47 protein-coding genes and 1 other RNA gene are annotated in these 45,418 nt (G+C 58.3%); 2 read left to right on the top strand and 46 right to left on the bottom strand.

Annotated features, from left to right (window positions below; all coding sequences use genetic code 11):
* Positions 1-288 precede the first annotated feature (288 nt).
* Entirely contained in the window at positions 289-1,638 is a 1,350-nt protein-coding gene (locus PA598K_RS18780) for a PhoH family protein (protein WP_128658433.1), read from the bottom strand.
* A 144-nt stretch (positions 1,639-1,782) separates the two neighbouring features.
* On the opposite strand from PA598K_RS18780, the gene PA598K_RS18775 reads away from it, so the two are divergent.
* Entirely contained in the window at positions 1,783-2,367 is a 585-nt protein-coding gene (locus PA598K_RS18775) for a YhcN/YlaJ family sporulation lipoprotein (protein ID WP_128658432.1), read from the top strand.
* Positions 2,368-2,418: 51 nt separating this feature from the next.
* Here PA598K_RS18775 and PA598K_RS18770 read toward each other — a convergent pair whose 3' ends face one another.
* The 12 genes from PA598K_RS18770 to PA598K_RS18715 form a co-directional block, all read right to left on the bottom strand.
* Complete coding sequence (locus PA598K_RS18770; RefSeq protein WP_128658431.1) at positions 2,419-2,871, bottom strand: pyridoxamine 5'-phosphate oxidase family protein; 453 nt, start codon at positions 2,869-2,871, stop codon at positions 2,419-2,421.
* Positions 2,872-2,951: 80 nt separating this feature from the next.
* Complete coding sequence (locus PA598K_RS18765) at positions 2,952-4,001, bottom strand: LCP family protein (RefSeq protein WP_260405489.1); 1,050 nt, start codon at positions 3,999-4,001, stop codon at positions 2,952-2,954.
* Between the two features lie 4 nt (positions 4,002-4,005).
* The gene (locus tag PA598K_RS18760; RefSeq protein ID WP_128658430.1) at positions 4,006-4,344 is read right to left on the bottom strand and encodes a YlaH-like family protein; all 339 of its coding nucleotides are present in this window, start codon (positions 4,342-4,344) and stop codon (positions 4,006-4,008) included.
* Positions 4,345-4,362: 18 nt separating this feature from the next.
* Positions 4,363-6,204, bottom strand: coding sequence for a translational GTPase TypA (typA, locus tag PA598K_RS18755; RefSeq protein WP_128658429.1), 1,842 nt, complete (start codon positions 6,202-6,204; stop codon positions 4,363-4,365).
* A 23-nt stretch (positions 6,205-6,227) separates the two neighbouring features.
* A complete protein-coding gene (locus PA598K_RS18750) occupies positions 6,228-6,725 on the bottom strand; it encodes a hypothetical protein (protein WP_128658428.1) in 498 nt (165 codons plus the stop codon).
* 134 nt (positions 6,726-6,859) lie between these two features.
* Positions 6,860-7,513 (bottom strand): TerC family protein, encoded by a 654-nt coding sequence (locus tag PA598K_RS18745; RefSeq protein WP_128658427.1) that lies wholly within the window; start codon positions 7,511-7,513, stop codon positions 6,860-6,862.
* A gap of 88 nt (positions 7,514-7,601) precedes the next feature.
* Positions 7,602-8,822 carry a tRNA uracil 4-sulfurtransferase ThiI gene (gene thiI / locus PA598K_RS18740; protein WP_128658426.1) on the bottom strand — a complete coding sequence of 407 codons (1,221 nt, stop codon included), beginning with the start codon at positions 8,820-8,822 and terminating at the stop codon, positions 7,602-7,604.
* Complete coding sequence (locus tag PA598K_RS18735; protein WP_128658425.1) at positions 8,819-9,967, bottom strand: cysteine desulfurase family protein; 1,149 nt, start codon at positions 9,965-9,967, stop codon at positions 8,819-8,821. Before PA598K_RS18735 ends, thiI begins: the two co-directional genes overlap by 4 nt.
* Positions 9,968-10,105: 138 nt before the next feature.
* On the bottom strand, positions 10,106-10,828 hold the full coding sequence (locus PA598K_RS38790; protein ID WP_305780110.1) for a lytic transglycosylase domain-containing protein: 723 nt from the start codon (positions 10,826-10,828) through the stop codon (positions 10,106-10,108).
* A gap of 145 nt (positions 10,829-10,973) precedes the next feature.
* A complete protein-coding gene (locus PA598K_RS18725; RefSeq protein ID WP_128658424.1) occupies positions 10,974-11,354 on the bottom strand; it encodes a hypothetical protein in 381 nt (126 codons plus the stop codon).
* A 7-nt stretch (positions 11,355-11,361) separates the two neighbouring features.
* Complete coding sequence (locus PA598K_RS18720) at positions 11,362-11,574, bottom strand: DUF1540 domain-containing protein (protein WP_128658423.1); 213 nt, start codon at positions 11,572-11,574, stop codon at positions 11,362-11,364.
* 71 nt (positions 11,575-11,645) lie between these two features.
* On the bottom strand, positions 11,646-12,143 hold the full coding sequence (locus PA598K_RS18715) for a YpuI family protein (protein WP_128658422.1): 498 nt from the start codon (positions 12,141-12,143) through the stop codon (positions 11,646-11,648).
* 174 nt (positions 12,144-12,317) lie between these two features.
* On the opposite strand from PA598K_RS18715, the gene PA598K_RS18710 reads away from it, so the two are divergent.
* Positions 12,318-14,240 (top strand): S8 family peptidase, encoded by a 1,923-nt coding sequence (locus tag PA598K_RS18710; protein ID WP_128658421.1) that lies wholly within the window; start codon positions 12,318-12,320, stop codon positions 14,238-14,240.
* Positions 14,241-14,381: 141 nt separating this feature from the next.
* On the opposite strand, the gene rnpB is transcribed toward PA598K_RS18710, so the two are convergent.
* The 33 genes from rnpB to PA598K_RS38065 all read right to left on the bottom strand — a co-directional run.
* Positions 14,382-14,781: RNase P RNA component class A (gene rnpB, locus PA598K_RS18705), an RNA gene on the bottom strand.
* A gap of 82 nt (positions 14,782-14,863) precedes the next feature.
* Positions 14,864-15,979, bottom strand: coding sequence for a Nif3-like dinuclear metal center hexameric protein (locus PA598K_RS18700; protein ID WP_128658420.1), 1,116 nt, complete (start codon positions 15,977-15,979; stop codon positions 14,864-14,866).
* Positions 15,946-16,722 carry a tRNA (adenine(22)-N(1))-methyltransferase gene (locus PA598K_RS18695; RefSeq protein ID WP_128658419.1) on the bottom strand — a complete coding sequence of 259 codons (777 nt, stop codon included), beginning with the start codon at positions 16,720-16,722 and terminating at the stop codon, positions 15,946-15,948. The genes PA598K_RS18700 and PA598K_RS18695 overlap by 34 nt, the downstream gene beginning before the upstream one ends.
* Complete coding sequence (locus PA598K_RS18690; protein WP_128658418.1) at positions 16,722-17,552, bottom strand: hypothetical protein; 831 nt, start codon at positions 17,550-17,552, stop codon at positions 16,722-16,724. Before PA598K_RS18690 ends, PA598K_RS18695 begins: the two co-directional genes overlap by 1 nt.
* Positions 17,553-17,627: 75 nt before the next feature.
* Positions 17,628-18,752, bottom strand: coding sequence for an RNA polymerase sigma factor RpoD (gene rpoD / locus PA598K_RS18685; protein WP_128658417.1), 1,125 nt, complete (start codon positions 18,750-18,752; stop codon positions 17,628-17,630).
* Positions 18,753-18,780: 28 nt separating this feature from the next.
* The gene (gene dnaG, locus PA598K_RS18680) at positions 18,781-20,622 is read right to left on the bottom strand and encodes a DNA primase (protein ID WP_128658416.1); all 1,842 of its coding nucleotides are present in this window, start codon (positions 20,620-20,622) and stop codon (positions 18,781-18,783) included.
* A gap of 46 nt (positions 20,623-20,668) precedes the next feature.
* Positions 20,669-21,133 carry a YaiI/YqxD family protein gene (locus tag PA598K_RS18675; RefSeq protein WP_185602096.1) on the bottom strand — a complete coding sequence of 155 codons (465 nt, stop codon included), beginning with the start codon at positions 21,131-21,133 and terminating at the stop codon, positions 20,669-20,671.
* A gap of 127 nt (positions 21,134-21,260) precedes the next feature.
* Positions 21,261-22,094 carry a pyruvate, water dikinase regulatory protein gene (locus PA598K_RS18670; RefSeq protein ID WP_128658414.1) on the bottom strand — a complete coding sequence of 278 codons (834 nt, stop codon included), beginning with the start codon at positions 22,092-22,094 and terminating at the stop codon, positions 21,261-21,263.
* Positions 22,095-22,147: 53 nt separating this feature from the next.
* A complete protein-coding gene (gene glyS, locus PA598K_RS18665) occupies positions 22,148-24,229 on the bottom strand; it encodes a glycine--tRNA ligase subunit beta (protein WP_128658413.1) in 2,082 nt (693 codons plus the stop codon).
* Complete coding sequence (glyQ, locus tag PA598K_RS18660; RefSeq protein WP_128658412.1) at positions 24,222-25,109, bottom strand: glycine--tRNA ligase subunit alpha; 888 nt, start codon at positions 25,107-25,109, stop codon at positions 24,222-24,224. Before glyQ ends, glyS begins: the two co-directional genes overlap by 8 nt.
* A 325-nt stretch (positions 25,110-25,434) precedes the next feature.
* Entirely contained in the window at positions 25,435-26,232 is a 798-nt protein-coding gene (gene recO / locus PA598K_RS18655) for a DNA repair protein RecO (protein WP_128658411.1), read from the bottom strand.
* Positions 26,233-26,287: 55 nt separating this feature from the next.
* Positions 26,288-26,455 (bottom strand): YqzL family protein, encoded by a 168-nt coding sequence (locus PA598K_RS18650; protein ID WP_128658410.1) that lies wholly within the window; start codon positions 26,453-26,455, stop codon positions 26,288-26,290.
* 115 nt (positions 26,456-26,570) lie between these two features.
* Positions 26,571-27,488, bottom strand: a complete 918-nt coding sequence (gene era / locus PA598K_RS18645) for a GTPase Era (RefSeq protein WP_128658409.1) — start codon at positions 27,486-27,488, stop codon at positions 26,571-26,573.
* 36 nt (positions 27,489-27,524) lie between these two features.
* Positions 27,525-27,941, bottom strand: a complete 417-nt coding sequence (locus tag PA598K_RS18640; protein ID WP_128658408.1) for a cytidine deaminase — start codon at positions 27,939-27,941, stop codon at positions 27,525-27,527.
* A 72-nt stretch (positions 27,942-28,013) separates the two neighbouring features.
* Complete coding sequence (locus PA598K_RS18635) at positions 28,014-28,370, bottom strand: diacylglycerol kinase family protein (protein WP_128658407.1); 357 nt, start codon at positions 28,368-28,370, stop codon at positions 28,014-28,016.
* Complete coding sequence (ybeY, locus tag PA598K_RS18630; RefSeq protein ID WP_128658406.1) at positions 28,370-28,867, bottom strand: rRNA maturation RNase YbeY; 498 nt, start codon at positions 28,865-28,867, stop codon at positions 28,370-28,372. The genes PA598K_RS18635 and ybeY overlap by 1 nt, the downstream gene beginning before the upstream one ends.
* On the bottom strand, positions 28,864-31,116 hold the full coding sequence (locus PA598K_RS18625; protein ID WP_128658405.1) for an HD family phosphohydrolase: 2,253 nt from the start codon (positions 31,114-31,116) through the stop codon (positions 28,864-28,866). Before PA598K_RS18625 ends, ybeY begins: the two co-directional genes overlap by 4 nt.
* 17 nt (positions 31,117-31,133) lie before the next feature.
* Positions 31,134-32,093 (bottom strand): PhoH family protein, encoded by a 960-nt coding sequence (locus PA598K_RS18620; protein WP_376739050.1) that lies wholly within the window; start codon positions 32,091-32,093, stop codon positions 31,134-31,136.
* Positions 32,094-32,111: 18 nt separating this feature from the next.
* Complete coding sequence (yqfD, locus tag PA598K_RS18615) at positions 32,112-33,305, bottom strand: sporulation protein YqfD (RefSeq protein WP_128658403.1); 1,194 nt, start codon at positions 33,303-33,305, stop codon at positions 32,112-32,114.
* A gap of 13 nt (positions 33,306-33,318) precedes the next feature.
* Entirely contained in the window at positions 33,319-33,597 is a 279-nt protein-coding gene (gene yqfC / locus PA598K_RS18610) for a sporulation protein YqfC (RefSeq protein ID WP_128658402.1), read from the bottom strand.
* Positions 33,598-33,770: 173 nt separating this feature from the next.
* On the bottom strand, positions 33,771-34,334 hold the full coding sequence (locus PA598K_RS18605) for a hypothetical protein (RefSeq protein ID WP_128658401.1): 564 nt from the start codon (positions 34,332-34,334) through the stop codon (positions 33,771-33,773).
* Positions 34,335-34,377: 43 nt separating this feature from the next.
* Positions 34,378-35,364, bottom strand: a complete 987-nt coding sequence (gene floA, locus PA598K_RS18600) for a flotillin-like protein FloA (RefSeq protein ID WP_128658400.1) — start codon at positions 35,362-35,364, stop codon at positions 34,378-34,380.
* A 59-nt stretch (positions 35,365-35,423) separates the two neighbouring features.
* Positions 35,424-36,797, bottom strand: coding sequence for an NfeD family protein (locus PA598K_RS18595; RefSeq protein WP_260405491.1), 1,374 nt, complete (start codon positions 36,795-36,797; stop codon positions 35,424-35,426).
* Between the two features lie 121 nt (positions 36,798-36,918).
* The gene (locus PA598K_RS18590; protein WP_128658507.1) at positions 36,919-37,923 is read right to left on the bottom strand and encodes a YhdH/YhfP family quinone oxidoreductase; all 1,005 of its coding nucleotides are present in this window, start codon (positions 37,921-37,923) and stop codon (positions 36,919-36,921) included.
* Between the two features lie 291 nt (positions 37,924-38,214).
* Positions 38,215-38,658, bottom strand: coding sequence for a GatB/YqeY domain-containing protein (locus tag PA598K_RS18585; RefSeq protein WP_128658398.1), 444 nt, complete (start codon positions 38,656-38,658; stop codon positions 38,215-38,217).
* A gap of 15 nt (positions 38,659-38,673) precedes the next feature.
* Entirely contained in the window at positions 38,674-38,847 is a 174-nt protein-coding gene (gene rpsU / locus PA598K_RS18580; protein WP_005547957.1) for a 30S ribosomal protein S21, read from the bottom strand.
* A 154-nt stretch (positions 38,848-39,001) separates the two neighbouring features.
* On the bottom strand, positions 39,002-39,349 hold the full coding sequence (locus PA598K_RS18575) for a histidine triad nucleotide-binding protein (RefSeq protein ID WP_128658397.1): 348 nt from the start codon (positions 39,347-39,349) through the stop codon (positions 39,002-39,004).
* A gap of 161 nt (positions 39,350-39,510) precedes the next feature.
* The gene (locus PA598K_RS18570) at positions 39,511-39,816 is read right to left on the bottom strand and encodes a hypothetical protein (protein WP_128658396.1); all 306 of its coding nucleotides are present in this window, start codon (positions 39,814-39,816) and stop codon (positions 39,511-39,513) included.
* Between the two features lie 55 nt (positions 39,817-39,871).
* Positions 39,872-41,365 carry a glycerol kinase GlpK gene (gene glpK, locus PA598K_RS18565; protein ID WP_128658395.1) on the bottom strand — a complete coding sequence of 498 codons (1,494 nt, stop codon included), beginning with the start codon at positions 41,363-41,365 and terminating at the stop codon, positions 39,872-39,874.
* Positions 41,366-41,377: 12 nt separating this feature from the next.
* Entirely contained in the window at positions 41,378-41,944 is a 567-nt protein-coding gene (locus tag PA598K_RS18560) for a glycerol-3-phosphate responsive antiterminator (protein WP_128658394.1), read from the bottom strand.
* Entirely contained in the window at positions 41,865-43,610 is a 1,746-nt protein-coding gene (locus tag PA598K_RS18555; RefSeq protein WP_128658393.1) for a glycerol-3-phosphate dehydrogenase/oxidase, read from the bottom strand. The genes PA598K_RS18560 and PA598K_RS18555 overlap by 80 nt, the downstream gene beginning before the upstream one ends.
* A gap of 201 nt (positions 43,611-43,811) precedes the next feature.
* Positions 43,812-44,468 (bottom strand): hypothetical protein, encoded by a 657-nt coding sequence (locus PA598K_RS18550; protein ID WP_128658392.1) that lies wholly within the window; start codon positions 44,466-44,468, stop codon positions 43,812-43,814.
* Between the two features lie 70 nt (positions 44,469-44,538).
* On the bottom strand, positions 44,539-45,418 hold an 880-nt coding region (locus tag PA598K_RS38065), incomplete at its 5' end, for a PD-(D/E)XK nuclease family protein (protein ID WP_260405488.1).

The following is a 45,418-nucleotide window of genomic DNA, read 5'->3' as shown; positions in this document are numbered from 1 at the left end:
CGTAACTTCCGGTGCTCACGTAGCTCCACTAAGCGTATGCTTCCGAAGTCGTTTTCTGCGAAAACGTGTACCGCTCCTCATTTCCTCCTGCCTTCAACCTTCTCGGCGCTGAAAAGCGAACTTTTTGAACTTTCATTTTTATGTAGAGCCAATTCAAAAACCTTGCTTTTAATCACGAAGTGACACATCTCTTCTATTTTATCAAGAAAACAAGCGTTTGTCTGCTGCTCCTGCAACAATAGGGAAGGTCCGCTGCGCGGACCTTCCGCTTGCTTGCTATCGTTCGAGCTACAGCAGATCGGTGGCCAGCTGCGCGAGCTTGGAGCGCTCGCCCTTCTCCAGTGTAATATGGCCGCTTAGTCCCTCTTGCTTGAATCGCTCCATGATGTACGTCAGGCCATTGCTCACCGCATCGAGATACGGATGGTCGATCTGCTCGGGATCGCCCATCAGGATGATCTTGCTGCCCTCGCCGACGCGCGAGACGATCGTCTTGACCTCGTGCTTGGACAGGTTCTGCGCCTCGTCGATGATGATGAATTGGCCCGGTATCGAGCGCCCGCGGATGTAGGTGAGCGCCTCAACCTGTATGCTGCCCAGTCCCATGAGGATTTTGTCGATGTCGCCGGCCTTTTTCGTATCGAAAAGATACTCCAGGTTATCGTAGATCGGCTGCATCCACGGCCGCAGCTTCTCGTCCTTCTCACCAGGCAGGTAGCCGATATCCTTGCCCATCGGCACAACGGGTCTGGCGATCAGCAGCTTTTTATACTTATGCTCATCCTCCACCTTGAGCAGGCCGGCCGCCAGCGCGAGCAGCGTCTTGCCAGTACCCGCCTTGCCGCTGAGCGTGACGAGCGGGATCTCGTCATTGAGCAACAGCTCCAGCGCCATCCGTTGTTGTGCGTTGCGCGCGGTGATTCCCCATACCGGATCATTGCTCAGGAACAGCGGCTCCAGTCTGGCTCCGTCCTGCGACACCTTGAGCAACGCCGATTTCGATGTGCCCATCTCGTCGCGCAGGATGACGAACTCGTTGGGATGCAGCTTGGTTCTGATCTGCAAGGCGCTCACCGACAGGAACCGATACGAGTAAAACTCGTCGATGACCGCCGGATGCACATGGATCGTTAAGTTGCCGCTATAGATATCCGAAGCCTCTACCGTCTGATCCGACAGATAATCCTGTGCTTCCAGTCCGAGCACGTCGGCTTTGATACGGACGAGGACATCTTTGCTGACGATGACGACATGCCTCGGCGCTGCACTCTCGCTTCCGGCTTCCTTATCCTTCTCCTCCAGCGCATAATTCAGCGCGACCGCCAGGATCCGATTGTCGTTGGACATGTCGCCGAACATCTCCTGGACACGGACAAAGCTGCGATGGTTCAGCTCGACCTTCAGTACGCCCCCTTGCTCCAGCCGGATGCCTTCATGAAGATGCCCCTGCTCCCGCAAGCCGTCCAGCAGACGGGAGACAGACCTGGCATTGCGTCCCAGCTCATCGGCGAGCCGTTTCTTGGAGTCGATCTCCTCGAGGACAACTGCCGGGATGATCACTTCATTATCTTCGAAAGCAAAGATCGCTTGGGGATCATGCAGCAGTACGTTTGTATCGAGCACGAATATTTTTTTCATCTTGTAACCCTCCTGGCGTAGATAGTTGAGCGGGAAACGCATCGATCGACCGGCTCTCTGCAGTCGTACATAGCTTCGATCCGCTCAGGACAGACTAGGCATGGGAATTGCCAAATCCATGCAAGTAGAAAGGTTGATCGAGAGATGAGAAAGCAGCTCCTGTATATGTCTATTCTGAGTCTGGTGGTGCTGACAGCCGGATGCGGCACAGCCCAACGGGAAGAGACATCACCCTCTCCTGAGAATAATCAACAGCTGCAATTACAGCAGAGTATGCCCGAAAATGCCAACGGTCATCAAACGGGCTCGCGGACCGAATATCTCGAAGCGTTGGCCATGAGCGTGCCGGGCGTGGAATCCGCGCATTGCGTCCTGCTCGGCAATACAGCCATCGTCGGAGTCAACGTCAGCGCCGAAGAGGAACGGTCCAGAGTCGGCATGATCAAGTACTCCGTCGCCGAAGCGCTCCGCAAGGACCCGGAGGGCGCAGGCGCCCTCGTCACCGCCGATATCGATCTGACGGCCCGTCTGCGAGAGATGGGGGCGGATCTGCGAGCCGGCAGGCCAGTGGCCGGCTTCGCCGAGGAGCTCGCCGACATCATCGGACGCATCATCCCGCAGCTGCCGATGGATGTGATGCCAGCCGAAGACGCCGAGGACGTCGAGGACGTCGAGGAGACACCTTCCGACAACGTTCGGGAGACCCCGTCTTCCTCCGAGCCGCGTTAGCGGCATTCGTCAATACGCCCCAATAATCAGCAAAAGCCTAGCGGCAGGCCGCTAGGCTTTTCTCATCGCTTCAAAAACTTGTCCGTCGAGCTTGTCGGCGGCGCGCTGGTCATAAGTCTTCTCGCACTCCGGCATGGACGCAAGCCGGGATCCGGCATACATCGCATGACGCCAGGAATCGATCTCGATGTCGAAACAGGAGATGTCAAAAGGTACGTCCGCGAGCGGAGTCGCTACAGGCAATGCACGCCCATGGATGGCAACTACGCCTCCCGCAACAAATACGGTGACGCAAACCTCGGCATGCGCCTGCAGGTTGGCGGAGAGACTCGAGCGGCTGTCGATAGCAAACCGCAGCTTGTCTCGAGAAGGCGCGTAAATCCAGGAGATGGCATTCGATGTCGGACAGCCTGATGCAGCGTCCGCCGTATGAAGCAAAACGAAGGATTGCTGTTGCAGATGCGCGAAGAGCTCGTCATTCAGACTCGTCATCGTTTGGGTCATCGCAGGGCCTCCCTTGCTCTCCATGGTTGTTGCCAGTTACTTAGACTTATTATAGCATATGCGCCTGACATCTCCAACGGTCATTCCGCCAATTTGGCCTGGAGCGCAGCGCTGACCGCTTCGCGCGAGCCGGAATTGACATGAACGTATGGTGACCGCCAGGTCCCCTCAAGCGCTACAGATTGAATGCCGGAGCTGCTGATCGAGTAATAGGTCGTGCCGAGGTTCTCGATCTCCTTCCAGTGCATATCCGATTTGATATTGTCCCCTACCGCGTCCAGGACGCTGGCAATCTTGGTTACGCCGCTGAAGGACAGCATCCGGTCAGCGATCGCTCCGATCACCTGGGTTTGACGGGCGTTGCGCTCCATGTCGTTGGATTGACGCGTGCCGTCATTCGATTGACGGTAACGGACATAATCAAGCGCGTTTTTGCCGTCCAAGCGTTGCGGCCCGGCTTTGAGATTAATATTGGTGCCATCGGCATTGTCAACGTAGCGCATGTCCATGTCCACATCGACGTCGATACCGCCGAGCGCGTCGACCACGTCGGAGAAGCCGTCGAAGTTGATAATAATCGTATAGTCGATCGGCACATCGAAGTACCGGCTGAACAGCAGCTTCGTCTCGCTGCGCGCTTCCGCTTGCGCTTCCTTGGCACTCATTCCTTTATCCCGCGCCTGCTGGTAGAAGTTCGCATAATACGCATTGGCCTTGCGGCTCTTGTAGCCGTCGAGCTCGATTCGCGTATCGCGCGGGATCGAAGCGATCGTCGACGTCTTGTTGTTCGGGTTGAGCGCCGCCACCTTGATCACGTCGGTATTAAGCCCGCCGCCCTTGGCCCGCGAGTCCAGCCCGAGGATGAGGAAGGTCGTCGGCTTGACCTTGACCGATTGCTCGGGAGCGACCTCAGGCACCGTCTCGTCCCCGATCGCCTGCAGCGTCCCCTTGGTCTGCGTAACCAGCCAGCCAAGGTAGCCTGCAGCCCCCAGCATCAGGATGAGCAGGCCCACCATGATACGGATTCCCCAGCGGGCTTTTTTCTTCTTCTTCGGGGGCGGCGCGGCCGGCGTCCGCCGCCGTCGCGGCGCCATCCCCGCCGCGTTAGGATCTCTTGTATAGCTGCTCATAGCTTCACCTGTTCTCCGTTGTTTTGGGCTCCGGCTTGGAGGAGCCGCCATTTGGCGCCGTGTCCCCCCCGGTATTCCCTTTCCACTTGTCGTAGAATTGACGAGCTCTCAGCAGCATCATCATGAGCACCGCCACCGCCATGCACTGGATGATCGGCAGCTTGTCGATCTGCAGCACGAGCAACACGAGCGATCCGAAGGCCATCAACAGATGGACCAGGATTTCCTTGATGATCGGCATGCGTTTTTTTTGGATGCGGAACACTTTGTTGAAAATATAGATCGTGCATCCCAGAATGAGCACGTAAGAGACGAGCGGATGGTTGCTTAGCCAATCCTGCACCGTCGATCCCTCCCTTGCTTAGACCCCAGATTGCGACATTTTGCGATGCTTTTCCGCCCGCTCCCGCTCGTTTTTGTTGAGCAGCTTTTTGCGCAGCCGTATCGACTTGGGCGTAACCTCGCAATATTCGTCGTCGTTCAGATACTCAAGCGCCTGCTCGAGCGAGAACAGTACTGGCGTCTTCATTTTGACCGTGTCGTCCTTGGTAGCAGAACGAACGTTGGTCAGTTGTTTTTCTTTGCACAGGTTGACGATGATGTCATTGTCCCGATTATGCTCGCCGACGATCATCCCCTCATACACTTCCGTACCCGGCTCCAGGAACAGGATCCCGCGATCCTCGACCGACAGCATGCCATAGAATGTCGTCGTGCCTTGCTCGCTTGCGACCAGGACGCCTTGACGGCGGCCGCCGACGCCCGTGCCAGCCAACGGACCGTAGCTGTCGAACGCATGATTCATAATGCCGTAACCTCGGGTGAGTGTCAGGAAGTAGGTGCGGTAGCCAATCAGGCCGCGTGCCGGGATGATGAACTCCAGTCGGACCTGGCCCGTGCCGTTGTTGATCATGTTGACCATCTCGGCCTTGCGGGCGCCCAGGCTCTCCATAACCGAGCCGGTGCTCTCCTCCGGCACATCGATCAGCAGACGTTCGTAAGGCTCCATATGGACGCCGTCGATCTCCCGGGTGATGACCTCAGGCTTCGATACTTGCAGCTCGAATCCTTCGCGACGCATGTTCTCGATGAGGATGCCCAGATGAAGCTCGCCGCGACCGGCCACGATGAAGGCGTCCGGGCTGTCCGTCTCATGGACGCGGAGCGCCACATCGGTCTCGATCTCCTTCATGAGACGTTCGCGCAGCTTGCGGGAAGTGATCCATTTGCCCTCTCGACCGGCAAACGGACTGTTGTTAACGAGGAAGGTCATCTGCAGGGTCGGCTCGTCAATCGTGAGCACCGGCAGCGCCTCAGGGTTGGCAGGATCGGCGATCGTCTCACCGATGTTGATATCCTTGATGCCGGCGATTGCGACGATGTCGCCTGCGCCCGCTTCGGCGATCTCGATACGCTTCAGGCCCTGGAAGCCAAACAGCTTCTCGATGCGGGCTTGCTTGACGCTGCCCTCGCGTCCCATGACCGCGACGGTCTGGCCTTGGCGGATGACGCCACGATTGACACGGCCAACAGCGATACGACCGAGGTATTCGTTGTAGTCCATCAGCGTCACGAGGAATTGCAGCGGCAGCTCCACGTCCTCTGTCGGCGAAGGGATATGACCGACGATCATCTCGTAGAGCGCCTGCATATTCTCGTCCTGCTGGTCTGGATTATTGCTGGAGGTGCCCATCAGCGCAGACGCATAGACGACAGGGAAGTCCAGTTGCTCGTCGCTTGCGCCCAGCTCGATGAACAGATCGAGCACCTCGTCCACTACTTCGGCGGGACGCGCGTTCGGCCGGTCGATTTTGTTCAGGACGACGATTGGCGTCAGATTTTGCTCCAGCGCTTTGCGCAGGACGAACTTGGTCTGCGGCATACAGCCCTCGAAGGCATCGACAACCAGCAGCACGCCATCGACCATTTTCATGATCCGCTCTACCTCGCCGCCAAAGTCGGCATGGCCTGGCGTATCCACGATATTGATCAAATATTCCTTGTAGTTAATGGCCGTATTTTTGGCCAAAATCGTAATTCCGCGCTCACGCTCCAGGTCGTTGGAATCCATCGCCCGCTCCTGTACCTGTTCGTGGTCGCGAAAGGTACCGGATTGCTGCAGCAATTTGTCTACCAGCGTAGTCTTGCCGTGGTCGACGTGGGCAATGATTGCGATGTTGCGCAGATGTTCTCTCGAATGCATGGTTGTTTTAATCCCTTCTGATTCTAAAATTTGGTCCGCTTGCCCATCAGCTGTCGTCCAAAGACGATCCACGCGCCTCCCAAGATAAGGAGGGCTGCGAGCAGGTAGATGCCCCAGCTCCAGAGCATAATTGCGGTAAAGCAGCTTGCGGCAACGATCGCCAGCGCCATCGCAGCGATCATCGGGCCGCGAGGACGCGGCATCTCAAACAAATGGAACTCGTAAAGGCCGACGGCAATGCCGAAGATGAAAAACGGCCAGATATACTGGAGATTCTCCCAGCCAAACAGCGTGCAGTACAGGAAAACGAGCGAATAAACCGTCAAAATTCCACCCGGAATAAGGATGGCAGCCGGCAAGATTCGACCGAAATACAAGACATGCATCAAGATGCCGGGGATCAGCAAAAACAGCGGCCAAAATATGGTCCCGAGAAAGCTGAATATACCCCATTTTCCAAGCAAAATAATAGCGCCGGCAATCAGCATCAGAACGCCGACGGTATATTGATTTTTGGACATCCGGTCTCCCCCGTTTCTTGCACCGCCAACCGTATCCCATGACGAAAGACGACACGCTTTTACCTCTAGTGTAATAGAAGTGAAAGGAAAAAACCAGTGCGTACGAAAAATAGCCTAAATTAGCGGGGGAAGATTCAGATACGACGCCATAGCAAGGCGAGCGATATGACGAACGGGATCGAGATGAGCGGAATCGCCTGCAGCGCGGTCTCGGAGCCATGAAACAGCAAGCGGTCGAGGCCCGGGTCATGGACCAGCATCTTGCCTGCGGCATAACCGAGCAGTCCCGCTCCCAGATAGACGAGCGACGGCAGTCGGCGCAAGGCGCCGCTCAAGAGCTGGCTGCCCCAGATGATGATAGGAATGCTGAGCGCGATGCCCAGCAGGATGAGCAGCGCCTCGCCCTCGGCGACCGCAGCGATCGCCAGCACATTGTCGAGACTCATGACGAAATCCGCCGCTACGATCGTCCAGACAGCTCCCGCCAGCGTGGCGGACACCTGTCCCTGGCGCTCGCCGCCATGCTCCGTGCCGAGGAGCAGTTGTACCGCTATAATGAACAGCAGGATTGCGCCGGCGGCCTGCAGATAAGGGATCTGCAACAGGCTGATCGCGACCAGTGTCATCGCACAGCGCAAGCCAATCGCGCAAAACGTCCCCCACAAAATCGCCCGCTTGCGCTCCCGCGCAGGCAGATGCTGACTGGCCATGGCGATGACAAGCGCGTTGTCCCCGCTCAGCAACAAGTTGATAAACATAATCTGTACAAAAATGATTAGGCTCTCCATGGACTCGCCCCCTCACATTTATGTATGTGAGGGAGAGGCTGGATATGTCCAAGCCGTCAGAACATTTCGGAAGATGCGTCCTAAGAGGTCAGAACCATGCCTCCTCGCTGGCCGAAGCCAGTCGCACCGCATGATCAGGCGTAAGCACCATCGTCTCCGTCGCGGCGACCGCTTCCTCCACCAGCCGATCGTAATCGGTCACGAAGCTCTCTACCTTTTCGACCACCCGCAGATTGGGATTGGTGCTCGGCGATCTCGGCACGAATAAGGTGCAGCAATCTTCATACGGCAGAATCGACACATCGTAGGTGCCGATCGCCTGGGCCCGATCGATAATCTCCTGCTTGTCCATCATAACGAGCGGGCGCAGCAGCGGCAGGGTTGTAACCTGGCCGATCACATGCATGCTGCCCAAGGTCTGGCTCGCCACTTGACCAAGGCTGTCGCCTGTGACGATCGCCAATGCGCCATGCTGCCGAGCCAGTTGATCGGAGATCCGCAGCATGGCCCGGCGCATCATGGTGATGATGAGCGGATCCTGCTTCATCTGGGCGAACGAAGTCTGCAGCTCGGTGAACGGCACCAGGTGCAGACGCAGCCGCCCGCCGGCGAAGCCGGACAGCCGGCTCGCCAATGCGATCACCTTGTCCCTCGCCTGCTCGCTCGTATACGGATAGCTGTAGAAGTGGACCGCTTCGACCTCCAGCCCCCGTCGCATCGCATGCCAGCCCGCCACCGGACTGTCGATGCCGCCAGAGAGCAGCAGCATCGCCTTGCCGTTGGTGCCGTAAGGGAATCCTCCGGCCGTCCGGATCGTCTCGCAGTAGACCAATGCCGCTTCCTGCTGGATCTCGACCCGCAGCTCCAGATCCGGGGAGTGAACGTCTACCTTCAGCTGCGGGTGGAGACGGAGCACGTATCCGCCCACCAGATGGTTCATCTCCTGCGAAGTATGGGGGAAGGCTTTCCACACCCGGCGCACGCTCGTCTTGAACGTCTGCTCCTTCGTGCGCTGGGCCGCGATCACGGTCGCGCCCGCCTCTCGTATCGCTTCAAGCTCGGGCTGCGTCGACAAGGCCGGACTGATCGAGACGATCCCGAACACGTCGCGCAGCCGCTCGATGACTTCTTCATGCGCCTGGCCGTTCAGCACGACATAGATTCGCCCAAACACGCAGCGAGCCTCCAGGTTCGGGAATCCTTTGACCGCTTGGGAGACATGCTCCATCATGCGCTTTTCGAAGCGGCTTCTGTTTTTTCCTTTTAACGTGAATTCGCCAAACCGCAAAATTAATATGTCATATGTCATTCTACTCTTCCTTCCTCCAACTGCTGCAGACGGGCAACCGCCCGCTCCAGCGCGTCTGCCAGCCGATCGATGTCCGACTCGGTGTGTTCGTCGCCAAAGCTGATGCGGATGCCGCTCTCGGCAAGCTGCCGCTCCAGGCGCATCGCCAGCAGCACCCGGCTCGGCTGTCCCGACTTGGAAGAGCACGCCGATTGGGTCGAGACGAGGAAGCCGTCCTGCTCGAGCAGATGTACGATGACCTCCGGCTTCAGGGACGGGCAACAGAGATGCACGATGTGCGGCGCTCCATCGACCTTGGTCAGCACGATGCCCTGCGCGCCCGCCAATCGTCCGCGCAGCCGCTCGCCCAGCCGACCCATTCGATGCGCCCGCTCCGCCTGGCTCTCGACGGCGAGCCGCACCGCCTTGACCGACGTCACGATGCCGGCTGTATTGGCCGTGCCCGCCCGTCTCCCGGCTTCGTGGCTGCCCCCGAACAGCAGCGGCTGCAGACGCACCCCTTCGCGAACATACAGGACGCCTGTGCCTTTGGGACCGCGCAGCTTGTGGGGCGACAGCGTGAGCAGGTCGATGCGCCAGGGGCGCAGCATGATCGGCAGCTTGCCCACGCTCTGCACGGCATCGACGTGGAAGAGCACGCGCGGATGCTCGGCCAGCACGGCTGCCAGCTCGGAGAGCGGCTGCACCGCTCCCGTCTCATTGTTGACATGCATCAGACTGACAAGCGTCGTATCTTCTCGGATCGACTGAGCGAGCGCCTGTGGATCGATGCGCCCTTGCCGGTCGACGGGTAGCCAGCTCACCTCGTAGCCCTCGCGTTCCAACTGCCGGAACGCCTCGTAGACGCTCGCATGCTCGGTCGGGCTCGTGATCAGATGACGGCCCCGATGCTGCATGGCACGGGCTGCGCCGAAGATCGCCAGATTGTTGCTCTCGGTGCCGCTCGAGGTGAACACCCACTCGGCCGGACTGACGCCGAATACGCCTGCCAGCACCTCGCGAGCCCGGGCGATCAGCCGTTCCGCCTCGATACCGGCCCGGTGCAGAGAGGAAGGATTGGCATAATGTCTCGTCATAATCTCGCTCATCGTGCGCACTACATCCTCATGAGGGGGAGTGGAAGCGCAATGGTCAAAATATAGCATTCGTCCCGCCTCCTTTCGAAAAATAAAGGAAGGACCACGTCAACACGCTATGGCCCGTCGATGGCTCAAGCGCAGTCGTGATCCTTGCGATGCATCCGTCGACGGCTCACCTGCTCGCGCCGCGCAGACGTAAGTTCCTTACTTGTACTGACGCAGGGCGTCGGCTACCTTCTCTACATAGCGCTGTGTCTCATTGGGCAAGGTGTTGCGCTTGGCCGTCAGCTCGGCATCAGAGCCGATACCGAGCCGGTCGACTCGCCCGGGACCGGCATTGTAGGCAGCCAGCGCGACGCTCAGCTGACCGTCGTACTTGCGCAGCAGATGCGCGAGATACTTAGTCCCGCCATCGATATTCTGCCGGGGATCAAAGGAATCGGTCACGCCAAGGCCGCGCGCCGTACCGTCCATGAGCTGCATCAGTCCCTTGGCCCCAGCGGAAGACTCGGCATCGGGTCTGAATCCGGATTCGGTCTGGATAACCGCCTTGACGAGAGACGGATCGACGCCATGCCGGGCAGCTGCCTCCTGGATCAATGTCTCGTAGGGCGCAACGCTCCCTGCTCCGGCGTCCGCTCCGCCTGTCTGCCACGTCTCTGCCAACGCTGCGCTCGCCGGCAGCAAGCCGGTCATCGCGCCGACATAGCGATCGGGCGGCGCAGCCAGATAACCCTCGAGCGTCGCCGGCCGATAGGCGGAGTCGCCCAGTACCTCAGGCTGTTCCTCCGTCAGCTGCTGGAGCAGCGTGTCGAATAAGCTGTCGACCGTTGAGGCTGTGGATGTCTGCCCTTGCAGCCCAATCCGCTGCGACCATTGCATCTGCAGGATCGTCTTCATCGTCCGGGGATCGATCGCCATCGTCATTGCTATTGCCTCCTGACCGTTTCCCTTTGTTCAGGTATACGAACATTTATAGGTGCTTTTATTGTACACGTTTTGGCAACGGCAGGCTAGTCCCAATATAGCAAGGGCTGTTCGCGGCTTGCAGCGCCGGAACAGCCCTAGGCTCTTACGATAAAGTGTAGTAATACAGAGGCAGCAGCGCAAGATACGCCGCCAGCGCGACCAGACCGATCCCGACCGCCCAGGCGCCCAGCCTCTTGCTGCCTTGTCGGTAAGCGAACCAGCCGAGCAGCGCAGCTGTCGCGCCCATCAGCACCGGCCACAAAAACCATGACGCTACGGCAAAGGCTAGCGCGACCCAGCCAATCACCCGACCTGCGGTCGCATCCGCCCTGTCCATCTCCCCGCTGTGCACGGTAGAGACGACGTCGGCGCTCAGCTCGGCGGAGAGCTCGGCTTCTTGCTTTTCTCGTTTGGCCTGGGCCCGCCGACGTTTTTTGGGCAAGACGTCTTTGGCCCAGCCGTCCTCATCTCGCTCGTCTCTCATGACTGCCTCACTCCTTTGGCTTAAAGGTGTGGCAGCAGGTGACCGACGAGTCCTTGGCATGGTCCTGATGATCCGCGCCCAGCTCGCCGTGAGCAAATTCAGTATCGAGCGGCTGATGCGCATGCTTGTCGATGTCGATCATAATTTGATCGGCATTGCAGTTGTTGCCCTGCCCCCAAAAGGTGCAATTGGACACGCTGCACTTTACGCCATCCGGCATAACAATCACCCCCAATAACAAGTTGCCCGTTACATGGGGGTGTTATGCTGATAAATAGTGGCTGGATAAGGTTACTTCTGACGTTGCATTCGAACGTTCGTCATGTAGTCGGTCTCGTAGTAACCAAGGTCGTCGCGCAGCTCCTCGAACACCTTGGAGTGGACCAACACGATGTCGCGCGCCGGCGCGACTGGCTTGAAGATGAAGCGAATCGCTTCACGACCGGTATAAGCATAACGTCCGTCTTCGGAATAGCCTTCGTTTTTAGGATAGAAGTACGCATTCACGCACTGATGGTACACCTCATAGAGCACTCGCTCCGCTGCTTCGGTGTCGAAGTTGGGCCGACGCAGCAGCGCGCCGAGCTTCTCGTAGGTCACTTCGCAAAAGACGAGCAGATGGCGAAGGTCGGACAGCAAGCCTTTATAAAAAGCTGTTTGATCCTCGCTGTCCAGCTCGGTTAGCTGAGGTACAGCATATTGATTCAGGAAATCTTCCAGTTGGCTAATAGCCGTTTTTAATTTTTCATGAGTGGATTCGCATAATTGTTTCGCATTTGAGGCTGGCATGAGTTGATAGTCCCCTTTCATCTTTCCACCAAGAAAACATTTTTACATCCAATCAACATGGTACCACAAATTGCTGGGGAGTGGTACTGTCGTTTGCGGACGGGCGGCGTATATTTTGTCCTCTGCTTCCTTACCCTAAGCCTACTCAATACACTCTACAGGAGGTTGACTACCATGCGCCGTCGCCGTTATCTCGGCTGGCTCGCCCTCTTGCCAGCGCTGGCTATGCTAATGCTGCTGGTCCCGTTGCTCACGCGCACCTCTGCTCCCCCCGCCCGCGACCAGGCTGTGCAGGAGGAGGCAAGGCTCAAGCAGTACACCGTCGCCCGGGATGTGCGGGCGACCGAGCAGCTGTCCAAGACGGATATCTCACGCGAGCTGCGCGCCTTACTCGCAGCCTCTCCTCCCGCTGACCAGAGGGAACGGCAGCTGCGACAGCTGCTGAAGAGCCATCCCCATGTCGCCAGGCTCGACTGGCTGTCCCCGGGAGAGCCTCAGCCCGTCGCTACGGCCGGCAAGCTCACATCCGAGGTCGCCGACCAGCTATCGGGGGCAATCGGGCTAGCCCGGCTCAAGCTCGCTGTCGGCGAGCCTTATGACTCCGGCAATCTGAAGCGAGGCGGCGGCGATTATACGGTGCTCGCCGTCCCGTCGACAGAGCAACGAGGCGGCGGTCTGGTCGGCATCCTCGAGCATCGGATCCTCGGCGATGTCGAGCGTCATCAGCGCCGCAACATGCGTCTGATCCCCTATCCGTCCGAGGGCCGCTACCGCACCGAATCGGTCGAGCCGAATACGACGCGCGACGTCACGGTCACCGACGGCGAAGGCAATGGCGATGTCAGTCATTATCATATCAACGAAGTCGTCGTACGCTTCCGCGAACAGCCGGATGCCTCCAGCCTTGAACGGATGCGGCGCGAGGTCGGAGCTATCGATGTGCGCAGACTAGGCTACACATTCGTCTTCCGTTCGCAGAGCATGAGCACGGAGGCGTTGATGGCTTACTTCGAGGGCAAGTGGGATCCTGTCTATGTGGAGCCTCATTACTTGTATATAACCAATCAGGCGACGATTCAAAAACACTCTCCCAAGCTGTCCGCTGTCGATGAGACCGAGCAAACGACGCTCAAGCCGATCATCCCGAATGACGCGTTGTATTCCGATTATCAGTGGAATCTGACCCGCATCGGTACAGAGAAGGGGTGGAATCTGTCGCGAGGCGGCGAGGACGTCGTCGTCGCAGTGCTCGACACTGGCGTCCAGCAGGATCATCCCGATCTCCGCGATCAGCTGACGACCGGCTACAATGTAATTGACGGCAGCTCTGTCGCCGAGGACGATGTCGGACACGGCACGCATGTCGCCGGCATCATCGGCGCCTCCGTCAACAATAACGAGGGCGTCGCCGGCATCTCCTGGTTCAACCGGATCATGCCCGTCAAAGTGCTCGACAGCTCCGGCGCAGGCACGACATACTCGGTCGCCGAAGGCATCATCTGGGCGGCCGACAACGGGGCCAAGGTGATCAATATGAGTCTGGGCAACTACGCTTCCGCCGAGTTCCTCCATGATGCAATCCGTTATGCGTACGACCGCGATGTCGTATTAATCGCTGCCAGCGGCAACGACAACACCTCGCGTCCGGGATATCCCGCGGCCTATCCCGAGGTATTCGCGGTTGCGGCCACCGACGCCAACGGCGCCCGTGCTTCCTTCTCCAACTATGGCGATTACATCGACGTCGCCGCGCCGGGTGACGGCATCGCCAGCACCTATCCCGGCAGCCAATATGCGGCCTTGTCCGGCACCTCGATGGCCAGTCCTCATGTAGCTGGGCTGGCAGCGCTGATTCGTACCAAAAATCCGCTGCTCACCAACGAGGAAGTGATGGACATCATGCGCCAGACGGCTACCGACCTCGGCAAGCGCGGTAAGGACGACGAGTTTGGCTACGGTCAGATTAACGTCGCCGGCGCGCTTCAGGTGGCCAGCGGCGGCACCTACGAGCCTCTCCAGGAGGAGCAGCCGCTGGATACGATGGGGCAGCTGATCGATTTCCTAGCCCGGCTGCTGCGCCCGCAAGGCCGCTCATAAGCCGACGTCAACAGGCTCTGTGTCCGAAACGGACCCAGAGCCTGATTCATGACGAAGGGCTGTCTCCCGATCATAATCGATCGCGGGACAGCCCTTTACTCGCTGTGCGCTAGGCACAACGCATCGTATGCGTAATTCGTGACGGAAAGTCTGCCGTAAGCCGGGTTCTGTGCTTCTGGTGGTGCAGACGGGAACGACCCTCCCACGATGAAGCGACAATCATCTATCTAGACGAATCATTGCTGATCCGTTCAAGCGACCAACCCGAATGCACTCCGGTGCCAGAGCTGCGTTGCCGCCGCATTCTCTTCGGTCTTGCTCCAGATGGGGTTTACCAGCCGCTATGTCGCCATAGCCGCTCGTGGTCTCTTACACCACGGTTCCACCCTTGCCTGTGCCGGCTGAGCCGGCCATCGGCGGTCCGTTTCTGTGGCACTATCCTTCGGCTCGCGCCGACTGGACGTTATCCAGCATCCTGCCCTGTGGAGCCCGGACTTTCCTCTCGCAGCGCGCGGCTGCCAGCGATTGTCTGTCAGACTTTCCGGTGCATCTAGTAGTATACTAGGAATCGCGACAAATATCTAGCGCCCGTCTCCAGCAAATTTTTGCGCCAAGCGGCTGAATTAAAGGAAACGGAAAATCTCAGTGTCAATGGCAGAGGCGACGACCTCGGTAGCGCTCTTCTGTTCTGCCAGGCGCGCCGCCAGCCACTCTGCGACCCGCGGCTTCATCAGCTTCTCGATATTGTGCCCGGGATCGATCAAGAACAGCCCGTCGGCCAACGCATCATGGGCGGTATGATAATCGATGTCGCCCGTCACGAGCACATCGGCCCCCTTGAAGAGCGCATGCCTCACATAGCGACCGCCTGAGCCGCCGAGCACGGCGACCTTGGACACCTCGGCCGACGGATCGCCGACGATCCGCACCGCAGGCACCTCGAACGCCTGCTTGACTCGCTCTGCCAGCTCTCCCAGCGTCGTCGGCGCCGGCAGCCGACCTACTCTGCCGAGCCCCAGTGAAGGCCCCTTCTGATCGAGCAAATACAGATCGTACGCGACCTCTTCATAGGGATGGCTTTTGATCATCGCCTGCACGACACGCCGCTTGAGCTGCCCGGCGACGATCGTCTCGATCTTCACCTCACGCACCTGTTCGAGACGGCCCTGGGTGCCGATATGGGGCTGTGTGCCGGCCCCGGGGAGGAATGTCCCTGTCCCCTCGGAGTTGAAGCTGCAGCAGCTATACTCGCCAATTGCGCCTCCGCCAGCTCTCCAGATCGCCTCCCTTACCTGTTCCTGATGATCCTCAGGCACGAACACGACCAGCTTGTACAGGTCCTCCGTATAGACGTCCTCCAGCGATTCGCGTCCCTCCAGCTCGAGCAGCTCCGCCATCCATTCGTTGATGCCTGGGGCGGCCACGTCCAGATTGGTATGCGAGATATAGACGGCGATATCATGCTTGATCAGCTTCTCGTACAGCTGGCCCGCTGGAGTCGATGTATCGAGCTTGGCCAGCGGACGGAAAATAATCGCATGATGCGCGATGATCAGATCCGCGCCGAGCGCGATCGCCTCCTCCACGACGGCATCGGTAACGTCGAGGGCGACCAGCACTTTGCGAATCTCCTTTTGCAGCGTGCCGAGCTGCAGTCCGATCTTATCGCCCTCAACGGCGTACCGTTTGGGGGCGAGACGCTCCATCAGTCCGATGACCGTCTGTCCGTGTGCGTACATAAGAGCACCTCCCTGATTTCTTCCATCTCCCGCTCCAGCGCCGCTCGCCTGCTGCGGGCCGACTCCAGCTCGGAAGCCGCCATCTGCTGCGAGATGCGCTCCATCTTGCGAAGCTCCAGCTCCCATTTTTTTCGCCAGACAGGACCGCCCTCCAGGAGCAGATACGGGCCCATCTGAAGCAATCGTTCGTCGCTAACCCGGCCATCGCCCAGCGCTGCGAATCGCTCGGCGGCATAGGCGTCGTCCACTGACGGTCCGGATGCCGAATAAGCATTCAGCACCTCGTAGATTTTGCCGTCCTCCTCGACGATCCGCTCGCCAGCCAACTGCCAGCCGTGCTCGCGCAGCCACCGCCTTACAGCATCCTCGCCGATATTGGGCTGCAGCACGAGCTGCCGGACGCCACTCAGCTTGCCCTGTAAGCGCCCCGCCTCGAGGATGTCGCGGATCAGTGCCCCTCCCATACCGGCGATCGTGATCGCATCGACCTCGCCGGCTGCGATGACGGCCAGACCATTACCCTGACGGACCTGAATCTTGGCTTGCAGCCCCGCATCGCGGACGCCGCGCTGAGCCGCAGCGAGTGGTCCTGCTGTCAGCTCGCCTGCCACCGCCTCCACGGCGATGCCGCGCTGCAGGAGATAGACCGGCAGCAGCGCATGATCCGAGCCGATGTCGGCGACCCGGCTGCCGGGCAGCAACTGCTCGGCGATGCATTGCAATCTTTTCGACAATATAATCATTAGGCTACCCACGCAATCCATTTTTTTCGTAACACAAACAATAGTATTCCCGCCATCGCCAGCTTGGCTAGCAGCTGCAGCTGAAGCAAGGCCGCGTCGTCGGTCAGCATGGCATGGTAGAGCTCCGGCATAAACCAGAGCAGCAACGCCGTGACGAAGAGAATCGAGGAGGCCTTCTTGCTCAGACGCTGCACGAGCCAGCTCCCCCAAGCGAACAGTACCGCCAACGGCACCCAATACAGCTGGATATCATACCAAGCCGGCTGCTCTGTCATCCGGTGCAGCAGCAGGGCATAGACCATCATAGCGGCTGCCCATCCACACAGATGAAGCAGCGGGATCGAAGCCAGAAGGCCAAAGACGATCCAAAACAAAGCGCACCCCGCCAGGAAAATCGCCAGCCATGTCCAAGAGCCGTCCGAATGGGCATGCAGCAAATACAGCCCTGCGCCGAGCATGATCACCGTACCTGCGGCGATCCAGGCCATCCCCTCCGACTCCCGACCCATTCGCCGTCGGCGCTGACCAAGCGTCAACAGGAACAAAACGGCCAATGAAGCAATCGGGATTTGCAATAGCAGGGGGAAATCGCTAAAATAAAGAAAAATCATACAAATCAAGGAGATCATTGCTATTGCTTTAACCCATTGGCCCCCTCGGGAACGATTGACGATCGCCGCCGTTTTGCCGGCAAGCGACGTCGGCGCCCGTTCGGCGGCGTCATCGAGGTACAAATTCAACAAAAAATCGCAATACTGATCGGGCAGTAATTTGCTTTGCTGCCAATGCTCGATTTCCTTGACGATCGTTTTGCGTCGCTCCTGGTCCATTCGCTTATTCGTTCCCTTCGGGGATAGTGAAGAAAAAAAGACCTTGCTGCAACGGCTGCAGAAAGGTCCCAATGCTTACTCGAGGAAATCCTTAAGTCGTTTGCTGCGGCTCGGATGGCGGAGCTTCCGAAGCGCCTTGGCCTCGATCTGCCGGATTCTCTCACGGGTCACGCCAAATACCTTGCCGACTTCCTCCAAGGTGCGGGTCCGTCCGTCATCAAGTCCGAAGCGCAACCGCAGCACATTCTCCTCGCGCTCCGTCAACGTATCGAGCACATCCTCCAGCTGTTCCTTGAGCAGCTCGTAGGCAGCGGCATCCGCAGGCGCCAATGCTTCCTGATCCTCGATAAAGTCGCCGAGATGGGAGTCGTCCTCCTCGCCGATCGGCGTCTCCAGCGACACCGGCTCCTGGGCGATCTTCATAATCTCCCGGACCTTGTCCGTGCTCAGATCCATCTCTGCTGCGATCTCCTCAGGCGTCGGTTCGCGCCCCAGCTCCTGTAGGAGCTGACGGGAGACGCGAATCAGCTTATTGATCGTCTCCACCATATGAACCGGGATCCGGATCGTCCGCGCTTGGTCGGCGATCGCCCGCGTGATCGCTTGGCGGATCCACCACGTGGCGTAGGTACTGAATTTGAACCCTTTGTCGTGATCGAATTTCTCGACCGCCTTGATCAGGCCCATGTTGCCTTCCTGGATCAAGTCCAGGAACAGCATCCCCCGCCCTACATAACGCTTGGCGATGCTGACGACGAGTCGCAGATTGGCTTCTGCAAGCCGACGCTTGGCTTCTTCATCGCCTTTCTCGATCCGCTTGGCCAGCTCTACCTCATCATCGGCAGAGAGCAGGGGCACGCGGCCGATCTCTTTCAGATACATCCGGACCGGGTCATTGATCTTAATGCCGGGAGGAAGCGCCAGATCATCGTCGAAGCTGAAATCGTCGTGCTCCCCGTGGTCTTCTCGGGCTCCAAGCGGCAGCTCTTCCTCTCGCTCATTGGTAACTTCGATACCGAGGTCGTCGAGCTGCTCGAAGAACTCGTCGATTTGTTCCGGATCCTGATCGAAGGGGGCCAGCTTCTCCATAATTTCTTTGTATGACAAAGCCGATCTTTTTTTACCCTGCTCGATCAGTTGGTCCTTGACCAGCTCCAGCTTCTGCTCTGTTTCTAGTTCAGTATGTTGATCATTCGCCATATTCCGACTCCCTCCTCCCTAGAAACGTTCATCCAAAACCATCTTTGAGCTGTCTTTCTAGGGCACTAATCTCAATCAAAATTTGTGCTGCCAGAACGGGCTCGCCTGCTCGTTCGGCACGCACCCATTCCTCTTTGCGTTGTTGCAGATCCCTGCGCCTGCTCTCTTGCTGTATGACTTGGATATACGCCTCCATCAGCTCCGGACCAAACGGCGAATAGTCGTCGTCGGTCATGAGGATGGAGCTGGCCGTACGCTCCAGCCGGTCGTCCTGCAGCGTGCTCATGAATCGGCTGACGTCCGGTCCGTTGCCTTGCGCATAGTAAGCATATAAGTAAGCAGCCAGCGCTGCGTGATCCTCCACGATAAAAGCATCGCCCAGGCGGTCGTACACCATGCCCGCCACTTCGCCGTCCTGCAGCATTGCGTACAGCAGATGCCGCTCCGCTTTGTGATAAGCCGGCAGCACGCTTTTCGTGCGGCTTGATCGCGGTTTTTCATTCATACCATTATTCCACGGATTTTCGTTATTATCCCCGCCGGGGCGGTTTTTTTGGCGCTGCAGCTGGATTTGATTGCATTGATGCTTCAGTGTATCGAGCGAAAATCCGAATTCCGTGGCCAACTCCTTCAGATAAAACTCCTTCTCGACCGCCGATTCCAGCTCGGCAATATGACTTACCGCTGCCATGACGTAATTTTTGCGACCCTCTTCTTCTAGCAGTATATGGTTTTTCCGCAAAGATAGTAGTCTAAATTTCGTCTTGGACACAGGCTGGGACAATATCTCCCGGACGAAGCTGTCCGCCCCCTTCGCCGCGATATAATCATCAGGATCCATCCCTTGCGGCAGCATGGCAACACTTGCCTTCATGCCCGCCTTTTCAAACATTGGCAATGTCTTCAGGGCAGCCGACTGACCTGCAGAATCGCCATCGTAGCAGATGATCGCTTCGTTGACGTTGCGCCTGATAAGCTCGACATGCTCCTCCGTGAGCGCCGTGCCCATCGTGGCGACGCCGTTGTGCACGCCGGCGCTCCACGCTTTGATGACATCCATATAGCCCTCGAAGAGCACGATTCGTCCAGACTTGCGTATGTCGGCTCGCGCAGCGTGAAAGTGGTACAGGCTCCTGCTCTTATGGAAGAGCGACGTCTCGGGCGAGTTGAGATACTTCGGCTGTGCGTCGCCTATGCTTCTCCCAGCGAACCCGATCACCTTGCCTTGCCGATCCCAGAGCGGGAACATGATCCGGTCCCGGAACCGATCGACATACCCGCTGCCATCTTGCTTGCCGGACAGCAGGCCGGCCTTCTCCATCAACGGCAGGTCGTAATCGCGCTTCTGCAGGAAGCCGACCAGCGTATCCCAACGCGCCGGCGCATAACCGATCATGAACTGATCGATCAGCTTGTCGGTCAGTCCGCGATTGCGAAGATAGGCCATTGCCGACTGGCCGAATTCCGAGTTTTTCAGCAGGTAGTTGTATACCTTGGCCGCATACTCATGCGCCGCCACCATCGTATCGCGCTCCCGCTGCTGCTCCGTCGGCTGGGCGGCGGTCTGCGTCCAGCTGACTGCAAGTCCCGCATCCTCGGCCATCGCGGTGACCGCTTCGGGGAAGGAATAGCCTTCCATCTCCGCTACGAACTTGATGACGTCGCCGCCTTGGCCGCAGCCATAACAATAGAAGATTTGCTTTTCAGGCGTTACGGTAAACGACGGCGTCTTCTCGGAATGAAACGGACAGAGGCCTTTCATATATTTTCCTTGTTTGGAGAGATGAACGTACTTGCCTACCGTTTCCACAATATCGTGATGTCGAAGCACTTCCTGGATGACTGATTCTGGAATTTTGCCGTAAGACACTTGATCACCTTCATCCTTGTAACACGTAGATAACTATTCGCTACGACTACTTGATCTCCTGCCGCATTTGCAAAACTTTTGTCAGCTTTTGTTGAAATCGCAACCGATCCTCTCCGGACATTGCACGCGGTCCCTTCGATCTGCCGCCGCCGCGCCGGATTTTGGCTTGTTCGTGACGGCGCTCCATCAGGAAATCAATCGTCGCGTCATCGTAGCGTTGGCCGCGATTCGACAACACCGTCGCGCCTTTGGCCAGCGTAATCGTCGCCAGTCCAAAGTCCTGGGTGATCACGATATCGCCCTTGCGGACATGATTGGCGATATAGAGATCGACCGACTGGCTGCTCCGGTCGACCTGGACGACCCGCACCCCTTCCTCGGCCTGCAGCCGATGGTCGTAGGAGGCGACCAGCAGCACCGGCACGCCGAAGCGTCTCGCCGTCTCAGCGATCTCAGGCTTGACGGGGCAAGCATCGGCATCGACAACAATCGTCGGACCTGTGTAATCGATAGGACATCACCGCAATTCTCGTAAACTTCCGTAGTATAATATACGCTGTAAGCAAAGAAAATCCTGCCTAATATTCGCCCGAATTACGGATTTCCTACTTTTTTTCGTCGAAAATGAACGAATGCAATCAATTTCGGATATGTTCGAGGATGAGGCTGGCTGTTTCTTCGACGGCGCGGTGCGACACATCGATCACCTTGCAGCCGATGCGCTGCATAATCTCCTCCGCATATTGCAGCTCGCGCTCGATCCGGTCCGTCGTCGCATAAGAGGCGCTGTCCGGCAGTCCAAGTGCCTTCAGCCGCTCCTTGCGGATGACATTGAGATAATGCGTGCCGATGGTCAGGCCGATGACCTTTTCCGACGGCAGAGCGAACAGCTCGTCCGGCGGCTTGATCTCGGGCACCAGCGGCACGTTGGCGACCTTAAATTTTTTGTGCGCCAGATACATCGAGAGCGGCGTCTTGGACGTGCGCGACACCCCGATCAGGACAATGTCGGCCTTGCGGACGCCGCTTGTATCCTTGGCATCGTCGTATTTGACGGCGAACTCCACCGCCTCCACCTTGCGGAAGTAATCCTCGTCGAGCACATGGTTCAGACCGGGCTCATTGCGAGAGCTGCGGCCGATCCGCTGCTCCATGCTGGTGATGAGCGAGCCGAGCAGATCGATGGCGACAACGCCGTAATCCTCGCACAGCCGGGCGATATACTGCCGCAGCTGCGGGATGACGAGCGTGTACAGGACGATCGCCTGATTTTGTTTGGCCAGCTTGACCATGCGCTCCACGGCAGACTCGTCCTGGATAAAGGATGCCCGACGAATCTCCGAGTTGACAGGATGGAACTGGGCGATCGCCGCCCGGACGACCAACTCGCCGGTATCGCCGGCCGAATCGGATACGACATAAATAATGACGTCGGGATTTTTGTGGAATACGGTCAGCGGATCCAGCGTCATGGTCAACACCTCCAGAATCTCAGCTTATGGTATAGACAGGCGGGGAGCCCCGCCTACCAGACCAATTTGGAAAAGTCGGCGATCGGCCGGATGGCGGCCGCCATCTCCGCCAACAGTCCGAGCCGATTGGCCCGCACTGCCGGGTCCTCGGCCATGACCATCACCTGGTCGAAATATGCCGTAATCGGCTCGCGCAGCGCAGCCAGACGGCTGATCGCCTCGGCGGCGTCGCCGGCGGCCAGCGCTGCGGCCAGTTGCGGGCGCGCCTGCTGCCAGTGCGCGTAGAGCTCGCGCTCGACATCCTCTGCGAACAGCGCCGGGTCGGTGCCGGCCTGCTCTGCCTTAGCCGCCAGATTGCCGACGCGATTGATCGCATCGACCGCCAGCTTGAAGCTGTCCTTCTGCTCGCCGCTCGCCGCTGCGAACAGCGCCGATGCTCGCTCGACCGTCATCCGCAGATTGTCGAAGCCAGCCGCCATTACTGCGTCGATCACATCGTAGCGGATGCCGTGCTCGCTGAGCAGATTTTTGACACGGAGCGCGAAGAACTCGCTCAGCTCGCCGCGCACCTCGGCGCGATCGCGCGTCATGCCGCGCGCTCCGTGTACGTCAAGCGCCAGATCGAACAGGTCGCCGAGCTGCAACTCGAAGCCATGCGCGATCAGCGTCTGGACGACGCCCGCCGCCTGTCTGCGCAGCGCATAAGGGTCCTGCGAGCCGGTCGGGATGATGCCGATCGAGAAGCAGCCGACGATCGTATCGATCTTGTCGGCCAGCGAGACGATCGCACCCGGCACCGAGGCCGGCGCTTGCTCGCCTGCGAAGCGCGGCTGATAATGCTCGAACACGGCGCGGGCGACCGCTTCGCTCTCGCCAGCCTTGCGAGCATAGTCCTCGCCCATGATGCCTTGCAGCTCCGGGAACTCGTAGACCATCTGCGTCACCAGGTCGAACTTGGCGATCGCGGCCGCCCGGTCGATGGCGGCCGCCGTCTCGCCGTCCAGTCCGAGCCGCTCGTGCAGTCTGCGCGCCACCTCGCGGATGCGGCCGACCTTCTCGGTCATCGTACCCAACTCCTCGTGGTAGACGATCGACTCGAGCTTCGCCAGCGCCGCCTCGATCGACAGCTTCTGGTCCTCCGCATAGAAGAACTTCGCATCCGACAAGCGGGCGCGCAGCACCTTCTCATTGCCGCGAGCGACCTGCTCGATCGAGGTCGCGTCGCCGTTGCGCACCGTCACGAAGTGCGGCAGCAGCTCGCCCTGCTCGTTCATGACCGGGAAGTAGCGCTGATGCTCTCGCATCGAAGTAATCAAGACCTCCTGCGGGATCTCCAGGAAGGACGGATCAAAGCTGCCGTATAACGCCGTCGGGTATTCGACCAGGAAGACGATCTCTTCGAGCAGATCCTCCTTCACCGCGATATGCCAGCCGCGCTCGGCGCTCATCGCCTCGATCTGGGCAAGGATCAGCTCCTCGCGCTCGCGCACGTCTACGATGACCTGCTGCTCACGGAGCCGCTCCACATAGTTCTCGGCACTGTCGATGACCGCTGTCTCGCCGAGGAAGCGATGCCCCTTTGACGTATTGCCGCTAGACACGCCGGCGATCTCGAGCGCCAGGATCTCCGAGCCGAGCAAGGCCGTCAACCAGCGGATCGGCCGGACGAAGCGCAGCTCCTGCGTGCCCCAGCGCATGTTTTTGGGGAACGTCATGGCGACGATTTGCTGACGCAGCCCCTCCGGCAGCACATCCACCGTATTCGTGCCGAGACTGCTCTTGTTCGCATAGACATACTCCACGCCTTGCAATTCCTTCATGAACAGCTGCTCCGGCTCCACGCCCTGGCTGCGGGCGAAGCCAAGCGCCGCCTTGCTCCAGTTGCCCTCGGCATCGATCGCAATCTTGCGCGAGGGACCCTTGACCTCCTCGTGGATGTCGGTCTGCTTGTCGGCGACATCGGCGATCAGCAGCGCCAGCCGTCTAGGCGTCGCATAGGCTCGCACCTCGCCATGGCCGATGCGCGCTTCGCCGAGCCACTTGACCACGCGCTCCTGCAGTTGATTCATAGCGCCGCGCACGAAGCGGGCTGGCACCTCTTCAAGTCCGATCTCCAGCAGCAAATGGTTACTCATGCGCGCTCGCCTCCTTTTTCAGCAGCGGGAAGCCAAGCTTCTCGCGTTCCTCCAGATATGTCGCCGCGCATTGCCGCGCCAGGTTGCGCACGCGGGTGATGTAGCCGGTCCGCTCCGTGACGCTGATCGCGCCGCGAGCATCGAGCAGGTTGAACGTATGGGAGCATTTCAGGACATAATCGTAAGCCGGGAAGACCAGATCGGCCTCCATTGCCCGTCTCGCTTCCTCCTCATACTTGGCGAACAGCGAGAACAGCATGGCCGCGTCAGCCAGCTCGAACGTATATTTGGAGTGCTCGTACTCAGGCTGCTTGAAGACGTCGCCATAGGTGACGCCATTGACCCACTCGAGATCGAACACATTTTCCTTGTCCTGAATATAAGAGGCAAGACGCTCCATGCCATACGTAATCTCGACGGCTACCGGTACCGCGTCGATGCCGCCGACCTGCTGGAAGTAGGTGAACTGCGTGATCTCCATGCCGTCCAGCCATACTTCCCAGCCCAGCCCCCATGCGCCCAGCGTCGGCGACTCCCAGTTGTCCTCGACGAAGCGGATGTCATGATGGCGCGGGTCGATGCCGAGCTGACGGAGGCTCTCCAGATACAGCTCCTGAATATCGTCCGGCGAAGGCTTCAGGATGACCTGGAACTGATGGTGCTGATACAGCCGGTTCGGGTTCTCGCCATAACGGCCGTCAGCCGGTCGCCGCGAAGGCTCGACATAAGCGACGTTCCATGGCTCGGGTCCGATCGAGCGCAGGAACGTCATCGGATTCATCGTGCCGGCCCCCTTCTCTACATCGTATGGCTGCATGAGGAGACAATTTTGTCCCGCCCAAAACTGCTGCAGCGTAAGGATCATGCCTTGAACATTCATCCTAGCTCACTCCTACTCGTCATAGTTCCAGAGCGTATCGCGGGACGCAAAAAATCCCGCCTCTACGTCTGCCGAAGACGTAGGGACGGGAGTCTCTCCCGCGGTTCCACCCTACTTGACCCGCCTCTTGCGGCGAATCCTCTTTCATGTGTTGCTCGCACTCCGGAGCGCCCTTCGCTGATCTGTCTCCACCAGGCTCCCACCGCCCCTGGCTCGCTGTATGAGGTCAAGATCACTTACTCTCTCCATCATCATCCGATCAGAGAGCGGCCCATGGACCGTTCCCTATCATAATAACCTATCATAGCATCAATATTGGCCCAAGTCAACCGGGAGAGCTGTCTAGGTTCTGGTCGGACGAGTCGCCCCCACTATCCGGCGCGAGTAACGGCTCCATCTGGTCGAGGAAATCCCGCGACTTCAGCTTAAGCGGCAGATGCGCATCCATCATGCTGCGTATACAAGCGCGCAGCTCCGACCTCGTGCTGTCGCTCACCTGGATCGCTCCCAGCCGCCGCAAATCGAGCCGTGTGAACAGTCGTAGCAGCTTCAGAGCACCGTCGCCGGTCTGCAGCGCGGTCGGGTCGACACCCCGGCAGCGTCTGCACAGGATGCCGCCGAGCCGGTAGCTGAAGGCGAATGGTCCTTCCTCGCTGCCGCAGTGGATGCAGCGATCCATCTCGGGCGTGTAGCCGGCGAGCTGGATAATCTTCGTCTCGAACAGATGCAGCGTGATTCGGGGGTCCTTGCCCTCCTCCAGCGCTGCGAAGCAGGCCCGCAGCTGCTCGAAGACGTATGCCCCCGCTTCGTCATCCTGCAGTGCCCGGTCGCACAGCTCGGCAGCATATGCGGCATAGGTGGACAGCTCAAGCCGCTCGCGGAGCTTATGATGGGAGGTGATGATTTCGCCGTGATTCAGCGTGCCGAGCCCGCTTTTGCGGAAGAACGTGAACTCCCCGTGCGTAAACGGCTGAGCCAGCGAGCCATGGCGGCTTTTGAGCTTTTTGGCGCCGCGCACCATAATGCCGGCCTTGCCGTGCGTATTGGTCAAGATCGTAATAATCGCATTGCCCTCGCCGTATGGCATATTGCGGATGACAATGCCTTCGGTGCGGTACAGCATACCCCACTCTCCCGTCCGCGCTCGGGCGGCTGTCGCCCCGGAGGCGGCCGCGAGGCTATACGCCGTCGCTCGTCTCCGCCAGCTCCGGCACTTCCTCCAGGACATCGGCGATGACCGATCCCGTCTCGGATTCAGACAGTGCGAGCGCATCTACTTCCTTGTACAACATAAAAGCATCCACATCACCGGTCTTCGTGAAATAGCTCCAGGAAAAATGACGCATATCCTATCCTCATCCTCTCCGCTAAAGAAAGTAGCTTCGTATGTAGGATGTGATGATGCGCCAACCGCTATGCTGGGGATTCCTAACAAGCCTGCGAATGACTGACGAGTGGCGGTTAGTCGTGCCGGTATCCGAAGTCCTTGAGCACTCGCTCTTGGTTGCGCCAATCCTTCTTCACCTTGACCCACAGCTCCAGGAAAATGCGGGAGCCAAGCAGCGTCTCGATGTCGCCGCGCGCCTGCTTGCCGACTTCCTTGAGCAAGGCGCCGCTTTTGCCGATGACGATCCCCTTCTGCGAGTCGCGCTCGACGTAGATGACCGCGCCGATATAGACAACGCCATTATCCTGCACGCGCATATCCTCGATCTCGACTGCGATCGAATGCGGGATTTCCTCGCGGGTCATTTGCAGGATCTTCTCGCGGATCAGCTCCGCGCAGACAAACTGCTCGGGGTGGTCGGTCACCTGATCGGCCGGATAATACTGTGGTCCCTCCGGCATATACGGCAACAATTGCTGCAGCAGCGTATCGACATTGCTGCCTAGCAGCGCCGAGATCGGGATAATCTGGGCAAAGCTGTGCAAGTCCTTATATTTTGTAATGACCTCCAGCAGCTGCTCGGGATGCATTTTATCGATTTTATTCAGCACGAGGATGACTGGCGTGTCGGTTTTTTTCAGCTTCTCGATAATGAAGCGATCGCCGCCGCCGAGTCCTTCCGAGGCATCGACAAGGAACAGCGCCGCATCAACCTCGCTGAGCGCGCTGTCTGCCGCCTTGATCATATAGTTGCCAAGCTTGGAGGTCGGCTTGTGGATACCCGGCGTATCCAGGAAGACGATCTGTGCGCCGTCCGTCGTATAGACGCCGTGGATCTTGTTGCGCGTCGTCTGCGGTTTGTCCGACATGATCGCGATCTTCTGGCCGATGATCTGGTTGATCAGCGTAGACTTGCCGACATTGGGTCGTCCGATAATGGCGACGAAGCCCGAGCGGAACGCTTGCTTGGTCGTATCTTGTTGTGCAGCCATAGCCACACTCCTCTCTTCTCTAATTGTTATTCGCTTCTACAGCGAGAAGGCGCCGGGCAGCAGCTCCGCGACCGTCGTGTGTTGCCACGCGCCCTGTAGATTGCCCATCCATACCGGCATATCTGGCGGGCAGAGCTCCGACAGCACCTGGCGGCAGACGCCGCAGGGCGCGATCGGTCCCGGCGTATCGCCGACTATAGCGATCGCTGCGAAGCGACCCGGCTGCACGCCGTCTGCGACGGCGCGGAACAACGCTGTTCGCTCGGCGCAGTTGGTTGGCCCATAAGCCGCATTCTCGACGTTGCAGCCCAGATGCACCTGACCGTCCAGGTCTAGCAGCGCCGCGCCGACCTGGAAGCTGGAGTAAGGCGCGTAAGCCCGCAGTCTGGCCTCGATCGCTGCGACCTGCAGCTCCGCGATCCTCTCGTCCAGCCCTGTACCGTTGTTGCCCATATTGACGCTCCTCTCTGTGACTGACCGGCTTGACCAACCGATCGTTTAATCGATAGTCCTTCACAACATAGGCTACAACAGCCCGAGCAATCGCGGACCCAGCACCAGCATACCAATCAGCGCCGCGCATACGGCCGCCGCCAGCACCGCGCCGGCGGCCGCATCCTTGGCGATCCGCGCCAGCGGATGGAACTGTGGCATAGCCAGGTCGACTGTCTTCTCGATCGCCGTGTTGATCAGCTCGGCTGTCAGCACGAGCGCGCAGGCGCCGATCAGCATCGCCCACTCCAAGGGCTGCAACCGCAGCAGGGCAGCGATCAGCATCACTGCTGCCGCTGCCCACAGGTGAAACCGCATATTCCGTTCCTTGCGGACGGTATAGACGACGCCTAAGCAAGCATGTCTGAAGCTGCGGATGAAACGTCGCATTAGCGACTCAGTCCGGCCTGTGCCAGGACAGCCTCCTGCTTGGACGTCATCTCCCGCTCGCTCTCCTCGTCCTGATGATCGTAGCCGATCAGATGCAGGAAGCCATGGACGAACAGGAACCCGATCTCCCGCTCCAGCGAATGGCCGTACTCCTCGCTTTGCGCCAGGGCTCGCTCCGCCGAGATGATAATGTCGCCCAGCATCCCAGACACCAGCTCTGCCGCACCCTCCGTCTCCTCGTCGTAGACGATGCCGCTCTCTTCTTCGCCTTCCTCCTGCATTGCAAACGACAGCACGTCGGTCGGACGATCGATGCCGCGGTAGTCGCGATTGAGTCGATGAATCTCGGCATCGTCGACGAAAGTGAGCGCTACTTCGCCGTCAGCAAGACCTTCGGCGACAGCAGCGAGCTGCAGCAGCTGCTCCAGACGGGCAATCCATGCCTCCGGGATCTCCACCTGCTCCTGCTCATTGCTCCAATCCAGCTGCATGCTCATTGCGGTCGCTCCTTTGGTTTCGTATCATCGGGGTATTCGATCCGCGAATGGAAGATACCGATGACAGTTTCCTTCAACGAATGGGCAATCATGTCCAGTTCTTTGAGAGTCAAGTCGCATTCGTTGAACTGGTGATCCTCCATCCGGCTCTTGATAATTTTGTTGATCATCGACTCGACCTGCTCCATTGTCGGATTGCGCAGGCTCCGCACGGCTGCCTCGACACAGTCGGCGATGCCGACGATGGCGGCTTCCTTGGACTGCGCCTTCGGTCCCGGATAACGGAAGTCATCCTCCGTGAAGTCCGGCTCCACTCCTTCCGCTTCAGCGATTTTGAGCGCCTTGTGGTAAAAGTACTTCAAGAAGGTCGTGCCGTGATGCTGCTCGGCGATATCACGCAACGGCTTCGGAATGTTGTGGCTCTTCTGCATATCCACGCCATCCCGGGCATGTGCGATGATGATCTCCTTGCTCAGCTTCGGATCGATCGAGTCATGCGGATTTTCGATATTGCTCTGATTTTCGATAAAATAGCTTGGCCGCTTCGTCTTGCCGATATCATGATAGAACGAGCCGACCCGGCACAGCAGCCCATTGGCGCCGATCGCCTCGGCCGCCGCCTCCGATAGGTTGCCTACCATCACGCTGTGATGGTACGTCCCCGGCGTCTCCGTCAGCAGCTTGCGGAGCAGCGGATGATTGGGATTGGACAGCTCCACCAGCTTGAGCGCCGACAGGATGCCGAAGGAAACCTCGAAGAACGGCATCAGGCCGATGACGAGCACGGCGGTCAGCAATCCGCTGGCGAAGGCAAAGCCGATCGCATAGAGCAGCTCCGCCCGCGAAGGCAGATCGCCGATCAACAGCAGCGACAGCACGGCGATCGATCCGAACAGGCTGACCATGATGCCGGCCTTGAGGATCGTCGAGCGCTGGCTGGCACGGTGGATCGAGAAGATCGCCGCAAAGGCAACTACCGTAATGACAAAGCCATAATGGTAGTCGAAAATCTGGTCTTGGCGAACGTTGAACATAATGCTGCCGATCGCAGCGAACAGCACAGAGCTGATGATCGCCAGATGCGTATCAAGCAGCAGCATGATGAGCATCGTACCCATCGCCACTGGCGCAATGTAACCGATGTAGGCGGAGCCCGGCGTCTGGGTCATCGAAACGATCTGCATAATAGCGAGATTCAGGAAGAAGATAAGCCAGAGCATCAGCAGCTGCGCGTTGTTGTACGTTGTCTTCTCGCCGTGCGCCGAGATGGTCGCCGAACGTTCGACGAACTGGAATATGATGACCAGGAACAGAGCCGTCATGAGCAGCAGACCCAACTGCGGCCAATACGTCTTCTTGCTCTGCAGCAGACCAAGCATCTGCAGTCGTTCGTAATGCTCCTGCGTGATCCGCTCGCCCTCGCGGACGACGATATCGCCCTCCTGGATGACGACCTTCGCCGTATTCTCCTTGGCCAGACGCCGCGCCTCGTCGGTCGCTTCCTTGTCCGCGAACTTGTTGGGCATAATCGCGAATCGCGCCAGCTCCTGGACGATCTCGCGCTCGGTGCGGTTGGTCAGGGCGCTCGCGTTGACCAGCTCGGCCACCTTGGTGCGCGCCGTCTCCGCCTCGCGCAGCTGCTCGATCATCAGCTCGCGCACGATATCTCGCGTGACGGTCTGCATCGCCTTGATCCGCTCGCTGCTGAGCTGCGGCAGCTTGTAGAACGTCTCCTCCGGAATCGTATATTCCTGGTCCTTGACGATCACCTGCATCTCTTCGAGCAGCGTCTGGTTGTAGGTATCGGTGCCGCGGTTGGCGCGGACGAAGCTGTCTACATACAGCCCGTATTTGCGCGGAATCTCGGTACGATAGATGTCGATCTTGTTCTGCAGCGTCACCTGATCGTCGGCGTTGAGCTGATCCATCCGCTGGAAGATCTCGTCGACCAGATTGTGGCTGCCGAGAGCAACGATGTTGTAGACGGTCTGGACGCGCTCGGCCGCCTCTTCCTGGGCCTTGATCGTCGCCTTCTCGTCGTCCATCTGGCGCGGCGCGGCGATATTGCGATCCGCTACATCGTTTAATTGGATATTATACGTCTTCGGTACGAGATGCGCAGACAGGCTGGAATAGAAAAGCAGCACGAACAGAAGCAGCAGCAGCCAGCGAACTCCTCTGCTATACCGCCAGCCTGCCAGCTTCGAGGAGGATGAGCCCGTCCGGTTTGTCGCCTGGTTTCGGTTCATACGGCTTGCATTCCTCTCTATCTTTGGTTTTCTGCATTCTCATTATAGGCTGTGATGATCTGCTGCACGAGCGAATGCCGGACGACGTCCGATTCCGAAAAATGTATGAATCCGATTTCGTCAATCGATTGAAGAATTTTGGACGCTTCGATCAGGCCGGAGTTTTTGCCCCGGGGCAAATCGATTTGTGTCACATCGCCAGTGATGACCATCTTGGAGCCAAAGCCGAGCCGTGTCAGGAACATCTTCATCTGCTCCGGCGTCGTGTTCTGGGCTTCGTCGAGGATGATAAAGGAATCCTCGAGCGTCCGTCCGCGCATATACGCAAGCGGCGCCACCTCGATCAAGCCGCGCTCGAACGCCTTGGCCGATTGATCCGGGCCCATTACGTCATGGAGAGCATCGTAGAGCGGCCTCAGATACGGGTCGACCTTCTCCTGCAAGTCGCCAGGCAGGAAGCCCAGACTCTCGCCCGCTTCGACTGCCGGACGCGTCAGGACGATGCGCTTGACCGCGCCTTCCTTCAAGGCCGCGATTGCCAGCACGACGGCGAGATACGTCTTGCCTGTCCCGGCCGGACCGATGCCGAAGACGATATCCTTCTTGCGGATCGTAGAGACATAGTAGCGTTGACCGATCGTCTTCACGCGCACCGGCTTGCCGCGATAGGTCGTCGTAATCTCGCCCTTGAACAGATCGAGCAGTTGATCGGCCTGCATCGTCCGCGACAGCTCCAGCGCATACGAGATATCTCGTTCGGTCGGTATGTAGCCGCCTCTCACCAGCTCGAGGAGTACGGTGAACAGCTGCTCCAGCGACTCGGTCTCCTCGCGTGGACCGGTGATGACGATCTCCGCCTCGCGCGAGAGGATGGTAGATTCCACCTGCTGCTCGATCAGCTTGAGGTACCGGTCTTGCGGACCGAACAGCGCCTGCCCTTCGGAGGCGTTATCCAGCGGTATTTTTACGGTTGTCATTTTCTCTGTCAAAAAGCCTCATTCTCCTTGCATTTGAACTAGTGGCATATCGGTACTGATCGATTGTTCGACTTCAAAAAGCACTTTCATATAAACTTTACCATTCTCCGTCTTTTCATGCAAAAGGTTTTCGGCGCGAATGTCGATGTCGGGCCCTAATTTTGTCCATAATTCGGCTCTGGCCTGCTGCAGCCCCACCGCCCGAGCCTCCTCGGGCGTCATCTCGCGGACGATCGTCTCCGACCTCCGCACCGTTTCCTTGATCCGTCCAAACGGCAGAGCGATCCCTCTCCAGCTCATTTGCTGCCGCTGCTCGACAACCTCATACTGCTCGTAATCGGGCTTGCCGAAGCCGCTGATCTGCAGGCTGCGTCCGCCGATCAAGAGTCGCCATCGGGTCGCGCTCTCGCCAGTATAAGCCTTGCTGCGGCTTTTCAGCGGCAGCTCGATCGAATAGCTATGCCATACGAGCCCCCGCACCTCGCCCTTGGCCACGACTGTACGTGTGTTAGGGAGGGCGCCAATCGTGCCCGAGATGAGGATATCGCCGCGTTTGACCCGCATATCCTTCTTGACGACCGGACGGCCCGTCTCGGCGATGATGCGCGTCACAACAGCGTCCTCGGCGGCGATCAGATGTCTCGGCGTATAGAGCGACGGCGGCTTTGCCGTGCGATTCTCCACGACCTCTATTGTAATCTTGGTCCCCCGCTTGTCCACGCCCACCCAGGCCGCCTCCGGCAGCCGCTGAGCGAGACGTCGGGAGAGCACGTCCACATCAAGCATGCGAAAAGACCACTGGTACAAGCGGATGCCCTCCGCCTCCGCCGCGCTGAGCACCTGCTCCTCGGTGAGTGCGACATTGCCCTTCACCTCGACATCCCAGATCATGCAGGATAGCAGATACAATCCGGCGAGGAAGAGGAACAGACCCGCCGCAAAAAACTTGCGGCGCTCCAGCTTGCGCAACCAGAAGGGCAAGCCGCGCCGTCCGATGACATGTATCCGGCAGCTTGTCCGCTTCAGAATCGGACGCAAGCGAAAAAAATCACCTACGGTCAGCTCGCAGTCCATCTCTTGCTCGGAAGTATAGCGGATTGACCAGAGCCGGACTCCGGCCGCCCCCGCCTCGTTCACCAGGGCGGACGGCGAGCCGCCGCGAATCCGCACCGTCACTATGCCTTGCAACGTTTGCAGCCATGAATCCCGCATCCGAACTCTCCTCCTAACCAAACATTTGAATAGCGCTGATACGTCCTTCTATAAATACTTCCTCCGTCCAGATCCCACGGATGACCAGGTCCGCTCCGCTAACCTCCAGCTCGCCTTTGCTGAGCGCCAGACGAAGCCGGTCTTGCGAGAAATGAAGCACCCCGCGATGATTCTCGATATACAGCTGGCGGTCGCCGATCATCGTCATACGGGGCAGGTCAAATACGACATCCTGTGGCAGATCCAGCAGATCTGCGGTCATTTTGCGGATTTTGCGGCTAATGCGGCGCATAGGCAGCGTCTCCTCCTCCCGTACTGTACCAAACTATGCGCCAGAGGGCGGATTTATGTGACCGCTCGCTTCAGAGCAGCGTCTTTAAATTTTGAAAAGCACAAAAAGACCTCGCACGCCACGTGGGACGACGAAGTCTTTTTGATGTTCGGAACTAATAATCGATGTCTAGCTTAGCGAAACGGCCGCTTGGCCCGAGGCGGACCGAGAATCTCGGCCCACAGGATGGCGCTCGTCAGCTCGTTGGCGCCAGGGAGCGTCTCGCCCGGACGGACTGGGCCGCTCGCTACGGCAGCCGGCTGACTGTCACGCAGACGCCGCTCATTCTCGCGATCGCGCTTTTCCTCGAGCCGTCGCCGCTGCTCCTCACGGGCGCGACGCTGCTCCTCGACGCGTTCCCGTCGGCGCTCCTCTTCCTCGCGTTGCTGCAGCTCTTCCCGCTCCACCCGACGTTCGAGCTCCTCGGGCACCGGGATTTCCATCGGGAAATCCTGCTGCCGGGAATCGGGCGCATGCTGCTGCGGTTGAGGCCTGTGCTGCGGATGGGGCCTGTGCGGTTGTGGACGCTGCCCTTGCGTGGGCCCACCCGGCCGATTGCCGGAGCCAAAGTCCGGCATCCGGTTATTGCCGCCCCCGCCCGGCTGCTGCTTTTTGTTCTTGCCGAGCAAAGAGAGCAGGAAGCCGATAATAATAATGACGACAAAAATATTTTGCGTCAGAAATTCAACAATGTTCATCTGTTACCTCCCTGTAGCAGGGTCCTCAGTTGCGCAAGACTCATTATTTGTCGGTTTTCTTGCTGTCTTCGGCTGGCTTGCCGATCGAGCTGCGCATCTGGGTGTCGGCTTCGATATTTTTCATATTCATGTAATCCATCACGCCAAGCTTGCCTTCACGCAATGCGTCGGACATCGCCAGCGGAACCTGCGATTCGGACTCGACGACGCGCGCTCTCATCTCGACGACGCGAGCCTTCATCTCCTGCTCGAGGGCGACGGCCATGGCGCGACGCTCCTCGGCTTTTGCCTGGGCGATCTGCTTGTCGGCTTCGGCTTGCTCCGTTTGCAGGAAGGCGCCGATGTTTTTGCCTACGTCGACGTCCGCGATATCGATCGACAGAATTTCGAAGGCTGTACCGGAGTCCAGACCTTTAGAGAGGACCGTCCGGGAAATTAGATCCGGATTTTCAAGTACGTCCTTATGGGAAGCGGCGCCGCCGTTCGTACTGACGATACCTTCACCGACACGCGCAATGATCGTCTCTTCGCCGGCGCCGCCGACGAGACGGTCGATGTTCGCGCGGACCGTCACACGAGCCTTTACTTTAACTTCGATGCCGTCCTTGGCGACAGCGGAGACGACCGGCGTCTCGATAACTTTCGGGTTAACGCTCATCTGTACGGCGTTCAATACGTCTCGACCAGCGAGATCAATCGCTGCCGCTCTTTCGAACTCGAGGGGAATGTTGGCGCGTTGCGCAGCGATCAGCGCGTTGACGACGCGGTCGACGTTGCCGCCTGCCAGATAGTGACTCTCAAGCTGATTGATATTGATGCCCAGACCGGCCTTGTGCGCTTTGATCATCGGATTGACGATCCGGCTTGGCACGACGCGCCGCAGTCGCATGGCGACGAGCGTGATGATACCGATCCGCACGCCCGAGGACAGCGCCGCGATCCAGAGCATGACCGGGAAGAAATTCAGGAAGACGACCAGGACGATAAATGCAACGACCGCGATGACAAGATACATAATCATAGGATCCATGTTTACTTAATCCCCTCCAAATAAGTTGGTATGGCAGATTGCCATCCTTCGTTGGTTTCTTACACGCTTTCGCGGACAATGACGCGGGTGCCTTCAACTTTGATGACCCGCACCGACCGGTTCTGAGCGATAAACTGACCGGAGGTGACGACGTCGATCCGTTCTTCCCCAATCTGGACCGTCCCGGAAGGACGCAGCGGCGTCAAGGTGACGCCTTCCTTGTCCAGCAGATCCTCGCGGGATGTAGCCGGGATGTAGCCGGCCTCCTTGGTCAGCGAATCGCTGAGGATAAACCGGTTCCAGATGCCTCTCTTCTTGAAAATAATCGCGAAGATGACGACCAGCACAGCTGCCACGCCAAAGGCGATCAACAGCGAATAGAAGGCATTCTCAGTATCGTAAGCTGCAGTAACCACCCCCGCCACTAATGAACCGATCCCCAGGAAGCCTAGTATCCCGAAGCTCGGTATAAATAATTCGATAATCAAAAGTCCAATCCCGACGACAAACAGGACGACGGACTCCAATCCTGCAAAGCCTGCAATAAAGTGGGCGAAAAAGTACAGGCCGAACCCGGCGATACCGATAATGCCAGGCGCTCCAAATCCGGGAACGACCAGCTCGATCGCGACACCGGCAATGCCGATGATGAGCAGCAGCGTCCGGATGAGCGGAGAGGTCAGCCAGGTCGCGAGATTCTCCGCGAACGTAAGATCGACCTCAATAACGGTGCGTTGACCCAGACCAAGCCAATCGATCGTCTCCTCAACGGAGCCTGCGATATGCTCGGCGTACCCGACCGCGAGCGCCTCTTGAGAGGTGAGCGTCAGCAGTTCGCCTTTGCCAAGCGTTTTGTTGTTCAGCTCCGCAATCGTCAGCTCGACATTGGGATCGACCATCTTGATCGCGATCGCCGGATCGCGGTCATTCAGCTCGGCGGCCGCCCTCATCTTGCTCACCCACATCGACGTAATCTTAGGGTTGTCGATCAGCTCGCCAGTACCGTCGACGACAGCAGCATCGCCGATCGAGCTGTTCGGCTGCATGACGATCTGATCGGCGTTGAGCGCGATGTAAGCGCCTGCGGAGATCGCATTGCTCTGCACATACGCTACGGTCGGGATTGGACTGTTCTGGATCAGCTGACCGATATTGTCGGCACTGTCCACACGGCCTCCATACGTATTGATGACCAGGATGATCTGCTCAGCCTCGGCTTCCTCGGCTTCCTGGAATGCTCGCTCCAGGAATGATTGCAGTCCGGATTCAATCGTCTGCTTGATCGGGATGACATAAACAGCCGGACCGTTGATCGGCGGCGCCTCCGCGGTAGGCTCATCAGCGGCGGCCAGCAGCGGCAGCGCCGTTCCTACGACCATCCCCATCATCAGGAGCATCAGCGGCAGACGGATCAGCCATCGCCGGATTCCCATACTCCTCACCAGGTTTCCCTCCTTTGTTTTCTTGCTTTCGATAGTCCCTTATACGTATCGATTCGACCGCGCGTTTCACTTTTTCGACATTGACCTTACGTAACCCTGCTTGGCAGCCAAATTATGGACGGGTAACATCGATTTTGACTATCGTTCTACCGACATGCGTTCCCTGTTCAATCGCGGAAAAAGGATTACCTAATTCATCCAAAGCAATTTCATGAACACGTAGTGCGTCCATGATGTGCCATTCATTCGCAAATTTTTTCCATATGTGAGGGCGCTTTTCAATGGGATAATTTACGGAATCAATACCAAGTATATTCACTCCTCGAAGTATGAAAGGAAGCACTGTCGTTTCCATTTTGATACCCCCAGCATTGCCGCACATGCTGATGCTCCCACCATAGTATATTTGAGGAATTAGCGCAGATGCCACATTCCCGCCTACTGTATCAAGTACATAATGGAATCGCTGCTGCCCCAAAGGTTTTGTTTCCTCTGGTATCACATCTTCCGCGTAAACAATTCCTTTGGCTCCAAGTGATAAAAGCAGCTGTTCTTCCTGTTTTTTACGACTTAGTGCAAATATATTGGTGTAGCCGCTTTGCGATAAGAGCCGAATTGCCACACTACCTACACCGCCAGAAGCGCCCGTTACCAAAATTTCAGGCTGTTCAGATGTTGTCATTCCGTTGCTTTCCAACGCATCAATCGAAAGGGCGGCAGTAAACCCGGCTGTACCGATAACCATTGCATCACGCAAGGAAAGCCCGTTTGGGAGCGGAACAATCCATTCTTCGGGTACTTGCACATAATCGGAAAAACCGCCCGTATGTGTCATTCCCATCTCAAAGCCAGTCACTAAAACCTCTTGTCCCACTTGAAATGCATCTGTGTCGGAAGACACAACTGTGCCGCTAACATCAATTCCCGGTACCATTGGATAACTGCGAATAACGCCCCCTCTCGCTTTCACCGCCAAGTGGTCTTTATAGTTTACGGAAGAATAAGCTGCTTTAATGATTACATTGCCTTTGGATAAAAAATCCTGTTGAATGCTCTCCACGCAGTAAGATACGTGCTGATTTTGTTCCCGCACAATACAAGCTCGAAACGGTTCCATAATCTTGGCCTCCAATGCATTTGTTTCTAAAATATAAAGGTAAAGAAATTTCTTATGCATTAATAATAGCATTAATGTTACGCCCTTGCTTGTGACTATAATCTCTCAACCAAGCAAAAACGACTTCGTCGTCCTAAGCGAATGCTTACGAAGCTAGTTTTGCTTCGCAAAACTCTGAGACGCGAAGAGCTTTTTGTCTTAGAATTCTAAGCTGATATAAATGTGAAATTTTATAAATTCTTAGAATTGTAAAAAAACGCCCTCGCAGCGCGAGGGCGTTTTTTTAAGTATCTATTGCAGAAATTGTTGAACCGTTTGATTTACTAGTTTACCGTCAGCGCGTCCTTTTACCTTAGGCATCAGGGCGCTCATGACTTTACCCATCTCGGCTTTGGAAGAAGCTCCGGTTTCCTGGATGGTCTGCTGTACGATCACTTTGATTTCTTCTTCTGTGAGCTGCTGGGGCAGGTAAACACTAATAATATCTATTTCTGCTGCGAGATTTGCAGTCAAATCTTCACGGCCGGCTTTTTGAAATTCTTGGAGGGAATCTTTACGTTGTTTGATCTCACGACTCAAAATCGCAAGCACCTCGTCATCTTCAAGCGGACGCTTCAATTCAATTTCTTGATTTTTGACGGCCGCGCGAAGCATACGGATGGTAGTGAGCTTGAATTTCTCCTTGCTCTTCATCGCTTGCTTCATATCGTCGTTTAATCGTTCGTTAAGGTTCATCTTGGAAGGATCCTCCTAAAACTTTCTCTTGCGCGCAGCCTCGGATTTCTTCTTACGCTTGACGCTTGGCTTTTCGTAGTGTTTGCGTTTTTTGACCTCAGCCAAAACGCCGTCCTTCGCGATGGAACGCTTGAAACGACGGAGTGCAGCATCGATGGTCTCATTTTTGCGAACTTTTGTTTCAGACACCAGTTTTCCCTCCCTCCAGAACAGACCGTCCAGAACGATAACTCGGATTATCACACTTCATTATAAGGGAAAATGAAAGTCAGTGTCAACTTCCATTGTCAGCGGCAGGGCGCGACAGGGCATCATACTAGTAACGCACTGTCGCACCAGCGCATCAATGCGCAAGCAGCGGACCAAGCGGCTCGCCGCCGAGCAGATGAACGTGCAGATGGTAGACCACTTGGCCGCCCTCGCTATTGCAGTTGTTGATCAGGCGATAACCCGATTCGGCGATCCCCAGCTCTGCGGCGATCTCCCGAGCAGCGGCGAATACGGCTGCGATCGTCTCGCCGTCCTCGGCGGCGACATCATTCATTGTCGGGATGTGCTTCTTCGGGATGATCAGCACATGGACGGGAGCGGCGGGCTGGATATCGTGAAAAGCCAGCACCTGGTCGTTTTCCAGCACTTTTTTGGACGGAATACTGCCTTCGATAATTTTGCAAAAAATACAATCTGACATTCCCGGACCTCCTCGAACAAATATGTATACATCCTATCATAGCAGAAACGGACAATCGCTGCACGCGGGGCGCCAAGCTTGTCCAACACAGCTCTGCGACAACAACGAAAAAACGCATCGCTCCGAAGAGAGGCTCCGGGGCGATGCGGACGCTGAAGCGATCAGTAAAACGGCAGCAGCGACAAACCGAGCAGCGCCGCCAGCGGAAACACCTGTCTGGCAAAATAGCGCCGAGGGTAATAGGGGTACGGGTATAACGGCGGCCGGGCAAACGGCGTGCCGAAATACGGATAGGGTCCAAAAGCTCTGTCGTCTCTGCCTGGACCCTCGCACAGCACAGCCAGACATACATAATTGTCGTCCACATGCTCCACAAACCCGTCGGTGCACCATCCATCCTTTGTACGCGCCAGCACATAACGATGCATATGCTCATCGCAATGCTGCTTCATCGAGACCTGTTCCATCCTCCCAGCTCCTTTCGTTCCTGCTATATCTTATTCGGAACTGGGCAAATGGCTACTACTGGAACGCAATTGCCGCCTGGACCGCCTTTTTCCAGCCGCCGTACAGACGGGTGCGCTCCGCTTCCTCCATTACCGCCGTGAAAGCCCGCTCGCGATGCCAGATCGCCGTCAGCGCCGCCCGATCCGGCCAGAATCCGACGGCAAGGCCGGCCAGATAAGCCGCCCCTAGCGCCGTCGTCTCCTGGATGACCGGGCGCTCCACCTGTACGCCGAGGATGTCGCTCTGGAACTGCATGAGGAAGTCGTTGACTACCGCGCCGCCGTCAACGCGCAGCGTCTTCAGATCAACGCCTGCATCTTGTATCATGACCTTCAGCACATCCTTGCTCTGATAAGCAAGCGCCTCTACAGTCGCGCGGATGAAATGCTCCTTGGACGTGCTGCGCGTCAAGCCGAACACGGCGCCGCGGACATCGCTCTCCCAATAGGGCGTGCCCAGTCCGACGAAGGCAGGTACAACGTAGACGCCATCTGTCGAGGCGACACGCGAGATGTACGTCTCGCAGTCGGACGAGTGGCGCAGCATGCGCAGCCCGTCCCGCAGCCACTGGATTGCGGAGCCAGCGACGAACACGCTGCCCTCCAGTGCGTACTCGACCTGACCGCCTACGCCCCAGGCAATCGTCGTCAACAGACCATGCTCCGAGCGCACAGCCTCCGTCCCGGTGTTCATCAGCATAAAGCAGCCGGTGCCGTAGGTGTTTTTAACCATCCCCCGCTCAAAGCAGGTCTGCCCGAACAAGGCCGCCTGCTGATCGCCGGCGATTCCCGCGATCGGAACCTTATGGCCAAAGAAGTGATGCGGCACAGTATAGCCGTAGATTTCCGACGAGGAACGCACCTCGGGCAGAAGCTGGCGCGGGATGTCCAGCACCGCCAGCAGCTCCTCGTCCCACCCAAGCTCGTGGATATTGTAGAGCAGCGTACGCGAGGCATTGGAGTAATCCGTCGCATGCACCGCACCGCCTGTCAGCTTCCAGAGCAGCCAAGAGTCGATCGTGCCGAACAGCAGCTCGCCCCGCTCGGCACGCTCGCGTGCGCCATCGACATGGTCGAGCAGCCAGCGGATCTTGGTGCCCGAGAAGTAAGGGTCGATGAGCAGGCCGGTTTTGTCGCGGAAAAGCTGCTCGCAGCCCTCGCGCTTCAAGCGGTCGCAGATGTCCTGCGACTGCCTCGATTGCCAGACAACCGCATGATGGATCGGGTAACCGCTCTCTTTATCCCAGATGACGGTTGTTTCCCGCTGATTGGTTATACCAATCGAGCCGATCTGCTCGGGCTTGATCCCGGCCTTGGATAGCGAGCTGGCGATGACGCCTAGCACAGACAGCCAGATCTCGCTGGCATCTTGCTCGACCCAGCCAGGCTCGGGATAGTATTGGGGGATTTCATGCTGCGCCGTACTGACGATGCGACCTTCCCGATCGAACAGGATGGCCCGGGAACTGGTCGTCCCCTGGTCGATGGCCAAGATATATTTTTTGGACAAGGATGGCTCCTCCTAACGTAACTTGGTTTCAAATTGATCCCACAATTCCTTGCGGGAGGTCGTTACGGCCACCGCTCCGGCCTCGATCGCCTGCCGCACCTCATCGGTCGTTCGCACGAGACCGCCCGCGATGACAGGGATGCCGGTGCGCTCACGCACCTCCTGGATCATATGGGGGATAACGCCCGGCAGCACCTCGATGTAGTCCGGCTCCGTCTTCCGCATGAGCGCATAGCTTTTTTCGAGCGCATTGGTGTCGAGCATAAACAGCCGCTGGATCGCGACGATGCCGTTTTTCTTCGTCTTGGCGATCACGCCCGCGCGCGTCGAGATGATGCCGGCGGGCCGGATGACCTGACAGAGGTATTCGGCAGCCTCCTCGTCATTTTTGAGGCCGCCGATCAGATCGGCGTGCAGCAGCGGTTTTTTGCCATGCGACTTGGCCAATTGCACGATGGGCTGCAACTGGCCGATATGCGTGTCTAGGATGACGATCGTCTCAAACGTTCGGGCCAGCAGCTTCTCCAGATCTTTGATCTGTCTTGCTGCCGGCAATATAATCTGCTTCTCCGGCGTCATCCGGCTCCTCCCTGTCCTCCGGCGTCACGGCGGCATGCAGCTCGCGCTCCAGCTCTGCCGCGTACGCCTGTTTGTCTGCCTCCGTATACCTCAGGCTGTCAGCCATATACTCGATTACTTGCCCCTTATATGTCCTTACCCAATCGATGTCAAAAAACAGCGCGCCTGTCCGGCGAATAAACAGATCGACCGGCTTCAGCGCCATCTCGGACTCGATGCTGTACCGGACTATCGCATAGACGATCCTCGGCAGGCCATGCGCCTCCTCCGCCCGCCACTCTTGCGCGAGCCGGTACAGCTCGCTCACATTGGAGCCGTAGCGCTCGGTCAGCAGCCGCGCCTCCGCGCCGGACAACCCGAGCCGCTCGCCCTCTGCCGTCATCCGCCGCACGAAGCCCGGGAACGCTCGCGAACCGCCGACATCGCCGCCCGAGAGCGGCATCGTCCGTGTCGAGCATGGCTTCCATGCAGGCCCGCTGCCGACCGGCAATCGCTTGGCGATCAGATCCGTCACATGCTCGGCCATCTTGCGATAGCCGGTCAGCTTGCCGCCGGCGATCGTGATCAGACCGGACGGAGAGGTGAAGATCTCGTCGCGCCGCGATACCTCCGATGGCGACTTGCCCTCCTCGTAGATGAGCGGACGCAGCCCGGCCCAGCTAGATTCGACATCGCGATCAGTCAGTCTGACGCCCGGGAACATCTCGTTGCAAGCTGCCAACAGGTAGGCTCGGTCGGCTTCGGTCATCCGCGGGTAGGCGGTATCGCCGATATAGTCCGTATCAGTCGTGCCGACATAGGTTTTGCCGTCGCGGGGGATCGCGAAGATCATCCGCTTATCCTTGGTGTCGAAGTATACCGCCTGGCGCAGCGGAAAGCGCGCGCCGTCGAAGACGAGATGGACGCCTTTGGTCAGACGCAGCGTCTTGCCGCGCTTGGAATGATCCTTGGCGCGCAGCTCATCGACCCACGGACCAGCCGCATTGACGATCTGACGAGCCATGATGCGATATTCCTTGCCATCGATGCTGTCCTTGGCGATGACGCCGGTCAGCTTGCCATTGTCGTAGAGCAGCTTCTCCGCCTTTAGGTAATTGACGGCATCAGCCCCGGCGCTTACCGCTTTTTTGAGCACCTCGATCGTCAGACGGGCGTCATCGGTCCGATACTCGACATAGGTGCCGCCGCCGAGCAGACCTTCCTTCTTGAGCAGCGGCTCCTTGGCGGCCGTCGCATCGACGTTCAGCATTTTGCGGCGCTCCTCCCGCTTGACGCCAGCGAGGTAGTCGTAGAGCCGCAGACCAAACGAGGTCGACAGCGCGCCGAACGTGCCACCCTTGTAGAAGGGCAGCAGCATCCACTCGGGCGTCGTTACATGCGGCCCGTTCTCGTAGACGACCGCGCGTTCCTTGCCGACATCGGCGACCATCTTCACCTGCAATTGCTTGAGATATCGCAGCCCGCCATGGACCAGCTTGGTCGAGCGACTCGACGTGCCGCCGGCATAATCCTGCATCTCGATCAGCGCCGTCTTCATCCCTCGAGTCTGGGCGTCCAACGCGATGCCTGCGCCGGTAATGCCGCCTCCTATGATCAGGATATCATATTCGCTATTCTGCATCCTTACTAATCTTTGCTCGCGTTCCGCAGCCGAGAATGGTCTCATAATCGGAAGCTCCCTCCATGATAAAATATAAAAAGAACCACAAGAACCCAGTCTGCGAGCGTTCGCAGCTTGGGGGCTTGTGGTTCTCCCGTTCTCCTACCCTTTATTAACTTGTGCCAATTATATCACACTTTATCCGTCAATCCTAGACAAAACTGCGTAATAACGTCGAATATTGTTCACAAAAGGCGGCTGCCTTCGTCATTGCGCCGCTTCCGTCTGCGCTGCATCCTCCGCATTGACGCCTTCGAACAGGACTCCCTCAGGCTCGTTCATCATATCCAGTATCGCATAGGCCATATCGACCCACTCGAGCTCTGACAGGACGAGCAGCGACTCCTGCTGGGTCGTCTGCGTCACGCCAAAACGGTTGATCTCCGCATGCATTCGCTCATACAGCGATACGACATCCTCCAGATAAGCCCGCTCCTCCGGGCTGAGCGGCTGGTCATGATTGCCGATGCTGCGCACCGAAAGCTCGATCTGCGACAGGAAGGTCAACGCATTGCGTTGATGACCAGGCAGCTCGCGTGGCTCAATATCCTGCGCTGCCCCGATGAAGGCTTGAACGCCTTTGGGGTAGCCGCCAAAGGTGTAGCCAAGCGCTTGCTTAGCAGCGATGCGCTCGCCGAGATCATCGGTATCCAGCAGCTTCCGCGTGTTTTCGATGATCATCTCCGTGTAGAGCCGCGTATCCCATGCCGATGTGATGATCCGCTCCCCCCTCAGCGCCTTCTCCCGTTGGTCGTTTTGCAGCTTATGCGAGAACAGGAACACGCTGTAGGTCAGGCTTGCCACCAGCAACACGACTACGACACCCGTAAACCAGGAACGCTTCACCGGCTGTTCCTCTTGCACCTATACCCCCACCTTTTTGAAAATACTAGCCCTTAGCTGCTGCGTTCGCTTGCGCTGAGCCGACCTCGCATCAGGTCAACTGCACCGATCGTCCGCCGTCAAAAAAGAAAACATGGCACTCGGCCACCGGCTTGTCCAATATAGCGCCGATCGCCTCTGCGTAAAGCTCAAGCTGAAAGCGATGTCGCTCGGCCGTCTCCTCCCACTGACTCATCCAGATCCGATCGGTCTTGTAGTCGATCAGCACGAGTCCGCGCTCGTCCTCGAACAGACAATCGATAACGCCCTGGATAAGCACCGGCTCCGCTGCCGTCGTCTCGTCCAGCTCGGCCTCCCGATAGATGCGGCCCGCAGGCAGCGTCCGACTGAACGGCACCTCTCGTCGCACCCAGTCCGCTGCCAACAGCCGCTCGCCGAGCGGGCTTGTGAAAAAGCTGACGATGGTCTCGCGGTCGACCGCAGCGGCTTGCTCCGGCGACAGCAGACGTCTCTCCTGCATGTCTGCGAGCAGCGCCTCGAGCCGGTCGATGGTGAGCGGCGCTGTCAGCGGCGCGTGCTGCATGACCAGATGGTTGACCGTGCCGCGCTCGGCAGCGGTTAGCGAGCGCTCCTCCATAAAGCGGGGACGCCGCAGCCGCAACGAGCCCGGCGGCAGCCCGCCGCGCCGGGGCGAGCCGCCGCGCTTCGGGGCGATATGACGCGCTTCCTCGAGCGGGATCGCTCCCTCGGCATGCCCGTATTCCGCCTGCAGCCGCTTCATCTCCGTCACCGACGTCTTGGCAGCCAGCCCGGTCGCCGCAGCATGGGGATAGCGCCAGTCGAGCCGCGCTTCGATATCCGCCGCTTGGTCGTTCTCCGCATCCGTGAGGATGACTCCCGCCGTCACGGCTGCGAGCCGCTCGGCGCGCCGCGCCTCCTCCTCGGGATCGACGAGGGCGGCTGCCGCCGCC

Origin of the sequence: Paenibacillus sp. 598K (genome assembly GCF_003851045.1) — a bacterium.
Taxonomy (GTDB): domain Bacteria; phylum Bacillota; class Bacilli; order Paenibacillales; family Paenibacillaceae; genus Paenibacillus_D.
Note: the sequence above shows the minus strand (reverse complement) of the source record. Positions and strands in the feature narration are given on the sequence as shown.

Excerpts from the sequence above, each read along its gene's own strand:
- PA598K_RS18690 (WP_128658418.1), bottom strand. The coding sequence starts at position 17,552 with ATGGACCAGGAGCGACGCAAAACGATCGTCAAGGAAATCGAGCATTGG.
- PA598K_RS38790 (WP_305780110.1), bottom strand. The coding sequence starts at position 10,828 with ATGACGATGGCGATCGATCCCCGGACGATGAAGACGATCCTGCAGATG.
- PA598K_RS18590 (WP_128658507.1), bottom strand. The coding sequence starts at position 37,923 with ATGGAACCGTTTCGAGCTTGTATTGTGCGGGAACAAAATCAGCACGTA.
- PA598K_RS18670 (WP_128658414.1), bottom strand. The coding sequence starts at position 22,094 with ATGACGCTGGATCCGCTGACCGTATTCCACAAAAATCCCGACGTCATT.
- ybeY (WP_128658406.1), bottom strand. The coding sequence starts at position 28,867 with ATGAGCATGCAGCTGGATTGGAGCAATGAGCAGGAGCAGGTGGAGATC.
- PA598K_RS18640 (WP_128658408.1), bottom strand. The coding sequence starts at position 27,941 with ATGGGCAACAACGGTACAGGGCTGGACGAGAGGATCGCGGAGCTGCAG.
- PA598K_RS18575 (WP_128658397.1), bottom strand. The coding sequence starts at position 39,349 with ATGTCAGATTGTATTTTTTGCAAAATTATCGAAGGCAGTATTCCGTCC.
- PA598K_RS18595 (WP_260405491.1), bottom strand. The coding sequence starts at position 36,797 with ATGGGAATCCGGCGATGGCTGATCCGTCTGCCGCTGATGCTCCTGATG.
- PA598K_RS18635 (WP_128658407.1), bottom strand. The coding sequence starts at position 28,370 with ATGCGACGTTTCATCCGCAGCTTCAGACATGCTTGCTTAGGCGTCGTC.
- rpoD (WP_128658417.1), bottom strand. The coding sequence starts at position 18,752 with ATGGCGAATGATCAACATACTGAACTAGAAACAGAGCAGAAGCTGGAG.
- PA598K_RS18555 (WP_128658393.1), bottom strand. The coding sequence starts at position 43,610 with ATGAGACCATTCTCGGCTGCGGAACGCGAGCAAAGATTAGTAAGGATG.
- glyS (WP_128658413.1), bottom strand. The coding sequence starts at position 24,229 with ATGAGTAACCATTTGCTGCTGGAGATCGGACTTGAAGAGGTGCCAGCC.
- PA598K_RS18780 (WP_128658433.1), bottom strand. The coding sequence starts at position 1,638 with ATGAAAAAAATATTCGTGCTCGATACAAACGTACTGCTGCATGATCCC.
- PA598K_RS18650 (WP_128658410.1), bottom strand. The coding sequence starts at position 26,455 with ATGCGTCATTTTTCCTGGAGCTATTTCACGAAGACCGGTGATGTGGAT.
- yqfD (WP_128658403.1), bottom strand. The coding sequence starts at position 33,305 with ATGCGGGATTCATGGCTGCAAACGTTGCAAGGCATAGTGACGGTGCGG.
- recO (WP_128658411.1), bottom strand. The coding sequence starts at position 26,232 with ATGCTGTACCGCACCGAAGGCATTGTCATCCGCAATATGCCATACGGC.
- PA598K_RS18625 (WP_128658405.1), bottom strand. The coding sequence starts at position 31,116 with ATGAACCGAAACCAGGCGACAAACCGGACGGGCTCATCCTCCTCGAAG.
- PA598K_RS18725 (WP_128658424.1), bottom strand. The coding sequence starts at position 11,354 with ATGAGAGACGAGCGAGATGAGGACGGCTGGGCCAAAGACGTCTTGCCC.
- era (WP_128658409.1), bottom strand. The coding sequence starts at position 27,488 with ATGGCTGCACAACAAGATACGACCAAGCAAGCGTTCCGCTCGGGCTTC.
- PA598K_RS18570 (WP_128658396.1), bottom strand. The coding sequence starts at position 39,816 with ATGGAACAGGTCTCGATGAAGCAGCATTGCGATGAGCATATGCATCGT.
- PA598K_RS18765 (WP_260405489.1), bottom strand. The coding sequence starts at position 4,001 with ATGAGCAGCTATACAAGAGATCCTAACGCGGCGGGGATGGCGCCGCGA.
- floA (WP_128658400.1), bottom strand. The coding sequence starts at position 35,364 with ATGGATCCTATGATTATGTATCTTGTCATCGCGGTCGTTGCATTTATC.
- PA598K_RS18620 (WP_376739050.1), bottom strand. The coding sequence starts at position 32,093 with ATGACAACCGTAAAAATACCGCTGGATAACGCCTCCGAAGGGCAGGCG.
- PA598K_RS18605 (WP_128658401.1), bottom strand. The coding sequence starts at position 34,334 with ATGAACATTGTTGAATTTCTGACGCAAAATATTTTTGTCGTCATTATT.
- PA598K_RS18775 (WP_128658432.1), top strand. The coding sequence starts at position 1,783 with ATGAGAAAGCAGCTCCTGTATATGTCTATTCTGAGTCTGGTGGTGCTG.
- PA598K_RS18715 (WP_128658422.1), bottom strand. The coding sequence starts at position 12,143 with ATGCCAGCCTCAAATGCGAAACAATTATGCGAATCCACTCATGAAAAA.
- PA598K_RS18710 (WP_128658421.1), top strand. The coding sequence starts at position 12,318 with ATGCGCCGTCGCCGTTATCTCGGCTGGCTCGCCCTCTTGCCAGCGCTG.
- PA598K_RS18735 (WP_128658425.1), bottom strand. The coding sequence starts at position 9,967 with ATGCTATATTTTGACCATTGCGCTTCCACTCCCCCTCATGAGGATGTA.
- yqfC (WP_128658402.1), bottom strand. The coding sequence starts at position 33,597 with ATGCGCCGCATTAGCCGCAAAATCCGCAAAATGACCGCAGATCTGCTG.
- PA598K_RS18745 (WP_128658427.1), bottom strand. The coding sequence starts at position 7,513 with ATGGAGAGCCTAATCATTTTTGTACAGATTATGTTTATCAACTTGTTG.
- PA598K_RS18700 (WP_128658420.1), bottom strand. The coding sequence starts at position 15,979 with ATGTACGCACACGGACAGACGGTCATCGGACTGATGGAGCGTCTCGCC.
- PA598K_RS18770 (WP_128658431.1), bottom strand. The coding sequence starts at position 2,871 with ATGACCCAAACGATGACGAGTCTGAATGACGAGCTCTTCGCGCATCTG.
- glyQ (WP_128658412.1), bottom strand. The coding sequence starts at position 25,109 with ATGAATGTTCAAGGCATGATCCTTACGCTGCAGCAGTTTTGGGCGGGA.
- PA598K_RS18560 (WP_128658394.1), bottom strand. The coding sequence starts at position 41,944 with ATGACGCCGGAGAAGCAGATTATATTGCCGGCAGCAAGACAGATCAAA.
- PA598K_RS18695 (WP_128658419.1), bottom strand. The coding sequence starts at position 16,722 with ATGATTATATTGTCGAAAAGATTGCAATGCATCGCCGAGCAGTTGCTG.
- typA (WP_128658429.1), bottom strand. The coding sequence starts at position 6,204 with ATGCATTCGAGAGAACATCTGCGCAACATCGCAATCATTGCCCACGTC.
- PA598K_RS18750 (WP_128658428.1), bottom strand. The coding sequence starts at position 6,725 with ATGTCCAAAAATCAATATACCGTCGGCGTTCTGATGCTGATTGCCGGC.
- thiI (WP_128658426.1), bottom strand. The coding sequence starts at position 8,822 with ATGACATATGACATATTAATTTTGCGGTTTGGCGAATTCACGTTAAAA.
- PA598K_RS18720 (WP_128658423.1), bottom strand. The coding sequence starts at position 11,574 with ATGCCGGATGGCGTAAAGTGCAGCGTGTCCAATTGCACCTTTTGGGGG.
- PA598K_RS18585 (WP_128658398.1), bottom strand. The coding sequence starts at position 38,658 with ATGAACCTTAACGAACGATTAAACGACGATATGAAGCAAGCGATGAAG.